Source organism: Halococcus sp. PRR34 (genome assembly GCF_028617175.1).
GTDB classification, from domain to species: domain Archaea; phylum Halobacteriota; class Halobacteria; order Halobacteriales; family Halococcaceae; genus Halococcus; species Halococcus salifodinae.
Genome location: NZ_JAQJDA010000018.1, coordinates 1 through 56,267, shown reverse-complemented (window position 1 = coordinate 56,267; position 56,267 = coordinate 1). Strand labels below are relative to the sequence as shown.

The 56,267-nt window shown below is 63.9% G+C and carries 56 protein-coding genes, 1 tRNA gene and 2 pseudogenes (1 of these 59 running past the window's edge); 42 read left to right on the top strand and 17 right to left on the bottom strand.

Translation table 11 applies throughout. The features are described from left to right. The 10 genes and pseudogenes from PHA81_RS16845 to hjc all read left to right on the top strand — a co-directional run. Positions 1-1,043, top strand: the 3' portion of a protein-coding gene (locus tag PHA81_RS16845) for a diaminobutyrate--2-oxoglutarate transaminase (protein ID WP_005042783.1). 331 nt of this gene lie to the left of the window's left edge; the window shows 1,043 of its 1,374 coding nt (coding positions 332-1,374); the start codon falls outside the window, past its left edge; its stop codon occupies positions 1,041-1,043. Next, the gene (locus tag PHA81_RS16840; RefSeq protein WP_005042786.1) at positions 1,040-2,524 is read left to right on the top strand and encodes an aspartate aminotransferase family protein; all 1,485 of its coding nucleotides are present in this window, start codon (positions 1,040-1,042) and stop codon (positions 2,522-2,524) included. Before PHA81_RS16845 ends, PHA81_RS16840 begins: the two co-directional genes overlap by 4 nt. Beyond that, the gene (locus PHA81_RS16835; protein WP_005042789.1) at positions 2,521-4,335 is read left to right on the top strand and encodes an IucA/IucC family protein; all 1,815 of its coding nucleotides are present in this window, start codon (positions 2,521-2,523) and stop codon (positions 4,333-4,335) included. The genes PHA81_RS16840 and PHA81_RS16835 overlap by 4 nt, the downstream gene beginning before the upstream one ends. Next, the gene (locus PHA81_RS16830) at positions 4,332-4,988 is read left to right on the top strand and encodes a GNAT family N-acetyltransferase (protein ID WP_005042791.1); all 657 of its coding nucleotides are present in this window, start codon (positions 4,332-4,334) and stop codon (positions 4,986-4,988) included. Before PHA81_RS16835 ends, PHA81_RS16830 begins: the two co-directional genes overlap by 4 nt. Then, on the top strand, positions 4,981-6,351 hold the full coding sequence (locus PHA81_RS16825) for a lysine N(6)-hydroxylase/L-ornithine N(5)-oxygenase family protein (protein WP_005042798.1): 1,371 nt from the start codon (positions 4,981-4,983) through the stop codon (positions 6,349-6,351). The genes PHA81_RS16830 and PHA81_RS16825 overlap by 8 nt, the downstream gene beginning before the upstream one ends. 2 nt (positions 6,352-6,353) lie before the next feature. Next, complete coding sequence (locus tag PHA81_RS16820) at positions 6,354-8,195, top strand: IucA/IucC family siderophore biosynthesis protein (protein ID WP_005042799.1); 1,842 nt, start codon at positions 6,354-6,356, stop codon at positions 8,193-8,195. 3 nt (positions 8,196-8,198) lie between these two features. Beyond that, complete coding sequence (locus PHA81_RS16815) at positions 8,199-8,441, top strand: hypothetical protein (RefSeq protein WP_005042800.1); 243 nt, start codon at positions 8,199-8,201, stop codon at positions 8,439-8,441. Positions 8,442-8,970: 529 nt separating this feature from the next. Next, positions 8,971-9,195: pseudogene (locus tag PHA81_RS16810) on the top strand (IS6 family transposase); the annotation flags it as partial. A gap of 56 nt (positions 9,196-9,251) precedes the next feature. Then, the gene (locus tag PHA81_RS16805; protein ID WP_005042802.1) at positions 9,252-10,529 is read left to right on the top strand and encodes an adenosylhomocysteinase; all 1,278 of its coding nucleotides are present in this window, start codon (positions 9,252-9,254) and stop codon (positions 10,527-10,529) included. Then, complete coding sequence (gene hjc / locus PHA81_RS16800) at positions 10,526-10,951, top strand: Holliday junction resolvase Hjc (protein WP_005042803.1); 426 nt, start codon at positions 10,526-10,528, stop codon at positions 10,949-10,951. Before PHA81_RS16805 ends, hjc begins: the two co-directional genes overlap by 4 nt. A 233-nt stretch (positions 10,952-11,184) precedes the next feature. On the opposite strand, the gene PHA81_RS16795 is transcribed toward hjc, so the two are convergent. Beyond that, on the bottom strand, positions 11,185-11,853 hold the full coding sequence (locus PHA81_RS16795; protein WP_049909989.1) for a TrkA family potassium uptake protein: 669 nt from the start codon (positions 11,851-11,853) through the stop codon (positions 11,185-11,187). A gap of 126 nt (positions 11,854-11,979) precedes the next feature. Between PHA81_RS16795 and PHA81_RS16790 the strand changes: the two genes are divergently transcribed. The 5 genes from PHA81_RS16790 (at position 11,980) to PHA81_RS16770 (ending at position 15,725) form a co-directional block, all read left to right on the top strand. Next, a complete protein-coding gene (locus PHA81_RS16790; protein WP_005042807.1) occupies positions 11,980-13,056 on the top strand; it encodes an aminotransferase class I/II-fold pyridoxal phosphate-dependent enzyme in 1,077 nt (358 codons plus the stop codon). A gap of 65 nt (positions 13,057-13,121) precedes the next feature. Beyond that, entirely contained in the window at positions 13,122-13,496 is a 375-nt protein-coding gene (locus PHA81_RS16785; RefSeq protein ID WP_005042809.1) for a translation initiation factor IF-5A, read from the top strand. 8 nt (positions 13,497-13,504) lie between these two features. Then, entirely contained in the window at positions 13,505-14,320 is an 816-nt protein-coding gene (gene speB, locus PHA81_RS16780; protein ID WP_005042811.1) for an agmatinase, read from the top strand. Positions 14,321-14,520: 200 nt separating this feature from the next. Next, a complete protein-coding gene (locus PHA81_RS16775; RefSeq protein ID WP_005042813.1) occupies positions 14,521-15,306 on the top strand; it encodes a YihY/virulence factor BrkB family protein in 786 nt (261 codons plus the stop codon). Positions 15,307-15,404: 98 nt separating this feature from the next. Next, a complete protein-coding gene (locus tag PHA81_RS16770; protein ID WP_005042814.1) occupies positions 15,405-15,725 on the top strand; it encodes a transcription factor S in 321 nt (106 codons plus the stop codon). A 24-nt stretch (positions 15,726-15,749) separates the two neighbouring features. Here the strand turns inward: PHA81_RS16770 and PHA81_RS16765 are convergent, their stop codons facing one another. Next, positions 15,750-16,565: an aldo/keto reductase gene (locus tag PHA81_RS16765; protein WP_005042815.1), complete on the bottom strand. Its 816-nt coding sequence runs from the start codon at positions 16,563-16,565 to the stop codon at positions 15,750-15,752. Positions 16,566-16,731: 166 nt separating this feature from the next. Here PHA81_RS16765 and PHA81_RS16760 point away from each other — a divergent pair, with 166 nt between their 5' ends. Continuing rightward, entirely contained in the window at positions 16,732-17,238 is a 507-nt protein-coding gene (locus PHA81_RS16760) for a YkgJ family cysteine cluster protein (protein ID WP_152424459.1), read from the top strand. Positions 17,239-17,292: 54 nt separating this feature from the next. On the opposite strand, the gene PHA81_RS16755 is transcribed toward PHA81_RS16760, so the two are convergent. The 4 genes from PHA81_RS16755 to PHA81_RS16740 form a co-directional block, all read right to left on the bottom strand. After that, on the bottom strand, positions 17,293-17,769 hold the full coding sequence (locus PHA81_RS16755; protein WP_005042822.1) for a redoxin domain-containing protein: 477 nt from the start codon (positions 17,767-17,769) through the stop codon (positions 17,293-17,295). A gap of 211 nt (positions 17,770-17,980) precedes the next feature. Next, entirely contained in the window at positions 17,981-18,625 is a 645-nt protein-coding gene (locus PHA81_RS16750) for a helix-turn-helix domain-containing protein (protein WP_005042824.1), read from the bottom strand. A 103-nt stretch (positions 18,626-18,728) separates the two neighbouring features. Beyond that, the gene (locus tag PHA81_RS16745) at positions 18,729-19,592 is read right to left on the bottom strand and encodes a hypothetical protein (RefSeq protein ID WP_005042826.1); all 864 of its coding nucleotides are present in this window, start codon (positions 19,590-19,592) and stop codon (positions 18,729-18,731) included. Between the two features lie 76 nt (positions 19,593-19,668). Further along, positions 19,669-20,388: an SDR family oxidoreductase gene (locus PHA81_RS16740; protein WP_049910019.1), complete on the bottom strand. Its 720-nt coding sequence runs from the start codon at positions 20,386-20,388 to the stop codon at positions 19,669-19,671. Between the two features lie 136 nt (positions 20,389-20,524). Here PHA81_RS16740 and PHA81_RS16735 point away from each other — a divergent pair, with 136 nt between their 5' ends. From PHA81_RS16735 to cruF, 4 genes are all read left to right on the top strand, one after another. Next, positions 20,525-21,103 (top strand): NUDIX domain-containing protein, encoded by a 579-nt coding sequence (locus PHA81_RS16735; RefSeq protein ID WP_005042831.1) that lies wholly within the window; start codon positions 20,525-20,527, stop codon positions 21,101-21,103. A gap of 91 nt (positions 21,104-21,194) precedes the next feature. Beyond that, on the top strand, positions 21,195-22,724 hold the full coding sequence (gene crtI / locus PHA81_RS16730; protein ID WP_005042832.1) for a phytoene desaturase family protein: 1,530 nt from the start codon (positions 21,195-21,197) through the stop codon (positions 22,722-22,724). Beyond that, positions 22,721-23,620: a prenyltransferase gene (locus PHA81_RS16725; protein WP_005042835.1), complete on the top strand. Its 900-nt coding sequence runs from the start codon at positions 22,721-22,723 to the stop codon at positions 23,618-23,620. Before crtI ends, PHA81_RS16725 begins: the two co-directional genes overlap by 4 nt. Then, positions 23,610-24,449, top strand: coding sequence for a bisanhydrobacterioruberin hydratase (cruF, locus tag PHA81_RS16720; RefSeq protein WP_005042837.1), 840 nt, complete (start codon positions 23,610-23,612; stop codon positions 24,447-24,449). Before PHA81_RS16725 ends, cruF begins: the two co-directional genes overlap by 11 nt. A gap of 64 nt (positions 24,450-24,513) precedes the next feature. On the opposite strand, the gene PHA81_RS16715 is transcribed toward cruF, so the two are convergent. Further along, complete coding sequence (locus tag PHA81_RS16715; protein WP_005042840.1) at positions 24,514-25,467, bottom strand: phytoene/squalene synthase family protein; 954 nt, start codon at positions 25,465-25,467, stop codon at positions 24,514-24,516. A 129-nt stretch (positions 25,468-25,596) separates the two neighbouring features. On the opposite strand from PHA81_RS16715, the gene PHA81_RS16710 reads away from it, so the two are divergent. Beyond that, positions 25,597-25,866, top strand: coding sequence for a hypothetical protein (locus PHA81_RS16710; protein WP_005042842.1), 270 nt, complete (start codon positions 25,597-25,599; stop codon positions 25,864-25,866). A 297-nt stretch (positions 25,867-26,163) separates the two neighbouring features. On the opposite strand, the gene ilvD is transcribed toward PHA81_RS16710, so the two are convergent. Then, the gene (gene ilvD, locus PHA81_RS16705; RefSeq protein ID WP_005042844.1) at positions 26,164-27,930 is read right to left on the bottom strand and encodes a dihydroxy-acid dehydratase; all 1,767 of its coding nucleotides are present in this window, start codon (positions 27,928-27,930) and stop codon (positions 26,164-26,166) included. Positions 27,931-28,048: 118 nt separating this feature from the next. On the opposite strand from ilvD, the gene PHA81_RS16700 reads away from it, so the two are divergent. The 3 genes from PHA81_RS16700 (at position 28,049) to PHA81_RS16690 (ending at position 31,106) form a co-directional block, all read left to right on the top strand. Then, the gene (locus PHA81_RS16700; RefSeq protein ID WP_005042845.1) at positions 28,049-29,014 is read left to right on the top strand and encodes a hypothetical protein; all 966 of its coding nucleotides are present in this window, start codon (positions 28,049-28,051) and stop codon (positions 29,012-29,014) included. Positions 29,015-29,046: 32 nt separating this feature from the next. Next, positions 29,047-30,021: a beta-ribofuranosylaminobenzene 5'-phosphate synthase family protein gene (locus PHA81_RS16695; RefSeq protein WP_005042847.1), complete on the top strand. Its 975-nt coding sequence runs from the start codon at positions 29,047-29,049 to the stop codon at positions 30,019-30,021. 305 nt (positions 30,022-30,326) lie between these two features. Further along, positions 30,327-31,106, top strand: a complete 780-nt coding sequence (locus tag PHA81_RS16690) for a Nif3-like dinuclear metal center hexameric protein (RefSeq protein WP_049910021.1) — start codon at positions 30,327-30,329, stop codon at positions 31,104-31,106. A gap of 129 nt (positions 31,107-31,235) precedes the next feature. Here the strand turns inward: PHA81_RS16690 and PHA81_RS16685 are convergent, their stop codons facing one another. Next, positions 31,236-31,649 (bottom strand): rhodanese-like domain-containing protein, encoded by a 414-nt coding sequence (locus tag PHA81_RS16685; RefSeq protein WP_005042850.1) that lies wholly within the window; start codon positions 31,647-31,649, stop codon positions 31,236-31,238. 105 nt (positions 31,650-31,754) lie between these two features. Between PHA81_RS16685 and PHA81_RS16680 the strand changes: the two genes are divergently transcribed. From PHA81_RS16680 to PHA81_RS16660, 5 genes are all read left to right on the top strand, one after another. Next, the gene (locus tag PHA81_RS16680) at positions 31,755-32,240 is read left to right on the top strand and encodes a cupin domain-containing protein (RefSeq protein WP_049909991.1); all 486 of its coding nucleotides are present in this window, start codon (positions 31,755-31,757) and stop codon (positions 32,238-32,240) included. A gap of 135 nt (positions 32,241-32,375) precedes the next feature. Continuing rightward, positions 32,376-32,606, top strand: coding sequence for a hypothetical protein (locus PHA81_RS16675; protein ID WP_005042853.1), 231 nt, complete (start codon positions 32,376-32,378; stop codon positions 32,604-32,606). Then, positions 32,603-32,995, top strand: coding sequence for a PIN domain-containing protein (locus PHA81_RS16670; protein ID WP_005042854.1), 393 nt, complete (start codon positions 32,603-32,605; stop codon positions 32,993-32,995). Before PHA81_RS16675 ends, PHA81_RS16670 begins: the two co-directional genes overlap by 4 nt. 329 nt (positions 32,996-33,324) lie before the next feature. Further along, the gene (locus PHA81_RS16665) at positions 33,325-33,687 is read left to right on the top strand and encodes a cupin domain-containing protein (RefSeq protein ID WP_005042857.1); all 363 of its coding nucleotides are present in this window, start codon (positions 33,325-33,327) and stop codon (positions 33,685-33,687) included. A gap of 69 nt (positions 33,688-33,756) precedes the next feature. Continuing rightward, positions 33,757-34,269 carry a gamma carbonic anhydrase family protein gene (locus tag PHA81_RS16660; protein WP_005042859.1) on the top strand — a complete coding sequence of 171 codons (513 nt, stop codon included), beginning with the start codon at positions 33,757-33,759 and terminating at the stop codon, positions 34,267-34,269. Between the two features lie 12 nt (positions 34,270-34,281). Here PHA81_RS16660 and PHA81_RS16655 read toward each other — a convergent pair whose 3' ends face one another. Beyond that, complete coding sequence (locus PHA81_RS16655; protein ID WP_005042860.1) at positions 34,282-34,989, bottom strand: SOS response-associated peptidase; 708 nt, start codon at positions 34,987-34,989, stop codon at positions 34,282-34,284. A 153-nt stretch (positions 34,990-35,142) separates the two neighbouring features. Here PHA81_RS16655 and PHA81_RS16650 point away from each other — a divergent pair, with 153 nt between their 5' ends. The 6 genes from PHA81_RS16650 to PHA81_RS16625 all read left to right on the top strand — a co-directional run bounded on the left by PHA81_RS16650 (position 35,143) and on the right by PHA81_RS16625 (position 39,558). Next, complete coding sequence (locus PHA81_RS16650; protein ID WP_005042862.1) at positions 35,143-36,048, top strand: thioredoxin domain-containing protein; 906 nt, start codon at positions 35,143-35,145, stop codon at positions 36,046-36,048. Position 36,049: 1 nt separating this feature from the next. Beyond that, the gene (locus PHA81_RS16645; protein WP_005042864.1) at positions 36,050-36,649 is read left to right on the top strand and encodes a hypothetical protein; all 600 of its coding nucleotides are present in this window, start codon (positions 36,050-36,052) and stop codon (positions 36,647-36,649) included. A gap of 142 nt (positions 36,650-36,791) precedes the next feature. Beyond that, positions 36,792-37,016 (top strand): hypothetical protein, encoded by a 225-nt coding sequence (locus tag PHA81_RS16640; RefSeq protein ID WP_005042866.1) that lies wholly within the window; start codon positions 36,792-36,794, stop codon positions 37,014-37,016. A gap of 175 nt (positions 37,017-37,191) precedes the next feature. Beyond that, entirely contained in the window at positions 37,192-37,584 is a 393-nt protein-coding gene (locus PHA81_RS16635) for a hypothetical protein (RefSeq protein WP_005042868.1), read from the top strand. Between the two features lie 79 nt (positions 37,585-37,663). Further along, positions 37,664-38,947 (top strand): hypothetical protein, encoded by a 1,284-nt coding sequence (locus tag PHA81_RS16630; RefSeq protein ID WP_005042870.1) that lies wholly within the window; start codon positions 37,664-37,666, stop codon positions 38,945-38,947. Positions 38,948-39,093: 146 nt separating this feature from the next. Further along, positions 39,094-39,558, top strand: a complete 465-nt coding sequence (locus tag PHA81_RS16625) for a TRAM domain-containing protein (RefSeq protein WP_005042872.1) — start codon at positions 39,094-39,096, stop codon at positions 39,556-39,558. Positions 39,559-39,600: 42 nt separating this feature from the next. Here the strand turns inward: PHA81_RS16625 and PHA81_RS16620 are convergent, their stop codons facing one another. Then, positions 39,601-39,873 (bottom strand): hypothetical protein, encoded by a 273-nt coding sequence (locus tag PHA81_RS16620; protein WP_005042874.1) that lies wholly within the window; start codon positions 39,871-39,873, stop codon positions 39,601-39,603. 475 nt (positions 39,874-40,348) lie between these two features. On the opposite strand from PHA81_RS16620, the gene PHA81_RS16615 reads away from it, so the two are divergent. The 3 genes from PHA81_RS16615 (at position 40,349) to PHA81_RS16605 (ending at position 42,362) form a co-directional block, all read left to right on the top strand. Then, complete coding sequence (locus PHA81_RS16615) at positions 40,349-41,254, top strand: replication protein A (protein ID WP_241430301.1); 906 nt, start codon at positions 40,349-40,351, stop codon at positions 41,252-41,254. After that, positions 41,254-41,847 (top strand): hypothetical protein, encoded by a 594-nt coding sequence (locus PHA81_RS16610; protein ID WP_005042879.1) that lies wholly within the window; start codon positions 41,254-41,256, stop codon positions 41,845-41,847. The genes PHA81_RS16615 and PHA81_RS16610 overlap by 1 nt, the downstream gene beginning before the upstream one ends. Before the next feature lie 98 nt (positions 41,848-41,945). After that, complete coding sequence (locus PHA81_RS16605) at positions 41,946-42,362, top strand: hypothetical protein (protein WP_005042880.1); 417 nt, start codon at positions 41,946-41,948, stop codon at positions 42,360-42,362. Here the strand turns inward: PHA81_RS16605 and PHA81_RS16600 are convergent. Beyond that, positions 42,359-42,811, bottom strand: coding sequence for a DUF5814 domain-containing protein (locus PHA81_RS16600; RefSeq protein ID WP_005042883.1), 453 nt, complete (start codon positions 42,809-42,811; stop codon positions 42,359-42,361). The two genes, PHA81_RS16605 and PHA81_RS16600, sit on opposite strands and share 4 nt — an antisense overlap. Positions 42,812-42,925: 114 nt before the next feature. On the opposite strand from PHA81_RS16600, the gene PHA81_RS16595 reads away from it, so the two are divergent. The 3 genes and pseudogenes from PHA81_RS16595 to PHA81_RS16585 all read left to right on the top strand — a co-directional run bounded on the left by PHA81_RS16595 (position 42,926) and on the right by PHA81_RS16585 (position 46,679). Then, positions 42,926-42,997, top strand: a tRNA-His gene (locus PHA81_RS16595). A 1,566-nt stretch (positions 42,998-44,563) separates the two neighbouring features. Then, positions 44,564-45,146, top strand: a pseudogene (locus PHA81_RS16590) (IS6 family transposase). Between the two features lie 693 nt (positions 45,147-45,839). Continuing rightward, a complete protein-coding gene (locus tag PHA81_RS16585; RefSeq protein ID WP_005042887.1) occupies positions 45,840-46,679 on the top strand; it encodes an ABC transporter permease subunit in 840 nt (279 codons plus the stop codon). Positions 46,680-47,103: 424 nt separating this feature from the next. Here the strand turns inward: PHA81_RS16585 and PHA81_RS16580 are convergent, their stop codons facing one another. The 4 genes from PHA81_RS16580 to PHA81_RS16565 form a co-directional block, all read right to left on the bottom strand. Then, positions 47,104-47,556 carry a VOC family protein gene (locus PHA81_RS16580; RefSeq protein ID WP_005042890.1) on the bottom strand — a complete coding sequence of 151 codons (453 nt, stop codon included), beginning with the start codon at positions 47,554-47,556 and terminating at the stop codon, positions 47,104-47,106. A 500-nt stretch (positions 47,557-48,056) separates the two neighbouring features. After that, positions 48,057-49,178, bottom strand: a complete 1,122-nt coding sequence (locus tag PHA81_RS16575; protein ID WP_005042893.1) for a glycosyl hydrolase — start codon at positions 49,176-49,178, stop codon at positions 48,057-48,059. 716 nt (positions 49,179-49,894) lie between these two features. Further along, on the bottom strand, positions 49,895-51,106 hold the full coding sequence (locus PHA81_RS16570) for a glycosyltransferase (protein WP_005042897.1): 1,212 nt from the start codon (positions 51,104-51,106) through the stop codon (positions 49,895-49,897). After that, positions 51,103-53,172 carry a hypothetical protein gene (locus PHA81_RS16565; protein ID WP_005042900.1) on the bottom strand — a complete coding sequence of 690 codons (2,070 nt, stop codon included), beginning with the start codon at positions 53,170-53,172 and terminating at the stop codon, positions 51,103-51,105. The genes PHA81_RS16570 and PHA81_RS16565 overlap by 4 nt, the downstream gene beginning before the upstream one ends. 464 nt (positions 53,173-53,636) lie before the next feature. On the opposite strand from PHA81_RS16565, the gene PHA81_RS16560 reads away from it, so the two are divergent. Next, positions 53,637-55,106: an oligosaccharide flippase family protein gene (locus PHA81_RS16560; protein WP_005042902.1), complete on the top strand. Its 1,470-nt coding sequence runs from the start codon at positions 53,637-53,639 to the stop codon at positions 55,104-55,106. 1 nt (position 55,107) lies between these two features. Here the strand turns inward: PHA81_RS16560 and PHA81_RS16555 are convergent, their stop codons facing one another. Beyond that, positions 55,108-56,028 (bottom strand): glycosyltransferase family 2 protein, encoded by a 921-nt coding sequence (locus PHA81_RS16555; RefSeq protein ID WP_005042904.1) that lies wholly within the window; start codon positions 56,026-56,028, stop codon positions 55,108-55,110. Between the last annotated feature and the right edge of the window lie 239 nt (positions 56,029-56,267).

The following is a 56,267-nucleotide window of genomic DNA, read 5'->3' as shown; positions in this document are numbered from 1 at the left end:
CGAAGGTGCAGTTCTGTAGTCCGGCCGGAACCGACGCCGTCGAAGCGGCTCTCAAACTCGTCAAGACGGCCACCGGGAACCGGAGCATCCTCGGATTCCAGGGCGCCTACCACGGGATGACGAGCGGGGCGCTCTCGCTGATGGGCGACACCGACGCCAAGGAGCCCATTCCGGGACTGATGAACGAGGTCCACCACCTGCCGTTCCCGTACGACTATCGGTGTCCGTTCGGCGTCGGCGGCGAGACCGGTCACCGGATCGGAAGCGACTACGTCGAGAACCTTCTCGACGACGATGAAAGTGGAATCACCGACCCTGCCGGGATGATTCTCGAACCCGTTCAGGGAGAAGGGGGAACGATCCCCTCACCCGATGCGTGGCTCCGAGAGATTCGTCGCATCACGCGCGAGCGCGACATCCCGCTCATCCTAGACGAGATTCAGGCGGGTCTCGGGCGGACCGGCGAGACGTACGCCTTCGAGCACGCCGGCATAATACCCGACGTAGTCACGCTCTCGAAAGCCATCGGCGGCGGGCTCCCGCTCGCCGTCGTCGTCTACGACGAGGAGCTCGACGTCTGGGAGCCGGGCGCGCACGCAGGAACGTTCCGCGGAAACCAGCTCGCGATGGCGGCCGGAGAAGCGACCATCGACTACGTACTCGAGAACGATCTCGACGCCCACGCTGCCAACGCGGGTGCACGTCTCCGAGAGCATCTCGAATCGACGGCCGAGCAGTTCGGTTCGATAGGAGACGTCCGTGGTCGCGGGCTGATGCTGGGCGTCGAGTTCGTCGACACCGACGCCGACTGGCAGGGTCCGGGTCCGCACGCTCCGGACGGCGATTTCGCGGCGGCAGTTCAGGCCGAGTGTTTCGACCGCGGACTTATCGTCGAACTCGGTGGCCGCGAGAGCGCGACCGCCCGGTTCCTCCCGCCACTGATCGTCTCCGTGTCCCAGATCGACGAGATCGCCGCCATCTTCGAGGAGGCCGTCGCCGCCGTCACCAAGACCGACGCGGAACCAGCCGAGGTGGCCGCATGAGCGGGGACGAACTGTTCCTCGGCTCCGAGACAGGTACTACCGCGTACCGGGAGGCCATGGAGCGGGCGACCGACGCCGTCGTGAGTAGCTTCGACAGCACCGATAACCCCTACTCCGGGCGGTCGCCAGAAGCGCTCTCCGGGGCATTCGAAGACCCCGTCATTCCCGAAACCGGGACGGGTCTCGAGGCCGCTATCGACGAGGCCGCCACGAGGATTCTCGCACATTCCGTCGCGACCTCGAACCCGCGGTGTGCGGCTCACCTCCAGTGTCCGCCCATGATTCCGGGGCTCGCTGCGGAGGCGATGCTCACTGCGGCGAATCAGTCGCTCGACTCCTTCGATCAGGCGCCCGCCGCGACCGTCCTCGAAGGAGAGGTCGTAGATGCCCTTTGCGGACTGTTCGATCTTCCAGACGTCTCGGACGGCGTCTTCACAAGCGGCGGGACGCAGTCGAACTTCCAGGCCCTCCTGTTGGCCCGCGACCGTTACTGTCATCGACAGTTCGGCCGCGACGTGCAGTCGGGCGGACTTCCACCAGAAGCCGAATCGCTTCGCGTTCTCTGTTCGGAGGAAGCCCACTTCACGGGTAAGCAGGCGGCCCATCACCTCGGACTCGGCGAAGACGCGGTCGTCACTGTCCCCATCGACGAGGACCGCCGGATGGATACGGACGCGCTCGACGCGATACTCGCCGAACTCGACACCGGTGACGCGAACCCCTTCGCGCTCGTCGGGACTGCCGGGACCACCGACTTCGGCAGCATCGATCCGCTAACCGAACTCGCTGACCGGGCGGCTGAGTACGACCTTTGGTACCACGTCGATGCCGCATACGGCGGTGCCCTCGCTCTGACTGGCCACGCCGACCTGCTCGACGGCATCGAGCGCGCCGATTCTGTTGCCGTGGACTTCCACAAACTGTTCTACCAGCCCATCAGCTGCGGCGCGTTCCTGCTGGGCGACGGGGATGATTTCGGGTGGATGGCGCGCAATGCTGCCTACCTCAATCCGGAGGAGCACGACGAAACCGGCGTTCCGAACCTCGTCGCGAAGTCCGTCCAGACGACGCGTCGGTTCGACGCGCTGAAACCCTACGTCGCGTTCCGTGCAATCGGTCGCGAGGGAATGGCAGCTCTCGTCGAGGAGACCCTGAATTTGGCCCGAGACGCTGCATCGCTCATCGAGGAGGCGACCGATTTCGAACTGTTGCACGAGCCGACGTTGAACGCGGTCGTCTTCCGCTATCGCCCGCGCGAAGCGATGTCCGACGCCGCTGTGAGCCGGTTGAACGCGAACGTTCGAGAACAGTTGCTCCACGACGGTCGGGCCGTCGTCGCCAGGACGGAGGTCACGGGCGTGACCAGTCTGAAGTTCACGCTGCTGAATCCGACCGCGACGCTGGACGACGTCGCCGAGATGTTAGACGTCATCAGGGACTGCGGCGCGGCGGTCGTCCGAGACGAGGAGGTGGTCGCATGACACTGTCGTTCGACGGTCGTGCGGACCGGGACGTCGATCCCGCCGAACGGGCCGACGACGCCGCGATACACGCGTTCCTCAACTGTTACCTCCGCGAGACTGGCGACTATACGGTCTCCGACGAGTCCGTTGCAGACGTCGCGCCCGGTCCCGAGGGCCTGCTTCGGACTCGGCTTCTCGAACAGCGGATCGACGTACTGGCACCCCTCGAGTACCGGTCGCCGACCGAGCGCCATCTGTTCGACATGCCCGTTCGGTATCGTCTCCCCGATGGGACCGTCTGCCGGGCCGACGCCGCGACCCTCGCATCACTCGTAGTGAAAGACCTCTCGCTGGACCGACCAGACGGCTCCGCTCCGGACGAGCTCTTAGAGCGAGTCCTCCGGAGCAAGCGAAACGTCGAGACCTTCGTCCGAGCACGTGAGGGTGACGACGCGCGACTCTACGGCGAGCGGCTGTCGTTCCGCGACACCGAGCAGGCGCTCGTCTTCGGGCATCACCGTCATCCGACGCCCAAGAGTCGTCAGGGCATCGCTACCCGGAACCAAGACACGTTCGCGCCCGAGCTTCGCGGGTCGTTCCCGCTTCACTACTTCCGTGCCGATCCCGACCTCATCACGTCGGACTCGGCGCTCGATCGGTGCGCCACGACCTGGGTGAAAGATGCCCTCCGCGACGACGACAGCGTGCCCACGTCGTTTGTCGAGGAACACGTCGACAGCGGAGACGCCTTGTTGCCGGTCCACCCCTGGCAGGCGGAGTACCTCCTCGACCAGTCACGCGTCCAGCGGCACCTCGGAGACGGAATCGAGCACCTGGGTGCCGTCGGGCAGGAGTTCTATCCGACGACCTCGGTCCGGACTCTCTACGCTCCCGACGCCCCGTTCATGGTGAAATCGTCGTTGCACGTGAAGATCACCAACTCCGTGCGGACGAACAAACGCCCGGAGCTCGACCGAGGCGTGGCCGTCGCGGAACTTCTCGACACCGCGTTCGGCGACGAACTCGCCGATGGGTTCCCGAACTTCGATATCGTTCGCGACCCCGCCTTCCTCGCGCTCGACATCGGCGACGAACGCGAGTCCGGACTGGAGACGGTTCTCCGGGCCAATCCCTTCCACGGCGATCTGGCAGAGCGTTCTACACCCCTGGTATCGCTCTGTCAGGACGCTATTGTGGGTCGATCTCGTCTCGGTCGTCTCGTCACGACCATCGCCGAACGCGATGGACGTGATACCGAAGCGGTCAGCGAAGAGTGGTTCCGCCGGTATTTGGAAATCGCTATTCGCCCGGTGCTGTGGCTCTATCTCGATCAGGGCGTCGGTGTGGAGGCGCACCAACAGAACTCCGTACTCACGCTCGACGAGGCCGGCTACCCGAGCGAGTTCCGCTATCGCGACAACCAGGGGTTCTACTTCCCCGAATCGCAGTATCCCGAGGTCGACGCCTACCTCCCAGGCGTCGGCGAGCGCGCCGATACCGTCTGTGCCGATTCCATCGCCGACGAGCGGCTCCGCTACTACGTTGTCCTGAACAACGCACTCGACGTCGTCAACGCCTTCGGAAGCGCCGGGCTCGTCGACGAGCGGCAGCTGTTGGCGCTCCTCCGCGACGAACTCGAACGGGCTCGCGACCGCTACGACCGTCCCTCGTCGGACTTTCTCGCCCCGCTGCTGGAGTCGCCGACCGTCCCCTGTAAAGCCAACTTACTGACGCGCTTCCGGGGACTGGACGAACTGGAGAACGACCTTGAGAACCAGTCCGTCTACACGGACGTGAAGAACCCCCTCGTCACCGAACTCGATTCATGACCGGACCCGACGCAACCATCGCGACTGATTACGACTACCAGACCTACGACCCGACGATCGAGAAGACCATCTCGCTCCGGCAGGCGACGTTCGACCGCGACCTCGGTCGGCTCCACGCCTGGCTGGCGAGCGACCACGTGAAACCGTACTGGGAGCTCGATCTGCCGTTGCCGGCGTTCTGCGACCGCCTCACCGGGAAACTCGCGGATGGTCATCTGACGCCCTACATCGGGTGTTTGGACCACGTTCCGATGAGCTACTGGGAGTGCTACTGGGCGGCCGAGGACGACGTCGCGAACCACTACGACGCCGAGCCGACCGACCAGGGCGTCCACCTGCTCATTGGCCCCGAGGAGTATCTGGGACAAGGCTACGCGGTACCCCTGATGCGAGCCGTAGTCGGGATACAGTTCCGCCACCCCGAGACCGACTGCGTCGTCGCGGAACCGGACGCTCGCAACGAGCGCGTCATCCACGTCTTCGAGCAGTGCGGGTTCGAACCGCGACGGGAGTTCCGCTTCGACGAGGCCGAGAAAGACGCCGTACTGATGGTCTGCGAGCGAGAGCGGTTCGAGACCGATGTACTCGTTGACGCGACCGCTGCGCCCCGAACGGGGGCGGACGACCGCAGCGAGGTGAGTCCCGATGACTGATTCGGACCTCGTACACGATGTCGTCGGCGTCGGACTGGGACCATTCAATCTCGGTCTCGCAGCCCTGTTGGACGGCGTCGAGGAATCCGTTGATGCCGCGTTACTCGAACGAGAGCCCGAGTTCAACTGGCACGAAGGAATGCTGCTCGAGGGAACGACCCTCGAGGTGCCGTTCCTTGCCGACCTCGTGTCGCTCGCGGACCCGACGAACCCACACAGCTATCTCAACTACCTGCGGGAAACGGGGCGCATCTACGAGTTTTACTTTTACGAGACGTTCCAGACGCTCCGTCGCGAGTACAACGACTACCTGCAGTGGGTCTGCGAGAACGTTGACAGCTGTCGGTTCAGTCGCGAGGTGACCGAACTCCGGTGGGACGAGGAGCGCGATCACTACGTCGTCACGGCCCGCCATCCTGAGACCGGCGACCGGTTCGAGTACCGCGGCGAAAACGTCGCGCTCGGGATCGGATCGCGGCCTCAGATTCCGGAATCGCTCCAGGGCCATCCGGACGAGGACGTCTTCCACACGGCACGCTACCGCGACAACCGCGAGCGTGTACTGAATGCCGAGTCGGTCACCGTCGTAGGATCAGGCCAGAGCGCCGCCGAAGTCTTCCAGGACCTGCTGGAACGACAGCCAGAGGGACGGTATCGACTGGACTGGTTGACGCGCTCGGACGGCTTCTTTCCGATGGAATACTCCAAGCTTGGGCTGCAACACTTCACGCCCGAGTACGAGCAGTACGTCTACGACCTTCCTCAAGGAGTGAAAGACGACCTCATTCCGAACCAGGAGCTGCTCTACAAGGGCGTCGACCCGGAAACGAGCGCGGAAATCTACGACCTCCTCTATCGGCGCTCGATCGGCGACTGTGATCCCGACGTCGGTCTCTTCGCGATGACCGAGGTGCGGGACATCGCCGACACGGGTGAGGCATACGCCCTCGACTGCCACCAGTGGCAGGCTGAGGAGTCGTTCGTCCACGAAAGCGAGGTCGTCGTCCTCGGGACCGGATACGAGCGCCCGATTCCGGGCTTCCTCGAACCGCTCAAGGAAGCGATCAACTGGGACGACAAGGGCCGATTCGAGGTGACGCCGAACCATCACCTCGACATCGACGTGACGGGCGACGTGTTCCTCCAGAACGCCGAACTCCACACCCACGGGGTCGGTGTTCCCGACCTCGGGCTCGGTTGCTATCGGAACACGAAGTTCGTCAATCGCCTCGTCGGCCGGGAAGCCTACCCCGAAGACAACGACACAGTCTATCAGGACTTCGCAGTGGAGCAGTTCGTCGAACGCGCACCGTCCGCCTCCCGGCAGCCCGGGAGCGAAGCAACTCCCACCAACGACAATTAACGATGGATCCGAACGACACGATACGACGGCACGCACTGGACAGCGAAACGTGGGAGACGGTCGAATCCCGGCTCCTCACGAAGATGCTCGAAGAGTTCACGTACGAAGAGATTATCGCACCTCGAAAGGTCAATGTCGACGACGAGCCTGCTACCTACCGCTTCGACCTCGGCGAGGCATCGTACCGATTCGAAGCGACGGAGCGGTTGATGGACGGCCTCCACGTCTACGGCGACACCGTCGAACGTCGCGACGGGAGCGACGACTGGACCGCGTTCACGGATCCGCTCGGACTCGTTCACGATCTCGGCGAAACCACTGATCTCGACGGTCTGACTGAGGGGAACCTCGTTCGCGAGTACAAGCGAACGCTTCTCGCCGACGCCCACATCGAGGCACGCAAGCGAAACCGCGACGACGTCAATCTACTCGACTTTGACTATGCCGAACTCGAGGGCGAGATGGAGGGTCACCCCTGGATCACGTACAACAAAGGTCGTCTCGGCTGGGGGTACGACGACTACCAACAGTTCGCACCCGAGCGGAAAACCCCCGTGACGCTCTCATGGGTCGCCATCTACAAGGAAAAGGCGACCTTCGTCGCTACGGAAAACGTCGATCACGACTCGCTCGTCCGGCGCGAACTCGGTTCCCGTTACGAGGAGTTCCGCGACCGGCTGGCCGCACGGGGCCTCGACCCGGACGCCTACTACTTCCTGCCGGTGCACGACTGGCAGTGGGAGAACAGTATCGTCCCGCTGTTCCCCGATCACATCGCGGCCGAGGACATCGTGCCACTCGGTGAAGGACCGGACGAGTACCTGCCACAGCAGTCGGTACGTACCTTCGTCAACGTCGACAACGAGGAGAAACACCACGTCAAAGTCCCAATGCGGATCCTCAATACCCTGGTCTGGCGCGGTCTCCCCGGGGAGCGGACTGAACTCGCTCCCACCGTCACCGAGTACGTCAAGGGTATTTACGAGGAAGACGAGTTCCTGCAAGAGCAGGGGCTCGTCCTCCCGGGTGAGATCGCGGGCGTCAACTACGACCACTCAGATTTCACCGACATCGAGGGCTCGCCCTACCAGTACCACGAACTGCTCGGCGCTGTCTGGCGAGAGTCGATCTACACGTTCCTGGACGATGACGAAGAAGCCATCACGCTCTCCGCGCTGATGCACGTCGACGGCGAGGGCGAACCCTACGTCTCGCAACTCGTCGCGGAGTCGGGACTCACGCTCGACGAGTGGCTTGCGGAGTTCTTCGAGACTGTGCTTCCGCCGCTCTTGCACTTCCTCTATCGCTACGGTACGGTCTTCTCCCCGCACGGACAGAACACGATCCTGGTCGTTGAAGACGCGGTTCCATCCCGCCTCGCGGTCAAGGACTTCGCCGACGACGTGAACGTGAGCGACCGGCCGCTTCCCGAACTGGACGCGCTCGCAGATGAGATGCACGACGTTCTCCGAAAGGAGCCCCCCGAGGGACTCTGTCAGTTCATCTTCTGTGGACTGTTCGTCTGTGTGCTCCGATACGTCGCGGACCTCCTCGTGGAACACGAGGAGTACTCCGAAGATCAGTTCTGGACCCACGCGCGGGAGACGATACTTGACTACCAGTCGCAGTTCCCCGAACTGGAAGAACGGTTCGAGCTCTTCGACCTGCTTCAGCCCGAGTTCACGAAGCTCAGCCTCAACCGGAACCGAATCTTCGACTACGGCTACGACGACGCGCCCGGTCGTCCCCACGCCACCGAGCACGGCACGGTGACGAACCCCCTCTATGAGGTCGCAGCCGACACGCCGGAGCACGCGAAACGGTCGAGCCGCGCTGACGACTAGGAAATGAGTAGCGCGCTAACACGGCGGCTCAAGACAGCATTCATCGCCGACGAGGAGCCACCGCTGTGGACGCGTGCCTTCCTGCTCGGTTGCGGGACACAGTTTCTCGCCTGCAGCGGCTACGCGGCGATCCATCCGACGTTTGCGGTGTATATGGAAACGGTCACCCAAAGCGAGTCGCTCATCGGCCTCGCGTTCGGCACGTTCACCTTTGCAGCCACGGCCGATAGCCGGGTGGCTGCTTGACCGCTTCGGCCGGCGCGGCGTCCAGGCGATAGCTGCTGTCGCGTTCGTGGCTACGACCCTCTCGTTCACGTGGGTGACCGCTATCTGGGTCGCGATCGGCCTTCGCATACTGCACGGACTGACCTGGGATGCCAGCAACACCGTGATGCCGACGATCGCCGCAGACGTGGTTACCGGACGCCCGTCAATCGGAGGGATTCGCGTACTTCGATGTGGTTCCGAACGTCGCGCTCGTGGTGCTACCACCAGCCGGGCTCTGGGTAGCGCATCGTTACGGGTTCGCCGTGCAGTTTGCCGGCGCAGCCCTGGTCACGTTCGCGGGCATTCCGGTTGGCGCAATCGACGCGTTGGTGCCACTCTACGCACCAACCGTCGGACTCGACAACGCCGGCTTCCTTTTCACGGTCATGGGCGGGGCGATCGCCTTCGCACGCACGGTTCGTGGACGACTCTCAGGATCGATACCGACCTTGCTTTCGGCGTCGTTCGTCTGTCGAGCTGCCGGACTGGCACTATTTGCCCTCGCCAGGCGACGTTTCTCGTCGACGGTGCAACACCGCTACACGAAGCCTGCCGCCGCCACGGCCTCGATTTCCGCGACGAACAGCATGGAAATCGTAGCGGCGTCGAACGTGTCTTCCGCGAGGGAAAACGACGCACCGCCTCGTTCTCGAACTGTTTCAGTCATGCCGATCCAGCAACTGCCGACGAGTGGTTGCGATCGTTCGCCGTCGCATGGAACCAGCTTATCTGAACACTATCGAAGTAGGGTCCGGTAGCGTTTTGAGCGCGCTGGCTCTCGGTTCACCCATGACCGACGCCGCGCCGATCACCGACCGTATCGACGATCCCGAGAGCGCCCGCGAGTCGGGCCGCCAGAAGATCGACTGGGCACGCGAGCACATGCCGATCATGCGCGCGCTTCGTGAGGAATTCGAGGCCGAACAACCTCTCGCGGGCGAGCGGATCGGGATGGCGATGCACGTCGAGGCCACTACTGCTGTGCTCACCGAGACGCTCGCCGCCGCCGGCGCGGAGATCGCGATCACAGGCTGTAACCCGCTTTCGACCCACGACGACGTGAGTCGGGCGCTCGACGCCCACGAATCGATCACTTCCTACGCCGAGCGCGGCGTCGACGACGACGCCTACTACGCCGCGATCGAGGCCGTGATCGGCCACGAGCCCACGATTACTGTGGACGACGGGATGGACATGGTCGCCGCGATCCACGACGACTATCCCGAACTCATCGACTCCATCGTGGGTGGGTGCGAGGAGACGACGACGGGCGTCCACCGCCTCCGCGCGATGGACGACGACGGCGCGCTGGAGTACCCCGTGTTCGCGGTGAACGACACGCCGATGAAACGGCTGTTCGACAACGTTCACGGCACGGGTGAGTCCGCGCTGTCGGCGATCGCGATGACCACCAACCTCTCGTTTGCGGGGAAAACGATCGTCGTCGCAGGGTATGGTTACTGTGGCCAGGGTGTCGCGAAGAAGGCCGCCGGCCAGAACGCCCATGTCGTCGTTTGCGAGGTCGATCCCCGGCGCGCGTTGGAGGCTCACATGGAGGGGTACGAGGTCCTTCCCATGAGCGAAGCCGCGGCGAAAGGCGACGTGTTCGTCACCACGACCGGCAACCGCGACGTCATCACCGCCGAGCACTTCGAGCGGATGGGCGACGGCGCGCTGCTCGCGAACGCGGGCCACTTCGACGTCGAGATCGACCTCGACGGGCTCTCGGATCTCGCGGCGAGCACCCGTGAGGTGCGGCCCGGGGTTCAGGAGTACGAACTCGACGACGGCACGCGGCTGAACGTGCTCGCCGAGGGCCGACTCGTCAACCTCGCCGCGCCGGTCGCGCTCGGCCACCCGGTCGAGGTGATGGACCAGAGCTTCGGCGTCCAGGCAGTCTGTGTGCGCGAACTCAGCGGGGCAGCGTACGAGCCGGGCGTCCACGACGTTCCCGACGATCTCGACCGTGAGGTCGCCGAGATCAAACTCGACGCCGAGGGGCTCGCGATCGACGAACTCTCCGACGAACAGACGGAGTACATGGGAAGCTGGGATCACGGAACGTGAGCAACGCCAAGGGCGATCGTCGGGAGCGCGAACTCGTCAACGAGCTCGACGATGCCGGGTTCGCGGTGATGCGCGCGCCGGCGAGCGGCAGCGCGACCGACCGCGAGCTCCCCGACGTGCTCGCCGGTAACGACGGTGATTTTTTCGCGATCGAGGCGAAATCCTCCGCGGGCGACCCGATCTATCTCACCGGCGAGGAGGTCGAAGCGCTGGTCTACTTCGCCCAAAACTTCGGCGCGAAACCCCGTATCGGAGTACGGTTCGACCGCGAAGCGTGGTACTTCTTCCATCCGGGCGACTGCTACGTCACCGACGGTGGCAACTACCGCGTCAAAAAGGAGACCGCGCTCGAAGAGGGCACCGACTTCGACGAACTCACCGGCCAGTCGACCCGCACGCAGCTGGACCAATACGACGTCTAAGCAGGATGTGCCGGGGGAGCCGGCGGTGGCGCAAGGCTGCCACGACCCCGATCTGGCGTTCGTCACGCGGATGTCTGACGCAGATTTAAGTATCAACCGATCGTCGATCTATCCGGGCGCGCCGACGGCCTCGAATCCCCCCATCCTCCCACTCGCGCGCCCGGCGACGGTTCCCGCTGCGACGCCCTCCCCTCCTCGTGCTCTTTCGACGCTGTCTTCGATCGACTGACTCGCTAGGCCTCGCCTGTGTCCCCGCGGAGCCGGTCGCGGACGACGCTCACGGCGTCCGGTTCGGCGACGACCGCGAGCTGGTCGCCGGCCTCGATCGCGGTTCGCGGCAACGGGATATCCATCGCTTCGCCCGCCCGACCGTGGGCGTAGATCCGCACACCCTCCGGGACGTCGAGACTGACGACGCGTTCGTCGATCGCCGGTGATCCCTCGGGAACGGTGAGCGTGGTCGCCGCGAGCTTCTCGGTGATGTCGGCGAGGACGTTGAAATCGCCCCCGAGGAGTGCGGTCTTTGCCCCTGCGGCTCCCAACTGCTCTGGGTAGACGATCTCGTCGACGCCCTCGCTGTACTGCTGGTAGACCGCCTCGCTGAACTCCTCGCTGATCCGTAACACCGTGCGACAGCCGCGCTCGTTCGCGGCCGTACACACCGTGAAGTTGGTCTCGGGATCGCCCGTGAGTCCGCCGACCGCATCGGCAGTGTCGAGGTCAGCCTCGGCGAGGACATCGTCGGTCGCGCCGTCGCCCTCGATGACCGCAAAGCCCGCCTCGCGGGCGCGTTCGACCTTCGCCGGATCGTTGTCGATCACGAGAACGTCGTGGCCCTCTTCGGCGAGGATCTGTGCGGTCCGAATCCCGACGCGACCGTACCCGACGATCACACATCTCATGCGGCCCGGTACGCCACCCGGGATTAAAAACACTAACCCCCTGCCGAGGATCGCTCGCACCGATCGTCGTCTCATGGGGCGGTCGTCATCCCTCGAATTTTTGCCGCTGCTCGTCGATGTCGTGATATGGAGATCGAACCGTTCACGCTCGAACGCTGGTTCGACGAGCACGAACACGACGCCGACATCATGCTCGCCGAAAGCGGTATCCGGAGCCTCGATTCCTCGCGGTTCGACACCGATCCCGGCGAGCTCGGCTACGTGATCCCGACCGATGGCGACCCCGAGTTCCGGGCACAGGTCGCCGACCGCTACGACCGCTCGGCCGACGACCTCCTCTTTACCTGTGGCACGCAGGAGGCCAATCTGCTCGCTGTCCTCGCGACGCTCGACCCTGACGATCACGCGGTGGTCGTGACCCCGACCTACCAGTCCCTCTACGCGCTTCCCGAGGCGATCGCGGATGTCACTCGCGTCGAACTCACGCCGCCGGACTGGCGCCTTGACGTGGATGCGGTCGCCGACGCGATCGAACCCGACACACGACTCGTGGTCTGCAACAACCCGAACAACCCCACCGGACGATACCACTCGGGCGAGCGGATCGAGGCGCTCTACGATCTCGCGGCCGACAACGACGCCTACCTCCTCTGTGACGAAGTGTACCGGCTGCTCGCCGACGATCCCCTTCCTCCTGTCGCGAGTCTCGGTGAGTGGGGGATCAGTACGACGAGTCTCACCAAGGCCTACGGCCTCGCCGGCCTCCGGTTCGGCTGGCTGTGTGGCCCGCCCGAGATCGCCGATGCGGCGCGACGCTGGAAGGATTACACCACGATCTCGCCTTCGATCTTCGGCCAGCATATCGCGCGCCAGGCCCTCGGCGAGCAGGAGAAGACGATCCTCGACGAGAACCGCAAGCACGCCCGCCGGAACCACGAGGTCGTCCGGGAGTTCGTCGACGAACACGGTCTCGACTGGCACGACCCCGTCGGCGTCAACGGGTTTCCGACGGTTCCATCGGGGTTCACGGACGCCCGCGAGTTCTGCCGGACGGTGGTCGAAGAAGAGAGCGTGGTGCTCGCACCGGGCGACGTCTTCGGGTTCGACGACCGGTTTCGGATCGGGTTCGGGCTCCCGGCCGACGAGCTCGACGAGGGGCTCGAACGGGTCGGTCGGGTGATCGAAGCACACACGACCGAGTAGCGGCCATCGGGGAACGACAGGGCTGCTTCCAAACCGTTTATACTGCCGGGTTAGCAATCACGGCTATGGCCAGAGAGCAGACGCAGGTGCGCGACCTCGGCGAGGGTAGCTACGTGATGATCGACGACGCGCCGTGCAAGATCACGGCGTACAGCACGGCGAAACCGGGCAAGCACGGCAGCGCGAAGGCCCGTGTCGAGGGCACGGGCGTCTTCGACGGGAACAAGCGCAACTTCACCCAACCCGTCGACGCGAAGGTCTGGGTCCCGATCATCCACCGAAAGCAGGGCCAGGTCGTGAGTGTCGAGTCCGACGACGTCTCCCAGGTGATGGCGCTCGACACCTACGAGACGTTCACGATCAAGACCGGCGACGCCGACCTCGCGCCCGACGACGAGATCGAGTATCTCGAGATGGACGAGCAGCGAAAGATCGTCTGAGGACTGCGGTGTTCCCCGACGCGAGCGCCGAACGGGACGACGCCGACTACGTCCTCGTCGGCGCGCCGCTCGACCGCTCGACCACGTTTCAGCCCGGCGCACGCTTCGGTCCCCGCCGGGTGCGCCAGTTCGCGAAAACGTTCGACGACTACGATCGACGAACTGATCGCCGCTTTTCGGCCCTCGGCGTCCACGACGCCGGCGATCTCGACACGTTCACGGACGTCACGGAGTATCTCGACTTCCTCATGGGGTTGCTCGGCGACGCTGCCGACGACGGAGCCATCCCGCTGCTCGTGGGTGGCGAACACACGGTGAGCGTCGCGGGCGTGCGCGCGACCGAGCCCGACGTGTTCGTCTGTCTCGATGCCCACCTCGATCTCCGGGAGTCGTACGCGGGCGACGAGTACAGCCATGCCACCGTCACGCGTCACGTGCTCGATATCGCCGATCGAGCCGTCGTCCTCGGCGCGCGCGCCGGCAGCGAAGCCGAGTGGGAGCGCGCCGACCGCGACGACGTCACGGTGGTCCCGCCCGGCGACGTGGCCGACTGGGAGCCGGATTTCGACGACGGGACTTCGGTCTACTGTAGCGTCGACATCGACGCCGCCGATCCCGGATTCGCACCGGGGACCGGCACGATGGAACCGTTCGGGCTCGAACCGCGCGAGCTCCGATCCGTCGTCCGATCGGTCGCGCCGTCGACCGTGGGGTTCGATCTCGTCGAGGTGAACGACCGCGACGACGGCCAGGCGGCCGCGCTCGGAGCGAAACTCCTCCGGGAGTTCGTCTACACCCACGCTCACGCCCGAACCGACGACTGACGGTCCCGACACGGTCTCGAACGGTCCACGGCAATTTTCACTTTCACTCCCCGAATCGAGCCCGGGAACAGCGGTGCGATCGCCCGTCCCGTGACGTGCCGGCCCACAGTATATCCTCGTGCTCCTCGTAGCGGGTGTACCGTGTCCGGTCAGAGAATCGTCGTCGCTCGGTGTGACGGCTCGCTGTCGGAACGCCGATCATGAACGAGCGACTCGCCGCCGCAGCCGCGACTGTCCGCCGGATCGTTCGTCACGTGACCGGGAACTACGTGCCCTTTCTCGCGGGGAGCCTCGCATACCACGTGTTCGTCGCGCTGGTTCCCGTCTCCTTGCTCTCGCTCGTCGTGGTTTCGGCGGTCGGCGGCGAGGCCGGCGTCGACTATCTCGTCGAACTGACACAGCCGTATCTCACGCCGCGGGCGCGGGCGCTGCTCGCGAACGCCATCACGGGCGCGGCGGATCGAACAGGACTGGTGGTGTTGGGTGCTGGTGCGCTGGTCTGGAGCCTGTTCAGGATCTTCCGCGGGCTCGACATCGCCTTCGCGACGATCTACGACGCTCCGACTCACGACTCGCTCGGGCGACAGTTCGGCGACGGCGTCGTGGCCGTGCTCGCGGTGACTGGTGGCCTCGCAGCGTCGGTGGTCGTCGGGGCGATTGTCGCGGTAGTGCCGCTGGGGCCGCTCGCCCGGCTCGCCAACCCGCTGCTGTTCGTGGTCGTGCTGGCGGTCGTGTTCTTCCCGCTGTACTACGTGTTTCCGAACGTCGAAGTGACGCCCCGCGACGTGCTCCCTGGCACGGTGGTGGCCGCGATCGGCTGGGCACTCTTTCACGTCATCTTTCAGCTCTACGCCACCTACGCGATCACGCAGGAGGCCTACGAGGTGCTCGGTGTGGTGCTCTCGGTGCTGATCTGGGTGTACGCGAGCATGTTCATCCTCCTCACCGGAGCGGCCGTGAACGCCGTTCTCGGGGGCCACGGCTGAGTCGTTCGACGTCATCGACCCGGGGACGCCGACGACGAGAACGATCCCACTGGGCCGCTGTCCGGGTGCTTTTCACGGTCGCTCCCGTGGACCCCCGCATGCAGTTCTGCGACGAGTGCGGATCGATGATGCACGCAGACGGCGACGAGATGGTGTGCGCCGACTGTGGCGAGCGCGTCCCGAAGGACGGCGAGCGCGCAGCGGCGTTCGTGAGCACCGAATCCCAGACCACCGACGACGTGATCGAAACCAGCGAGGACGCCGCCGACGAGGGCAAACCCACCGCCGAGGTCGAGTGCGACGACTGTGGCAACGATCGTGCGTGGTACACCATCAAGCAGACCGGCTCGGCCGACGAGCCGCCGACGCGATTCTTCAAATGTACCGAGTGCGGTCATCGCTGGCGTGGGTACAGCTAAGAACCGTTCGCCGTCACGAACCGACTACAGTCCGAGTTTCCCAGCGAGATCGTCGTCGAGATCGCCGCCGATGGCGAACAGATCGCGCATCTCGTCGTCCGTGAGTTCGAAGTCGAACACGTCGGCGTTCGCCCGGACGTGCTCGGGGTTCGATGACATCGGGATCGGCGACACCAGCGGCTGTTGGAGCAGCCACCGGATCGCGACCTGGGCGGCCGTCTTGTCGTGGTCGTCGGCGATCCCCGTGACCACCTCGTTGTCGAGGCAATCGCCGACCCCGAGCGGGCTGTAGGCGGTGAGCATCACGTCCTCGTCGAGACAGAGCGAGAGCAGGTCGTCCCGGCGCTCGTGGACGTTGTACTCGACCTGGTTCGTGAGGATCGGCGCATCGGAGTGCTCGATCGCCGCGCGCGTCTCTTCGACCGAGAAGTTCGAGACACCGATGTTCTCCACCGTTCCCTCCTCGACGAGTTCGTTCATCGCGTCAAGGGTCTCCTCGTGAGCCACCTCCTGATCGGGCGAGTGGATCAGGAGGAGATCGACGTACTCGGTGTCGAGGCGGTCGAGGCTGTCGCGGGTCGACTCGATCACCGCGTCGTGGGCGCGATTCTCGCCCAACAGCTTCGTGGTGACGAACACCTCCTCGCGGTCGATTCCGGAATCACCCATCGCGTCGCCGACCGCCGATTCGCTCTCGTACATCTGTGCGGTGTCGACGTGGCGATAGCCCGCGTCGAGCGCGGCCGAGACGGCCCGATACCGCTCGTCGTCGGTGTCCATTCCCGACGTGCCGAAGCCGAGTGCGGGGACCGTCGTGCCATCCACGGTGATCTGTTGCATCCCGAGAGACGTGTTTGCGGCCAGGCTTCAAGATTCGGTTGCCGGCGATGGCTGGTGTGCCCGCCTCGCGACTCCCGACAGGGATCCAATTCTCGGTGAAACGGTCGCGAACGACCGGCGTGACGCCGACCGAAAGCCTTTGTCCGCCACAGCACGGATCTCGTTCGTGAACGAGCCACGCCGCGTCGAGGTCCATCCCGGCTGTGAGGCGGTCGTGGCGTTCGATCCCGACCTCACCTTCGAGTGCGTCGACTCGTGTACGTGGTGCTGTGGCCACGGCGTGTTGCTCTACGATCACGATCTCCTCGGCCTCGCCCAACGCGCGAACCTGAACGACGCCACCACGACCGCCCACGGCGAGCAGTTCGTCCGCCGTGAGCAAAAGGACAGAGACGACCACACTGGCGACGACGGCGCGGCGTGTTACTTCCTCGGCGAGGACGGCCTGTGTTCGCTCCACGCCGAACACGACTGGAAGCCCGCGCGGTGTTCGGTGTTCCCGCTCGAAGTCCACTACGAGAACGGTGAGATCCGCGTGACGGTACGCGACGAGGCCGAAGAACACTGCGAGGGTCTCGACGTGAGCGAGCGCCGCGTGATCGACAACCTCGACGCCTTTCTTCCCGAGGTGCTCTGGTCGCTGGAAAACCCCGAAACGAAGATCGAGCTGTAGCTACCCGAGAGTACCGAAGAAAGCGGCCGGCTGTGGGTCGGCGTTCGTACGAGCTTACGCCGCGGCCTCGGCAGCCTCGTGGACCGCGTCGTAGTCGGGCTCGTTGGTCGGATCGTCGGCGACCCACGAGTACGTAATCGTCCCGTCGCCGTCGATGACGAAGATCGCGCGCTCGGCCACGCCCTGGAGCCCGAGATCGTCGATGTCGAGGCTCACGTCGTAGGCCTCGATGGCCGCTCGATCCATGTCGCTCACGAGATCGAACTCCAGACCGTGTTCGTCTTGGAACGCGGCCTGGGAGAACGGCGAGTCGGCGCTGATCCCGTACAGGGTCGCCCCGGTCCCGCGAAGAGCGTCGAGGTCGTCCTGAAACGCCACCATCTCGTTGGTACACGGCGGCGTGAACGCACCCGGGAAGAAGGCGAGCACGAGCGGTGCCTCGCCGAACTGTTCCGAGAGCGTGAATTCCGCCGGCTCGTCGCCGGCGAGCTTTGCGGTGAAGTCAGGGGCGGAATCGCCATCAGAAACCATCACTTCTGGGTACACACGCCGGAAACAAGAGCATATGGTTCGCTGGTTGAGAGACTGCCATTTCGGCCGATTCCGGGCACGATGGGGGACGAAAACGGTGGGGCGGTCGAGTATGCGATGCCACGCAACGGAACCCGCCCCGAAGGACGATCCCCGACCGCCGATAGGCAATCGCTCGACTAAACGATTCGCGATGACATAGCAAGCACCTTTAGCCGAACAGATCGCCGACGAGCCGCGCACAGCCGCGACGGAGCCGTTCGGAAACAGCCTGGTTCGAGACACCGAGATCCTCGGCGAGGTCGCCGAGAGTGGCCTGACGTGGGATGTCGAAGTAGCCGCGTTCGTGGGCCAACTGGAGGGTTTCGCGCTGGCAGGACGTGAGCCGATCCCGCGGTGGTCCGTCGCTGGGATCGGTGTCGTACAGTCGGTCGAGTCGGAACTCGAGTCCGTGCTCGTCACAGAACCCACTGAACGTGGTCAGTGCTTCGCGATCGGGAAACCGCATTCTTGTGTGCCATCGTCCGTCGGTGTAGCACATTTCGAGGCGGGCTGCCCCGAGATCGATCCACGCGTCGTAAGTCATGACGGGAGCTGTGCCAGTCAGTCGCACGCGATAGAGTCGTCGGTCGTCCGATTCGCTCAGCCGTTGGATGTCGGTCACGGTCTCGTCGCGTTCGAGTCCGCGATCGAACGTCGCGAGATCGTCACCGCGCGCCCAACAGAACGCGACCGGCGTTGCCGAGCGCGTCCCGTACTCCCGCTCGATTTCGAACTCGACCGACGGTGCGGCCGAGAGCGCCGTCGCGAACGAGAGTTTCTCCGGCGCGAGACTGAACTCGGCGATGACGCCCATGCGTGACGGTATGGTACTGAATAGCAAAACACTTCCCCTTCCGTCGGTCATTCGACACGAGATCGGAACCAGGCCGGAATCGACTGGAGACCGGCGCGACGCGTCAGGCGGCGAGCGCCAGCCACGCGAGAAACACTGCCCCCGCGCCGACCGCGGTGCTCGCCACCGCGTGAACCCGGAGGCGGTCGAGCAGCGCGTGGTCGTCGCCGGTGAGCGCCGCTACCTCACCGACTTCGCCACCGACCTCACACTCCGGCAGGAAGTCCATCGCGACGTGAAGGAAGAGTCCGGCGGCGAACCCGAAGACCGCGGCCGAGACCGCCATCGACGACGGCGGCTGGAGCAACCCCGCGAGGAGCGCCGCGACCCCAACCCCGGCCGCCGGGAGCACGACCATCCCGACCGGCATGTCGCGCCGCTGGAGCCGCTGTGCGGCGGCGTAGCCCGCAGGTCCCTTATGTGAGACGATTCCGAGTCCCAGCAGGAGGCCGAGATCGGGCAGCAGCGTGTAGACGGTCCCGATGACGATCCCGGCCGTCAGCGAATGCGCGGTGAGCTGGGCGGTCGTGGTTTCTATGGGGAGATCACGGTGGGCGAATCGGTGGCCGACGGTGTGGCCGGTGTAGCCCGCGAGCAGCCCGGCGGCGATCCCGAACCCGCCGATCTTCGGGTCGTACCCGATCGCCTGCGGGACGAGGAAGACGGCGGCACTCGTGACCATCGCGCCGCTCGCGAGACCGTACCCCCAGACCAACCGCTCCGCGTGGGTGTCGGCGGTCGCCGAGCGTGATCCCACGAGTGCCCCGCCGGCCATCGCGGCGAACGCGACCCAGCCGACGACGAGCACTTTCCAGAGGCCCGCCGTCGCCCCGACGACCGAGAGGCACACGAGCGCGCCCGTTCCGGCAATGCCGAGCCACGGGACTGACCCGAATTCAACACCATCGTCTGTCTCGTTGATACCCATTCGATTAGCAACGAGGTGTTGGTCGTTAATATGCCCGTCGGGTGGCGGACGACCACTCACCACTAGGACTACCGTCTCAGCGAGTCGCTTGCCGCCACGCGCGGAGGTCGAGGATCTCGCCGTCGAGATCGTCGGGCTCGATGACAGTCGCCGCCCAGACGAACATCTCGGCGATCTCCTCGGGATCACGTCCCTGATCGCCCGCGAGATCAGTCGCGACCTGACCCGGATCGACGACGCCCACGGACTGGTCGATCTCGACCGCGAACCCGCGCGCGAGCGCCTCCGCCGCGGCCTTCGAGACGGCGTACGAACCCATGCCGGACCGTGCTTCCCGGGCGACTGATCCCGAGGGCACCAGTACGCGGCCGTTGGTTGCGAGGTGGGGAAGCGATTCTCGGACGGTGGAAAAAACGCCACGGGCGTTCGTCCGGAGATGCTCGTCGACAGCGGCGTAGCTCTCCTCGTCGAGCGGCGTTTCGCCCGCCGAACCGTGATAGACGCCCGCGTTCGCCACCACGAGATCGATCCCGTCGCTTTCACCAGCTCTGGCGGCGGTCTCCACGAGACGTTCGACGTCGTACTCGTCACGGACGTCCGCGCGCTGGACGGTGATCCCGCCGTTCGCGTCGTCCGTGTCGTCGCTGCCCGCTCGGATCTCCTCGGCGAGCGTTTCGAGCGCGTCGGCGTCGCGCGCACAGCCGACGACGTGTGCGCCTTCGGCGACGAACCGTCGCGCAAGTGCCGCGCCGATCCCGCGACTGGCGCCGGTAACGAGTGCGGTGGTGTCGTCCATACACTCAGTGAAGCCGGCAACCCGATACCCGTTTCCGTCCCGGCGGCATCGACCGCTGATCGTCGGCCATCGTCCGGCGGGAGAGGCGTCGATCGTCTCGACGGACTCAAGACGTGCTGGCTGCTGGATCGGGTTCATGACCCATCGAGAGATCAATCTCGACGAAATCGAGCGCCGTCGCGATCGGCTGTTCGATCGCTTCGGCGAAGCGCCCGTCCGCGAGCGCCACGATACACCGGACGCCGATGAGTTCGAGGAGTGGAGCGAACTGTCCACTACCGGCTACATCGGAAGTGCGTACGCGCTCGTCCATCGGCCCCCGGAACGACTACCCGAACTCACCGAGTCGATGGCCGTCGACGGCGACGAGCGGGAGCGCGTGCTCCTCATCCTGGGACGGGGCGGATCGAAGTGGGGCGTGCCTGGCGGCGGCCAGGAGGGCGACGAGACGATGGAGGCGACTGTCCGGCGAGAGTTGCTCGAAGAGGTGGGAATCGCGGCTTCGCCGACGGGGCTGAACCACCTGCGCCACGAGGTCGCCACCTGTGAGGGGTACGACGAGCGTCTCCACGTGCTCCGCGCGTTCTTTCACGCCGAGTACGAGGGCGGCTCGATCGCGATCCAGCCAGGCGAACTCAACGGGGCCGCGTGGTTCGCCGAGCCACCGAGCGCCGATCGACTGCTGCCATCCACGAAACGATTGCTCGAAGAGTGACGGACGGAGACGGGACGAACCGAACGCTTCGGCTCCCTCGACGCCGGCGGGTCCGGCGGTTTTTATGCGCCGCGGCCGTGTGAACGAGTACATGGATTCGCTCTCGGGCGGAACGAGTACGACAGGAGTGGGGTCGGACGACCCGCTCGCCGGGCGATCGATCGCCGTGGTCGGCAGTGGCTTCGGCGGGCTGTCGGCGGCGTGCTATCTCGCCGATGCAGGGGCCGACGTCACCGTGCTCGAAAAGAACGATCAACTGGGCGGGCGCGCCTCCCAGTTCGAGACCGAGGGCTTCCGGTTCGACATGGGACCGTCGTGGTATATGATGCCCGACGTCTTCGAGAGATTTTTCGGTCACTTCGGGAGAGAGCCGACCGACTACTACGGTCTCTCCCGTCTCGATCCCCACTACCGCGTGTTCTTCAAGGACGGCGACCGGGTGGATCTCACACCCGATATGGATCAGGTCCGGGCGACGTTCGAATCCTACGAGGACGGCGCGGCCGAAGCCTTCGACGACTACCTGGCCCAGAGCGAGTCGACCTACGAGGCCGCGATGGAGCGGTTCGTCTACACTGATCGCCCCCGCTTGCGGGACTGGGTCGACAGCGAGGTGTTTCGATCCGCGCCGGTCGGGCTGAACCTGCTCCGCTCGATGGAGGGGCACGTCTCGAACTACTTCGAGCACCCGAAGCTCCAGCAGATCATGCAGTACACCCTCGTCTTCCTTGGCGGGTCGCCGAAGAACACGCCCGCGCTCTACACCATGATGAGTCACGTCGATTTCAACCTCGGCGTGTACTACCCGGAGGGTGGGTTCGGCGGCGTCGTCGACGGAATCGCCGATCTCGCCCGGGAGCTCGGTGTCACGTTCGAGACCGGCGCAGAGGTCACCGAGATCACCAGGCGGCGGGGCGAGTTCCTCGTCGACACCGTGGCGGGAACCCACAGCCCAAATGCGGTCGTCAGCGATGCCGATTACGCACACACCGAGCAGGAGCTCCTGCCCGAACACGAGCGCCAGTACTCGGAGAGCTACTGGGACGATCGCACGCTCGCGCCCTCCGCCTTCCTCCTCTATCTCGGCGTCGAGGGTGATGTCGACCCGCTCGCGCATCACACTCTCGTGCTGCCGACTGACTGGGACGGCCACTTCGCTCAGATCTTCGACGAGCCGGCGTGGCCCGACGATCCGGCGTACTACCTCTGTGTCCCCTCGAAGACCGACGATACCGTCGCGCCCGACGGTCACTCGAACCTCTTCGCGCTCGTGCCGATCGCGCCAGGCCTCGACGATTCGCCCGAAACACGGGAGCGCTATCGCGAGACCGTGCTCGACGACATCGCCGCGAACACCGGCGTCGATCTCGAAGACCGGATCGTGGTCGAGGAAACCTTCTCGGTCTCGGACTTCGCCGAGCGCTACAACAGCCGCCAGGGGACCGCGCTCGGTCTCGCCCATACACTCCGCCAGACCGCGCTGTTCCGACCGCCGCATCGCTCCGAAGCCGTCCCGGACCTCTACTTCACCGGCTCGTACACCACACCGGGGATCGGCGTCCCGATGTGTCTGATCAGCGGCGAGCACGCCGCGAACGCCGTGATCGACGACCACCGATGAGCGTCGGCGAGCGCGTCCGCCGGACGGTCGACCGGCTCGGAGCGCTCGCGCCGCCCGAATCCACATGGTTGGGCTACCTCCTCCGGCTCTCACGCCCGCGTTTTTGGCTCTACCTCGCCGGTCCGGTGATCGTCGGCGTGGTCTACGCCGCCGACGCGCCCACCGACGTCCTCTCACCCGTCGCCGTCGCGCTGTTTGCGTACTTCCTCGTCCCCGCCAACGTCTTCCTCTACGGCGTCAACGACGTTTTCGATGCCGACATCGACGCCGAAAACCCGAAGAAGGACGACCGGGAGGTGCGCTACTCGGGCGATCAGGGCGTGCTCTGGGCGGTGCTCGCGAGCGGCCTCCTCGGGCTGGCGTTCGTTCCCGTCCTCCCCCCGAGCGAACTCGCGGCGTTCGCCGTCTTCGGCTTCCTCGCGGTCGCGTACAGCGCGCCACCCTTCCGATTCAAGACGACTCCGCCGCTCGACTCGGTTTCGAACGGGCTGTACGTCCTCCCAGGGGTGGTCGGCTACATCGCCGTCGCTGACGCCGTGCCGCCGCTCGCCGCCGTACTCGGTGGCTGGCTCTGGACGATGGGGATGCACACCTTCTCCGCGATCCCCGACATCGAGCCCGATCGCGAGGCAGGCATCCGGACAACCGCCACAGCATTGGGCGAACGCCGAACCTACGCCTACTGTGGGGCGTGCTGGCTCGCGGCGGCGATCCTGTTTTTCGTCGTCCACCCGTTCTTCACCCTGCTCCTGCTCGCGTACCCCGTTCTGGTGTTCTCGATCGCACGGTCGTCGGTCGCGGTCGAGCGCGCGTACTGGTGGTATCCCGCGGTGAACACGCTCGTCGGAACGATCATGACCCTCGGCGGGATCTGGACCCTGATCTATGGCGGCTGAGACAGCGACCCGCCGACGGATCGAAGCGCGACTCGACGATCTGGTGGCCGACAACCGATTCACCATCGCGGTCGTGTTCCCGATCGTCGGCGCAGTCCTTCTTCTCGCGAGCGCCGAGGCCCTCGTCGGCCCGCCGTTGCGCTACAACCCCGCTCTCATCCTGCTCGGAACGGTCGTGATGCGCCTCCCCCTCGTGGCGGGACTCGTGCCGGTGCTCGATCGCCGGGCGTCGCTCGGTCTCGCTGTGCTCGTCGCCTACGCCTTCGGGATCGAGCTGATCGGGGTGACGACAGGGTGGCCGTACGGCACCTTCGAGTACACCATCGCGCTCGGGCCGATGCTGGCGGGGGTTCCGCTCGGCCTGCCGGTCTTTTTTCTCCCGCTCGTCCTGAACAGCTACCTGCTCTGTCTTCTCGTGCTCGGCGACGCAGCCAGACGGCGTGCCATCCGACTCGTCGTGGTGATCGCGACGGTGCTCCTCGTCGATCTCGTGCTCGATCCAGGCGCGGTCGCGATCGGCTTCTGGAGCTACGGTGAGGGGGTCTACTACGGCGTTCCCGTCTCGAATTACTTGGGATGGGTGCTGTCGGCCACAGTTACAGTATTCGTGCTCGATCTCACCTTCGATCGCACGGCGCTACGCGCTCGGCTCGACGAGTGTGGGTTCATGCTCGACGATCTCGTGAGCTTCGTCGTACTCTGGGGCGGGATCAACGCCTACTTCGGCAACTGGATTCCAGTGGCGCTCGCGCTCGTTCTCGCTGGTGGTCTACTCAAAACCGATCGGTTCGATTTCGCCGTCGGCTCGATTGCCGACTCACGATCCTGACTGTGTTCGGCACAGCAGCCGTTCTGGGTTTCGACTGAGATTCGACGCCAAAAGTGCCGACGGCTCAGCCCATCGGGCGCGGCTCGCCAACCCCCGAATCCGGCCGCGTCGCGCCCGGCATCGGCACGGTACTCACTTTCGCGAACACCGCTTCGGGGTCCTTGTTCCAGAGCCAGTGCCATCGGGTGCGTGCGAGTAGGGAGAGCTTTCGCGTGGTGCTCAGCTCGGGCGTCGTCGAGAGCACGTCGTAGTCGTGCGCGCGGATCAGCCGGTGGTGGTCGGCGTAGAGCACGGCGGCAAGGAGGACGGGGAACTGGCAGTCGTCTGGGAGGTACTTGATCCCGGCGACGCCCTCGCGGTAGCGCTCCTCGGTGCGTTCGAGCTCGCTCGCCACCGCGGCGGCGAAGTTCTCGTCCGTCTCGCGGCGCTCGATCTGCCCTTCCGAGACGCCGTGCTCGTCGAGCGTCGTTTGTGGGAGGTAGATCCGGTCGCGCTCGACGATGTCCTCGCCGACGTCCCGGAGGAAATTGGAGAGCTGGAACGCCTCGCCGAGCGCGCGGGCGTGCGGCCTCGCGGTCTCTGGATCGTCGGGATCCATGACGGCGGTCATCATCTCGCCGACCGCGGCCGCCGACCCGCCCATGTAGGTTTCGAGTTCCTCGTAGGTCTCGTATCGGCGTTTCGTGATGTCGGTCGCCATCGCATCGATGAACTCCGTGACTACCTCGTCGGGAATCGAGTACTGCTCGCGGAGCTCACTGAACGCCGCGAGCACCTGGTCGTCGGTCTCTCGACGACCGAGCGCCGCCTCGCGGATGCGATCGAGCTCCGTGCGCTGGACGTCCGGCGGCGGGCCGTTCGGATCGTCGACGATCTCGTCGGTGACGCGGAAGAAGGCGTACAGAACGTACGTGGCGTGCCGGACGCGTTCGGGGAGTAGCCGTGTCGCGACATAGAACGTGGTCCCCGTCCGACGGTGGATTGCCTTGCTTTCCGCGAGCTGCGTGTCGTCAATCATGAGGACGTCACCCCTTCGTGCGTGCGAAACTTATGTGTTTGTCCGCCGAAACATCTAAGCAAAAATTATAGTTGAAGCATCATTTGCACGCGACACAATCGTTTTATCCGTACGGGGAGGAGAGCGTCTATGACACGCGATCAACTCCGGACCGCCGGGGAGCTGCTGGCCGACGCGAGACGGGACACCGACGGCGATCTGCGCGAGCGCATCGACGGGCTCGCGGAGCAGCTCGACGACCTCGCCGACGCCGACCGCGGCCCCGACCACGGCCGGATCGCCCGGATGGAGAACGCGCTCAACGAGATCGAAGCCCAGATCGACGGCGACGCCCGCGAAAACGTCCAAGAAGCCCACGAACACCTTTCCGAATATCGTTCGACGGTCAGCGGCGTTTAGACACCCACTGTTTACACGGAGTCCTCCTCGCGCCTCCGACGCTCGGTCGAACCCCGTCTAAAACCGGTTCTCCTGAGCGAAGTCGTTCGAAACGGCTTCACCGTTTCGTGGTGACGAAAACCGTCGGCTTTCGGACTACGAACGCAGGACGCCAGGACTGCGCCGCTTTGACGCGAGAAACCCGCTCTCGCACAATCCGGTAGCCAGCACGCTACCCCGAGAGATCGCACCACTCGTCTTGCGCTTGCGGGCTGCAACCTCTTGCCCGGTCGATTAGCAACGAATCGGTGCCTTCGCTCACTCCTGCTTCGCGCCGGGGTTCGTCACCGCGCCATCGGCCGCCGAACCGAACATCACCCCGTACTTCGCGAGCACGCCAGAAGTGTAGTCGGGGTCGGGTCGCTCGCGCTCGGTCAGGCGGGATTCGATCTCCTCGTCGGTGAGGTCGATTTCCAGGACCCGCTCGGCGACGTCGATCGTCACTCGGTCGCCGTCCTCCAGCGCGGCGATCGGCCCATCGTCGAAGGCCTCGGGTGCGACGTGACCGATCGAGAAGCCCCGCGTCGCCCCCGAGAAGCGTCCATCGGTGAAGAGCGCGACGTCCTCGGCGTGGCCCTGGCCCGCAACCGCCGACGTGACCCCCAACATCTCGCGCATCCCCGGCCCGCCCTTCGGCCCCTCGTTGCGGATGCAGAGCACGTCGCCCGAGTCGACGTGGCCCTCCTGGACGTACTCCATCGCACCCTCCTCGCGTTCGAACACTCGCACGGGACCCTCGTGTCGGAGGCCCTCCTCGCCCGTGACCTTGATGACCGCGCCGTCGGGCGCGAGATTTCCCTTCAGGATACGAATCGCTCCCTCCTCGTAGAACGGGTCCGCAACGGGTCGAAGGAAGTCGGCGTCGATCGACTCGTCGGCGGGCAGATCGAGTTCCTCCAACTCCTCGGCGATCGTGCGCCCGGTGACGGTCATCGCATCGCCGTCCATGTACCCGCCCTCGACGAGCCGGCGGACGACGACCGGGACGCCCCCGGCGTCGTGGAGATCCTTCATCACGCGCGTGCCGCCCGGCTGGAGGTTCACGATCTTCGGCGTCCGACGGGAGATCTCGTCGAACGTGTCGATGTCGAGATCGATGTCCGCTTCGGCGGCCATCGCTAGGATGTGGAGCACGGCGTTCGTCGAGCCGCCCATCGCGACCTGGAGCGCGATCGCGTTCTCGAAACTCGCCCGCGTCAGAATGTCCGACGGTGTGCGGTCCTCGGCGACCGCATCGAGCGCGATCTCGCCGGCCTCGCGGGCGACCTCGCCACGTTCGTCGCTCTCGGCTGGTGGGCTCGCACTCCCGAGCGGCGCGAGGCCGATCGCCTCCGCGATCGAGGCCATCGTGTTCGCAGTGAACATTCCACCGCACGACCCCGCGCCGGGGCAGGCGTTGCGTTCGAGGTCGTCCAGCTCCTCGCGGCTCATCTCGCCCTCGGCGTACGTGCCGACGCCCTCGAAGACGTCCTGGACGGTGACTTCTCGGCCTCCGTGTTCGCCGGGCAGGATCGATCCGCCATAGCAGAAGACGCTCGGGAGATCAGTACGAATAGCGGCCATCATCATCCCGGGGAGGTTCTTGTCACAGCCCGCGACCGTGACGAGGGCGTCCATCCGCTCGCCAAAGGCCACCAGCTCCACGGAGTCGGCGATCACCTCCCGGCTCACCAGCGAGGCCTTCATCCCCTCCGTGCCCATCGAGATCGCATCGGAGATCGTGATCGTGCCGAACTCGATGGGCATTCCATCCGCGGCGTCGACGCCCTCGATGGCGCTCTCGGCGACCGAGTCGAGGTGGACGTTACACGGCGTGATGTCGGCGGCGGGGTTCGCTATGCCGACCATCGGCGAGTCGAGATCCGTATCGTCGAACCCCATCGCCCGGAACATCGCCCGGTGGGGTGCGCGCTCGGGGCCGTCCGTGACTTCGCGGCTCCGAAGATCGTCGGGCGTTCGTCGTTCTGGGTCGTCCTGGGGCTCGTCGTCACTGGCGGCCTCGGGCGATTTCGACTGTTGACTCATACACTCGCCTCGGTGGCCAGCGGCTTAACTTCGGGTGGCGGGACGATTGCTTGCCGCTTCACGCGGGAGTGGAACCGAGTCGAACAGGTTTTGTGGCCGCCGGTGGCAGGAACGGGCAATGCAACCCACTGTGGCCGTCGCCCACTACCCCGAGGGAGCGGGTCACGCGACCCGGATGCTGGCGGTCGCACGGGCGCTCGAAGCCCGCGGTGCGACGGTCACGCTCGCCGGCGGCGGTCACGGCGCACGCTTCATCGAGTACAACGGGTACGAACAGTTCGAACCCGCCCCCGTCGACTTCATCGGCGATTATCAGGGTGGCTCGCTCGGCCACGTCCTCACGAACAGCCTGCCGAGCAGCGCGCGGCGGGTGTACGACTACGTGGGCTGGCTCCGGCGCGAGCAGCCCGACGCGCTCGTCACCGACGACATGTTCGCCGCGATGGCGGCCGAGTTCGCCGACACGCGGCTGTTCGTCTGCACCCACAACGCCTCGGCGTACTACGACGCGGTCATCGAGCAGGGGTTCACGTGGCTGCTCAACCGCCACCAGCTGTTCGCCGCCGAGGCGTTTCTCTATCCGTCGATCTGGCCCGCTGATCCCGGCGACCCGCCGGGCGTGACGCGTGTTCCACCGATCGCGCTCGACGCTCCGGCCGACGAGCAGGAACGAAAGCCGGTCGAGACCGACGTCCTCGTGGTGCCGAGCGCGTACTCGACCGGATACGACGATCTCGCGGCTCGGCTCCGAGACGCAGGCCACGAGGTGACGTTCGTCGGCGGACCGGACTGGGAGTGTGTTCCGGCACTCCTCCCCCATATACGGGCGGCCGACAAGGTGGTGTGTTCGGGCTACTCGACCGTGATGGAGGCCGCGGTCGCCGGCACGCCCTGTATCGTCTACCCGTTCACCGACGAACAACACGGCGTCTCGCGAGTCATCGAGCGCACAGGAATCGAAGGATTTCAGGTCGAACACTCACCCGCCCACGTCGTCCGGGCGGTCAGTCAGCCGCTCGAATCGCCGGCCTACGAGAACGGCGCGGACCATGCGGCGGCGCACGTCCTCGGCGACCGATCGTAACCGACTTTCGCAGACGGACCGAGGGGTCGCCAATGGCGAAGGTCACGGCCGGCGCGCGGCTCCACTTCGGGTTCCAGAGCCTCTCGCTCGCCCGCGAGCGCCTCTACGGTGGCGTCGGGGTCGCGCTCGCCGAGCCACGGATCGTCCTCACGGCTCGGCCCGCCCCGACCGTTCGCGCGGACGATCCCCGCACCGCCGAATACGCCGAACGTGCGGTCGAACTCCTCGATGTCCCGGGCGTCGAGATCGAGTGCCGCAAGCGGTTCCCGCGTCACGTGGGTCTCGGCAGCGGCACCCAGCTCGCGCTCGCAGTGCTCGCGGCGGTCGCGCAGGCGCACGACCGCAAACCCCGAGTTCGAGAGCGCGCGCCGGCGCTCGGCCGGGGCGGCCGCAGCGGGGTCGGCTGTGCGGCGTTCGAGCAGGGCGGGTTCGTCGTCGACGCGGGACACCACACCGAGCGGTTCACCGCCGATCCACCGACGGACGGCGAGTGGACGGTCCCGACGCCGGTCGCCCGCCACACGCTCCCGGACTCGTGGCGGTTCGTGGTCGCGATCCCCGATCTCGATCGGGGTCGGAGCGGCGACCGCGAGGAGCGAAGCCTCGAACGCGTCGCGGCCCAGGCCGATCCCACGATCACCGACGAGATCGCGAAGCTGGTCGCGCGGCGGTTGCTGCCGGCGGCCGCCGAGGGGTCGCTCCAGCGGTTCGGCAGCGCGATCGCCGAACTCGGTCGGCTGAACGGCGCGTGGTACGCCGACGAGCAGGGCGGCGTCTACCGCCCGCCGCTCGGCGACCTCATCGACGACCTCGGCGCATCGTCGGCGATCACGGGCGCGGGGCAGTCGTCGTGGGGTCCCGCAGTCTACGGGCTGGTCGACGACGAACGCGCGGACGACGCGCGCGATGCAGCCCACGACGCACTGTCGTCGGTCGGCGTCGATGGCGAGGTCCTCGTGTGCCGCCCACGAAACGAGGGCACACGGATCGAGCCGAGCGACGAGTGAACTCGGACGGTCGCTCCGGAGGCCACCGCCGATGCGGTAGCGATGGTCGCGGGAACGCACGACGGCCCACGTCTCGCTTTCCGGGAAAATCGGCGCTATCGGTTCGACGAGTCGTCGTCGCGGCGAACGACGCCGCGTACTTTCCGTTTGATACGTCGCTGGGTCTTGCGTGGTAGTCGTCGCCACGCTCGTAGTGCTTTCCTGAACTTGCCCATCGTCGATCACCTCGCGTGTCGTTCGCGGATCGCAACAGCGGTCACTGTTCGACGCACACGTTCTTAACGATCGGGCCTGAAGCGGCCGGGGTGAACCTCTCGACGTTCTGCGAACGGCTCGACGAACGGCTCCGCACCGACGCCTACGCCGACCTCGACGCGAGCGCGAACGGACTCCAGGTCGGTCCTGGCGGCCCAGCAGAAGCCGATCCCGACATCGATCACGCCGCGTTCGCGGTGGATGCGGCGGTCGAGACGGCCGAACGGGCTGCCGACGCACAATCTGACGTGCTCTGTGTCCACCACGGGCTGTTCTGGGGCGAGTTCGAGCGCGCCACCGGCCCGACCTACGACCGACTCGCGCCGTTTTTCGAGAACGACCTCGCGCTCTACGTCTCGCACCTCCCGCTCGACGGCCATCCCGAGATCGGCAACGCTGCCGGCCTCGCCGAAACGCTCGGCCTCGAAGATCGAGAGGCGTTCGGCACGCTCGGGGGCGAACACATCGGTCTTCGTGGACGTTCGCCCGACGAGTTCGCGCCCGACGAACTCCGCGACCGACTCGCGACTGAATGCGACCCGGAGCAAGGAGTCAAGCACCTCGACTTCGGCCCCGAACGGATCGAAAACGTCGCGATCGCCACCGGGAGCGCGGCGGACTGGCTCGACGAGGCTGTCGCGGCCGGTGCGGACGCGTTCGTGACCGGCGAGGGCAAACAGGCGGTCTATCACGAGGCGCGAGAGGCCGGCATCCACGTCTATCTCGCGGGCCACTACGCGACCGAGACGTTCGGCGTGCGGTCGTTGCTGTCGCTGGCCGAGGAGTGGGGCGTCGAGACAACGTTCGTCGACTGTCCAACGGGGCTGTAGCCGACCCGAAATCAGCCGATCCGAGAGAGTTCGGGAGGATCTGGGACGACTGTCGACGAGGCCATCGGGGCGTGCGGCGAATCCATCGAAGGTCAGCGAACGGATCGCCGACCGTCGTTCGAGTCGGAATCAGCTCTTGTAGTCCTTCTGTGGGACGTCGACGACGTCACCGCCGGATTCCTGCCACGCGGTGAACCCACCGTCGAGATGGGCGACGTCGGTGTAGCCCATTTCAGCGAGGCGTTTCGCTGCGAGCGCCGACCGGCCGGCCTCGTTGCAGTAGAGGACGTATCGCCGATCGGGATCGAAAAAGTCCTTGTAGTAGTCGGTCTCGGGATCGGCCCAGAACTCGATCATACCTCTCGGAGCGTGCTCGGCGTCGGGGATCGATCTCTCGATCCAGACCTCACGGATATCGCGGATGTCGAGGGCGATCGTTTCGCCTTCGGCGAGTTCGGCTTCGAGTGTCTCGACCGAGATCGATTCGACGTCGCGTTCGGCCTCCTCGACGAGTCCCCACGCGGATCGTTCGAGCGTGCTCATACCGCCACGTTCGTGGTTTCGGTGATAGCTCTTTGGCCGGTGGACGAAACGCGGTCGCCGGACGGTGGAGCGAACGCTTTTGACCGTGACGGCGGTGGTGTGGGCATGGAAAAAGTCGCGATCGACGAGGTCGACGTCGTCAACAATCCACTCGGCGTGCATTCGGTGCGCAAACCGGTCTCGGGGGCGCTCGGGACCGAGGAGTTCGCGATGAACTACTTCGAGCTCGAACCCGGCGAGTCCTTCTCGGGCGGGCTCCACACCCACCACGATCAGGAGGAGGTTTTCTACGTTCAGGAGGGCGAGACGACGTTCGAGGTTGGCCGCGAGCGCGAGGAAGTGTCGGTCGCGGCGGGCGAGTTCATCAGATTTGCCCCCGGTGAGTTCCAGATGGGGACCAACGAGTCCGACGAACAGGTAGTGGGGTTCGCGCTCGGTGCACCGAAGGCCCGCCACGACTTCGAGGAGATGGAGTCGCTCGTCGCGTGTCGCGAGTGCGGCGAGGAGACCGCCCACGAACTCGATCTCATCGAGGAGGGAGCCTTTCATCTGACCTGCACGGAGTGTGGCACCGAGTTCACGATGGGGTAGTCGGATCGTGGCTGAGAACTGGATCGTAGACGCTCTCGACGGCGCTTCGCAGCACGATCGAACGACGACAGTGCTAACGACGTGGCTTGTGATCCGAACATTGATAAACTCGTATAACTGAGTATACGGAAACCCATGAGCAAGTCGGTCCGCGTCTCCGAGGAGTTCCACGAGTTCGTCGCCTCGCACAAGCGCGACAGTGAGACGATGGAGGACGCGCTTCGCCGGCTCATCGGTGGGCCACACCCCGAAGACGTCGCAGGCATCCTTTCCACAGAGACAGCAGCGGCGATGCGCGAGCGAATCGGTGCGAAGCGAGCGACCGAGGCCGACGCGAAGCGTGACCTCAGGGAACGCTTCGAGTGATACTCGACACCTCGTTTCTGATCGATCTCTTCGCCGGCCGCGACGCCGCCTTCGAGATGGGGGTGGCGCTGGTCGAACGACGGGCCGTCCAGCGCGTGCCGACGCCGGTCGTGGCGGAACTGTCCTACGGCGTGGCCTTCGGCGACGAGGACGAGCGTCGGAACCTCCGGAACGCACTCCGGATGTATCCAGTGGTCGAGCAGGACGCGGCACTCGCCCGTCGTGCGGGGCAACTGCTCGCGCAGGCGGACATGGACGCGGGCGGGGAGAGCGGGATCGGCAGAATCGACCCGATGATCGCCGCGGTCGCGGACCGATACGACGAGCCGGTCGTGACCGACAACGCCACTGACTTCGAAGCGCTCGGCATCGAGGTTGTGTCCTACTGAGGTCGTGGATCGCGACGGAGCCACGACTGCGAGGCGACAGCGTATCCTCCTCACGCCCGGCGAAGCAGACGCGGTACAGGTCCCGCCGGGACCAGCGCGAAAGCGTCATTTCTCCGTGGGGCGTAGCGCCGCCGGCCGATGACGAGGCGCGGTTCCGAGCCGGACTCGGCACCTGGTGACGACGAGCCCTATGAGTACCGAGGCCGACACTCGTGCCGCGTCGATTTCGATCCCTGGCGTCGGACACGAGTTTGAGACGGTGGACGAACAGTCAAACGCATGGCTGCCGACATCTTGCTAACCGAACGGTCCTAATCAGGAATCAGAACATGGAACACGAGAAAGTCGATCTCGAAGCGAAACTCGCCCAGTTCGACGAACAGTGGTCGCCGAAGCTCGTCGGTGAGCTCAACGGCCAGGCGGTCAAGCTCGCCAAAATGGAGGGTGAGTTCGTCTGGCACCACCACGACGAGGCCGACGAGCTGTTCCTCGTGCTCGACGGCCATCTCACGATCGAACTTCCAGAAGAGAGCGTCGATCTCGACGAGGGCGAGTTCTATATCGTCCCGCACGGCGTCGAGCACAAGCCCGTCGCGGACGGCGAGGCGCACGTCCTGCTGTTCGAACCCGCCGAAACACGGAACACCGGCAACGTCGAGAACGAGCGCACCGCCGACACCGAATCGATCTGACCGCTGTCCCTTCGCAGGTATGTCAGCCACCCCCATAGAGGTTTATTCGATGGGCTCTTTGTAGCACATATGACGGGTCGCTACGCGTTCGAGGGGACGGAGCCCGACATCGATCCCGCTGCCCACGTCAGTCACGGGGCGACGCTGGTCGGTGACGTCGCGGTGGGCGCGCACGCGAGCGTCTGGCCTGGCGTCGTGCTCCGGGGCGACGTCGCGCCCGTCCGGGTCGGCGAGCACTCTCACATCGGTGATAACGCGGTGCTCCACGCCTCGACCGCGGGCGATCGAGTGATGATCGGCCACGGCGCGGTGCTCAACGACGCCGTCGTGGAGGACGGCGCGCTCGTGGGGTTCAACACCACCGTGAACTCCGACGTCACGGTCGGGGCCGGAAGCATCGTCGCGAGCGGGACCACCGTGCCGGAGGGGTACGACATCCCACCGGAGTCGTTCGTCCGCGGCGTCCCCGCGACCGTGACTCCGCTCGCCGAGACCACGCTCGATCCCGAAGCGATCTTCGAGGCCCACTCCTCGGGAGCGTACACCGATCTCGCCGAACGCCACGACGACCTCTTTTCTTGATTCTAGCTCGTCTCAGGCAGAGGCGTCGACTTCCTCGACGAGTTCCGACGAATCGTTCGCGGGGCTGTTCACGGCGGTCGAGACCGGGTACGCGCGCATCTCCTCGGCCGGGTACGGTTCGAGAAGTTCCTTCCCGTCGGCCTCGCCAGCGAGCCACTGGCGTTCGCTGTCGGGCGAGAGCACCACAGCCATCCGGTCGTGGAGCGGCTCGATCACGGAGTTGGGTTCGGTCGTGACGATCGTGAACGTCTCGATTGGATCAGCCTCGCTGTCGGGTTCGCCGTCGCCGAACTCGTCGAGACCCGTCTGTTTCTGTGGGGGATGCCAGCGTTCCCACAGTCCAGCGAGCGCGAACGGTTCGCCGCCGTCGATCGTGACGCGGTAGGGCTGTTTGCCGGCGTCGGTTTCGGTCCACTCGTAGAACCCGTCGGCGAGCACGAGACACCGCCGGCGCTCGTACGCCTCCTTGAAACTCCGCTTTTCGTCGACGGTCTCCGCGCGGGCGTTGATGAGGCGGTTCCCGATACTCGGGTCGTCGGCCCATCCTGGGATCAGTCCCCACTGGAGGTGGTCGATGGTCTCGGGCGCGTCGTTCGTGATGACCGGTAGCTTTTGGCCGGGTGCGGCGTTGTACCGTGGCTCCAGCGACCGTCTGGTGGTTACACTGAATCGGTCTTCGAGGGTGTCTGGTGGCGTGAAGATGGTGTAGCGTCCGCACATACTCGAACCACGCTACCAGCGTGAATAACGCCATCGGCCCCCAACTCGTTCGCCTCGGTTCGCGACAGAGAGGCCCTTCCCGAAAGCGACGGTCGTGCGCCGTCCGTGCCAGTTCGGGGGAGGGCTATACTCGCGCCGGCCGTGGGTTCTCTCATGCAGATTGATCGGCGGGCGTTCCTCGCGAGCGCCGTGGCGGCCGGCGCGCTGGCCGGCTGTCTCGGTAGTGGTGGGGGGACCGGTGGAAATGGTGATGAGAACGGAAGCGATACCGGGGGCGCTGACGACGGAAACGACAGTGGTACGGCGAGTACGACGGCTGGCAGCCAGGCGAGCGGCACGACCGCATCCGGGTCGACGAACGCTACTGGGTCGACGAACGCTACTGGGTCGGGACGATCCACGTCGTCAGGTGAATCCACGTCGAACGGCAACGGGTCGTCGACCACTGTCGGATCGGCAACGAACGGGACGGCCACCGGAACGCCACCAGCCGCGAGCATCGACCATCCGGCGGTCGCGGCGCTCGCGGGCCAGCCGTACCGCGGTCCGACGCCTGGTGCGGCCCCAGGCCTGATCGTCGCCTTCGAGGACCCCTCGTGTACGAACTGCGAGCGGTTCAACACCGGCACGCTCCCGACGCTCGAAGCGGAACTCGTCGAACCCGGCGAGGCGACCTACGTCTATCGGAACTTCCCGTATGCCTACGAGTGGGGCAAGCCCGCGATGCAGGCGCTCGAAGCCACCGACGCCCGGAGCGAGGCGGCGTTCTGGGAGCTGAAGACCCACTATTTCGAAACGCAGAGTGAGTTCTCGAACTCGAACGTGCTCGACCGGACCCAAGAGTTCCTCGCGAGCGAGACGGATCTCGACGCCGCGGCGGTCGTCGCGGACGCCGAGGCCAAAAAGTTCGACGCGGCGGTCCAGCGCGACATCGACGCCGGCGAGAACGCTGGCGTGGTGAGCACGCCCACCTTCTATCTCTTCCGTGACGGCGAGTTCCTGACCGAGATCCGGGGTGCACAGAGCTACGACGTGTTCGAGCAGGCGCTAGGGGTCTGAGATGGCGGCGACTCGCTCGATCCGACTGCCGACCCGAGCGCGCGACTGGCGACTGATGGCCCGTACTGCGAGGCTGGTCGTCACTATCCCGCTGTACGCCGCGATCGCGCTCGTCGCCGCCGTGTGCGGGCTGACGCTGTTCGTGCTCTCACAGAACCTCCCGCTCGCGGAGTTCATCGTGACGAGTTCGTTGCCGCTCGACAGCCGACTGATCATCCTCGCCGAGCAGTACCCCTTCATCGGGACGAACTACGGCACGCTTCAAGGTGTGCTGCTCGTCGTGACCGCAGTGCTCGTCGGGGTGAACGTCGCGATGGTGATCTACCATCTCCGCGAGCACGCGCTCTCGGCCGCCCAGGGCACCACGAGCGTCGCGGGCGTCGTGCTCGGCACGCTCGGTGCGGGCTGTGCGGCCTGCGGCTCGGCGGTGCTCGCGGGCGTGCTCTCGCTCTTTGGCGTCACGGCGTCGCTCGCCGTGCTGCCGTTCGACGGCCTGGAGTTCGCTGCGCTCGCGCTGGTGGCGCTCGTGTTTTCGGTGTTCTGGCTCGCACGCGGAATGCGCGGCGGTGAGATCAACGGCTGTCCGGTCGAGCTCGACTGAGCTACGGCGGGACAGTGTGCGAGTGGGGTTCGAGGCCGGGCTCGGAACCTGTTTCGAGGACTGACCGATGGCATACGCTCGCGGCATGGTCGTGAAGCGTCCCGATTTGTTCGGCTCACACAGTCACTGACCGTACGTCTGTTTGAGCGACGATACCCATCCATTCAGCGAAGAGGAGGCGCTCTACGCCGCGGTGACGACCACACGGCGCTCGGTGGCGATCCCGTTGGCTGACGATGACTTCACGACCGGCGGTCTCGACCACGAGAGCTACGTCAACCCGTGGACCGTCACCTCGGTTCGACACGCCGACATCCGGACCGAGGCGGTCGCTCGGGAAGCAGCCGGCTACCTCGGCGTGCAGTGAGGTGGCGTTCCGTCGCCGTAGCACACAATACGTCTCTGTCCATCTCGTCAAACGTGACTGACGGGACGGAATACACGTTCCGACGGCTCTGAACCGTTTGGCCGCAAGTATAAATCGGAGAGCGCCGTACCCGAGGCCAGTCGGCCGGACGCCGGACCGTCAGCCCTCCAACATCATGTCGGACGCATCGCCCGATCCGTCGTTCGAGATCCCCCACCCGCCGGAGCGACGCTATTCTCGCCACGACGGCCTCGAATACGGCGGTGGGACCGTCTTCTCGCTGACACCCGGCGACGACATCGGGAACGACGAGTTGAACGCGCTTCTCGTGGGCGTACTCGACGGCGAGGCGTACACCTACGGCGACTGGTTCGACCTGCCGATGGCGCTGTACCTCGTCCACGACACCGAGACCGGCGACGTGTTTCGTGCGGCCGTTCGAGACGGGACCATCGAGTTCCACGTTCTTCCCGAGACCGATCCTGCGGGGCTGCGCGGGCTCTACCGCCGGTTGTGTGCGGTGAGTGACGCGACGTGGCGCGTCGAACGCCGAACCGACGCCGAGTGAGTTCGGCCTCACTCGCACCCACGACGCCAACACTCGCGGCACCCGCAACCGACTTATTCACCCCACGGTATCCCCGACTATGACCGTTTCGCGCGAGGTCGAACTCTCGGGCCACATCATCGACTCGGGGATGATGCAGGCGTGTTTCGGCGCGATCATGGATCTCGGGGGATCGTTCGAGGTCGAGGAGTTCCAGATCGGCCGGAGCGAAGTCGAGGAGTCCTACGCCCGGCTCACCGTGTTCGCCGAGGACGAGGCCGAACTCCGCTCGATCGTCCACGAACTCCATCAGAACGGCGCGAACCCCTCCCATCCGGTGGATGCGAGCCTCGAACCCGCACCCGACGACCAGGTCGTCCCGCCCGACTTCTACTCCACCACCAACCACCCGACCGAGATCCGCTACGATGGCGAGTGGCTCTCCGTCGACCGGATCGAGATGGACTGCGCCGTCGTGGTCGAGGAGGGAGCCGGCGACGGGGACGATGTGGATGGCGACACTGGTGGTGACGACGCGGGCGGCGACGGTGGGCCACGCGCGTACACGAAGGTGTTGAACGGGATCGAGGCGGGCGATCTGGTGGTCACCGGCGAGACCGGGATCCGGGTCCGCCCGCCCGAACGCCCGCGAGACAAGGAAGGTGCGTTCGGGTTCATGCAGGGCGGGGTTTCCTCGGAGCGCCCCTCCGAATCGACCATCACGAAGGTCGCCGAGGCGATCGCCGAGACCAAGCGCGAGGGCGGGTCGGTCCTTGCCGTGTGCGGACCGGCACTGATCCACTCCGGCGCGCGAGAGGACCTCGCTCGCCTCGTCCGCGAGGGGTACGTCGACATGCTCTCGGCGGGCAACGGATTCGCGGTCCACGACCTCGAACGCGATCTGTACGGCACTTCCTTGGGGATGGATACCGAATCACTCGACCACCCGCGAAAGGGCCACAAACACCACATCTACACCATCAGCGAGATCATCCGCGCCGGCGGAATCGAGGAAGCGATCGACGCGGGGCTGGTCGAGTCGGGTGTGATGTACGAGTGTGTCGAAAACGATCGTCCGTACGTGCTCGCGGGCTCGATCCGCGACGACGGCCCGCTGCCCGACACGATCACCGACGCCGTCGAAGCCCAGAACGCGATCCGCGAGCAGGCCCACGAGGCCGACCTCGTGCTCATGCTCTCGACGCTGCTCCATTCGGTCGCGGTCGGGAACTGTTTGTCCTCGACGACGCGGGTGATCTGCGTCGACATCAACCCCGCGACCGTGACTCAGCTCCTCGATCGAGGCAGCGCCCAGGCGGTCGGGATGGTGACCGACATCGGGACGTTCGTGCCGATCCTCGCCGAGCAGTTGCTCGACGAGTGAGCACCGGAGTGGTTGCGGTAGCGGTGCGGCGGCAGAGCGGACCGAGCGCCCTGCGTTCGTGGTCCGAAAACCGAAGATTTTCGAACGACAGCAAACGGTGGGTGAGGAGTCGCAAAGGTTTAGCGGGCGGGTACGCTACCGCGAGCATGGCGGACTGTCCACTCGCCGACGAATGTCCCAGCTTCTCCGAGCGGGTCGCCGGGATGGGGTGTCAACACTACGGTAACCGGGGTGGTGCGGAGTGGTGCAACCACTACAGCCAGCCCATCCGCGAACTCAAATCCCAACCCGTGCAGATCGGCGAGGAGCTCATCGTCGACGTGACGGACATCCACGAGAGCGGAGCCGGCGTTGGTCGGACCGACGACGGGTTCATCGTCTTCGTCGACGGCGTGCTCCCCGACGCACGCGCCCGGGTGAAGGTCACCAAAGTCCGTTCGAACCACGCTCGCGCCGACGAACTCGAACGTCTGCCGATGGACGACGAAGACGAGGAATCGGGCGACGTGACGGACGGCGAAACCGACGACGATGACGACGAAAACGGCGGCGACGACAGGCCGAAGCGCCGCCAGCGGCTGGGGAGTCGGGAGAACTTCTGGGGCGGGTAGGACGGTTCGGCGACCGAGTGGACAGCTTTTCTCGACGCGGTTTCACCACGTCTCGACGGTGCCCTCGCGGACGTCTTCGAGACAGCCTTCGCAGTCGGGATGGCCAGCCTCGAAGCAGTCGGGGACGTAGCCGTCGAGCATGACGGTGCGCTTCTGGGCGTGTCGACGACACACTATTTTGGCGTGTTCGTCGTAGGGTCCCTCGGCGTCGGCGCGTTCCTGACCGCGGCTGTAGGCGCGCTTCGCCGCCGCGAACCGCCGCCCCGCTGCACGCGCGGTCGCCCCGAGGAACCCGCTGCGCCCCTCGTCGCTCATGGGTTCGATTGCGCGGCGCGCTACAAAGGCCCGTCGGCTGCGCCGGGGGTTCACTTTCACCTCGCTCGCGGAACTTTTTATACCATCGGGGGCCAACCCACGTGTGTCTCCCACCGAAAACAAAGCGGAGACAGGAACACCAATGACGGACGTACAACAGCACGCAGAGCAGATACACGACCAGTTTTCGGATACGCTAGACATCACCGTCGCGGACGTCGAGGAGCGCCTCGACACCCTGGTGAACGAGTACAAGGTCCCCGCGGAGGAGGCCCGCCGGAGCGTCACCAGCAGCTACCTCGACGAGGCCGGGATGGACAGAGACGAACTCGGTGGCGAGAGCGAGGAACGCACCCTCGAGACCATCGCCGCGCCCGAGGAGTGGGTCGATATCACGGTGGAGGTGCTCCAGCTCTGGGAGCCCCGCAGCGAGTCGATCGCTCAGGTCGGTCTCCTGGGTGACGAGACGAGTACGATAAAGTTCACCGCGTGGGCGACCTCCGAACTGCCCGAACTCGAAGAGGGATCGGTCTATCGGCTGGAAAACGTGGTGACCGACGAGTACGAGGGCCGCTTTTCAGTAAAGCTCAATCGAACGACGACGATCGAGGAACTCGACGAAGAGCTCGACGTGCCCGAGTCGGGCGGCGACAGCGAGGACCGCGAGATCGGTGCGATCGATGCGCCCGAGGAGTGGGTGAACGTTACGGCGAAGATCACTCAACTCTGGGACCCACGCAGCGAGTCGGTCGGCCAGGTCGGCCTGCTCGGCGATCCCTCCGGCACTCTCAAGTTCACCAAGTGGGCGAAGTCGGATCTCCCCGAACTCGAAGAAGGGTCGGTCTACCGGCTGGAAAACGTGGTGACCGACGAGTACGAGGGGGATTTCTCGATCAAGCTCAACCGGACGACGACGATCGAGGAGCTCGACGAGGAGATGGAGGTCGGCGACGACGCCATCACCGTGGAGGGCGCGCTGGTCGATATCCAGCGCGGCAGCGGTCTCATCAAGCGGTGTCCCGAGGAGGGCTGTACGAGAGTGCTCCAGAACGGCCGGTGTAGCGAGCACGGCGAGGTCGAGGGCGAGTTCGACCTCCGGGTGAAGGCCGTGATCGACGACGGCAACGCGGTCCACGAGACCATCTTCGATCAGGAGGCGACCGAGGAGCTCGCCGGCATCTCGCTGGACGAGGCGAAGGAGATGGCGATGGACGCGCTCGACACCTCCGTGGTCGCCGACGAGATCCGAGAGGAGGTTCTCGGTGGGTACTACCGCGTGGAGGGCCCCACCCTCGGCCGGTACGTGCTCGCGAACGAGTTCGAGCGACTCGGCGGGCCGACGGATGCCGAGGAGACGCTGATCAAAGCGAGGTCGCTCTAATGAGTGGAGCACCCACCCGTGAGGTCGCCCAGCGCGTGTTCGCGAGGGAGTTCAACGACGGCAGCGAGACGTTCAAGGAGAGCGACGAGGAGCGCGCGCCGGTCTACCTCCTCCTCCCGACGGGCGAGCGCGCGAACCGGATCTTCTTCGTGGGCACGCTGACCGAGACCGAAGACGTGGGTTCGGATTCGGAGTACTGGCAGGGCCGCGTGGTCGATCCGACGGGCACGTTCTACGTGTACGCCGGCCAGTACCAGCCCGAGGCCGCGAGCGCGCTTCGGGAAATCAATCCTCCGGAGTACGTCGCAGTGGCGGGCAAACCTCGAACGTTCGAGACCGACGACGGCGAGACCAACGTCGCCGTTCGTCCGGAATCGATCACCGTGGTTGACGATGCCGCCCGCGACCGCTGGGTGGTCGAGGCCGCCGAGCGGACGATCGAACGGATCCAGGCCTTCGACGACGACACCAACGAGTACGCCCGGATGGCGACCGAACGCTACGATCTGCCGGTCGAGAACTACCGACGCGCGGCGGTGTCGGCGCTCGAAAGTCTGGAGGAAGACGACGAGGTCGCGGTCGACGCTGACTGACGCGGCGTCGATCCGCGGCTCGTTTTCGGCCTGCCGGACCGCCAGTGCCAGCGTCTGACAAAGGGTTAAGTCGACGGGGGCGAAAGACGCGTATCCAGATGGGCAACAAGAACAAGACGATCTCGTTTCGGGTGAACGAGGACGCCTTCGAGACACTCCGCGAGATCGCCGAGGAGCGCGATATTTCCCTTTCGGCGGTGTTTCGCAACTACGTCGACATGCTGGTTGCCCACGACGGCCAAGTGCAGGTCGTCCCCGAGCACGAGGTCGACGACGAATCCACAGAGAGCGGGTCGAGCTTTCCGCCGAAGGTCGAGGTGCCCAAAAGCTACGTCCGCGAGCACGAGCGCCTCGAACTCGAAGCCGAACATCTCCGCGATCAGCTCGATGAGCACCGGCGGTACGTCACCCAGTTGAGTCAGCGTCTCGAAGAGGAGGAGGGCGGCGAGGACGTGATCCAGCTCGAAGAGCTCGACGACGAGGTCGACAGCGAAGAGCCGTTCAAGTTGGGTTAGAGCAGGTCGCGTTTCCGTTCGCTCACTCGTTGTTCCATCTCGCGGTCGTGTTCGACGCTCGCGAGGTCCTCCATCGCTTCGAGCGTGCGGACCGAGTTGTCGAGAAAGGAAAGCACGTCGCCCGGATAGGCCGTCACGAGGTACTCGTCGCCCATCACGTCGACGATGGCGTCGGGACCGAGCCCCTGGGCACGGAGATCGAGCAGGTAGCGCATGAACTTGCGTTCGGGGTGGCCACAGTAGGGGTTCGACTCGCAGTCACAGTCGAGAAAGTCCTCGGCGAAGTCGAGCACCCGTTCTTGCGTTGCGTCGTCGAGCTTCGAGAGCCCCTCGCCGGAGTAGAGGATATCGAGGGTCGCGCCGCTGAACGCGCTCCGCGGGATCCGGGTTTCGAGCTGAGACCCGATCCGGCGGTGGTTCTTGACGTAGATCTTGTCGGTGATGGCCACGCGTAAGGGGAGCGTACGGGCGAGGCGGCAAAAAGCATCGCGGAACCGTATCGACGACTCGGCGGCCCGAGTCGTAACGTACTTTATTCGCTGGGGGTAACTCTCGCTTGCGTGTCCGGGTTGGGGTAGTGGTCATCCTTCAGCCTTGTGGAGGCTGAGACGCGGGTTCGATTCTCGCACCCGGACCATGACAATTCTCTTTCGCTAATTCGACCAACGCACTCGTACAGTACACCCGCCAAATCCACCGACTCGACGCCGTAGGTTCATCAACGGTGACACAGCAGCTTCGACCATGTCGTTCGAGTGTCCGACGTGCAGATCTGCGTTCGACACCAGATGAGGGCTTGGAGTCCATCACAGTCTCGTTCACGACGAACGACTACCGAACAGAGAGTGTGCGAACTGTAGCGGCGAGTTTTACTGCTCGTATGCGAAGAAGTACTGTTCCGTGGAGTGTCGTTGTGAGGGGGGTATCGTTCGAGGATGAAGCAAATCCGAACTATCGAGGGGAAAAGAGGATGCAGAATGTCGGATCTGTGGAACCGAGTTCGAATATTATTTTTCAACGAAGAAAGGTCTGTACTGTCCGGATTGCGTCGCAGACGAATCGTGGCGGATAACGCCCGATATCAAAGGACTCAGCCATCCATTGTGGGGCGGTGGAAAGATGGAACGAGAGTGTGCGATCTGCGACACGGCTATCGAACGGTATCCGAGCAACTTCACTGGCGACGTGGCTGTATGTAGCGAGGACTGCCGTCGGACGTGGTTATCGGCGGCTTTCACCGGCTCTGATCATCCGAACTGGAAAGGAGGCGGTAACGAATCGTACGGGACTGGCTGGCGAAACGTTCGAAAGCGAGCGCTGAAACGCGATGGACACGCGTGCGTTCGGTGTTCGAAAACGAAACACGAACTCGGTCACAATCCGGACGTCCATCACATCGTGCCCGTTCGATCGTTCGATGAATCGGAAGATCACAAAAAAAGGACACGCACTGTCTCGAAAACGTGGCTTCACTCTGTATCGCGTGTCATCGGACGGCCGATTTCGGGAAGATCTCGAAGGGATCGCTTTGGACATTGATTGCTGAGTGATGTTACGATGTCAAAACATAGGCTCGATTCTCGCATCCGGACTCCATCCCCTTTGCGGCCACTTCCTGACTCGATAGCGGAGAGGAAAACCATCCTGCGAGACGACGGGAGGTGATCTTTCAGAGTTCTGAAAACCACCCGAACGGTGAAACCCAGTTACCCCGCACTACTGTGGCTCTGATGCCTTCAACGGACGCTATATTGATGTCCTTAGAGCGCCTATATGTGTCAGAGGTGCGGCCTTCAGTTCCGCGTGGCATCACCCAAGAGGCCGTACCTCGTCCATTTCGACCTTGAATTCGACAGTTCTCCTTGGGTGGCGGTGACAAACTTGGATACAGGACTGTGTGTCGCAGATCGGTCGATTGAGTCCCTGTTCTGCAACGACCCACGTTCATCTGGCCAGTGGGTGTGATACCAGCGGAGGGGGAGGGTGGACCAACGGGGCGGCGGTTACAAGGTGATGCCACGCAACGGACCGCCCATCGTTGGTCCTATGAGACAATCCATGGTACGTTGTAATAAGTTTTGTGCGTGCTTTATAGGTAGTGTTCAGATACGGCTGAAAAGTGAGGCGCGGTGTGATTTCAGTGCTCTATGCGGAAATCCACCCGCCTCAACGGTTGTTTGGACGAGATCGAGTGAGGTTTTGTGGAGCGAGAAGCAACGCCGCGACTGTTGATGAAGCTCGGAATCCAGTTGCATCTCGCCGGTCTTTCGCTTTCGAACACTGTCTCGATTCTCGACGTATTCGGCGTTAGTCGCGCTCGATCCACGATCAATAACTGGGTTCACGAGGCGGAGTTACAGCCAGAGTCCGGCAAGACGCCGGAGCACGTCGCGGTCGACGAGACCGTGATCCGACTCGACGACGAGCGCTACTGGCTGTACGCCGTGGTTGATCCCGAGTCGAACGAACTGCTGCACACGAAGCTTGAGTCGACCAGAAACACCGCTCTCGCTCATGGCTTCTTCGCCGAACTTCGTGAGAAACACCACGTCGATGACGCCACGTTCCTCGTCGACGGCGCGACACCGCTACACGAAGCCTGCCGCCGCCGACGGCCTCGATTTCCGCTCCGAACGACACGGAAATCGTAACGCCGTCGAACGTGTCTTTCGCGAGGTGAAACGACGTACCGCCTCGTTCTCGAACTGTTTCGGTCACGCCGATCCAGCAACTGCCGACGAGTGGTTGCGATCGTTCGCCGTCGCATGGAACCAGCGTATCTGAACACTACCTTCAGAGCCGGGGCCACATCTACTACGTCGACGAGCGGGTCTACATCACGCCGACTGATGAATGATCGGTAGAATCGAGAGGTAGAACGTGTACTCCGGACGATCTCACTTCTACTCCGGTTGGAAAGGCTCTATAATGGCGTGGTGTCTCCCTGAGATAGAGGGCGATGCTCTCGCCAGCCCTCGGATCAGAGCGCGTCACACGCTCTCCCCTCCTTTCCACGATCATGCTTGAGACAGTGAAAGCGTGCTGGGCCACTCGGATCGCGAACTCGTCGTGGAGTGCCGTCAGTGTGGCTTGAACGTGGATCCTGGTGTAGAGTCGTGTCCAGTGTGTAACTCCACCGAAATCGCCCAGTACGACATCAGTCGGTAAGGGGACAGTCTAAAACAGTGATAGGTTTCAGCGGTCGTGCGAGATACAGGGCGCGTATCTTGCATATAGCCTGCACTCAAAGGCGAAATATGATGTGCAAAATTAGGATGGTGCTCTGATTGACGTACAACCGGTGGTTGCGTCAGAGAGACCTCCAACGGGATTCACGGTCTTGTTTATCCTGCCTGGCCTCTGATCCAGAAGAAACCGTGGGTGTGGGTCGGAGTGTGGTTTTGTATACCAGGGCCAATTGCGTAGACGGATCACAAACCAGTAGCCCTAAAAGGCAATTAAATCTACATTAGCAGAATGGGCTTGGCTGCAGTCACGAAAAAGGAGTTTCAGGACGCTATCCGGTCGTACACGCTCCACGGGCTCATCGTGCTCTTTGTGGCCATGACGGGGTTTTGGGCCACGATTCATTGGATACCAGAAATGGGCGATCCGGTGACTGGCAATCTCGATACAATCGCACTGCTGAATAGTATGCGACAACCAGCGTTATATCTCATTCCGCTGGTGGCACTCGTAGTCGGATATAAAGCAGTTGCCGGCGAGCGCGAACATGGGAGCATTCGGTTGACTCTCGGGCTCCCAAATACGCGGAGGGACGTTTTCCTCGGGAAGGTCATCGGCCAAACTGCTGTGGTTTCAGTTGCGATACTGTTTGGATACAGTACCGCTGCCCTCATCGCGTTACTCACATACGACTCGTTTGCGCTTGATGTCTTTGTGGTATATACACTGCTTTCGATGCTCTATGCGCTGGTCTGTATCTCTATTGCCGTTTCATTTTCAGCAAGTACACGATCGCTACAGCAGGCAATTATCGGTGCAGGCGCGATTTATTTGGTGACTTTGATATTATGGGATTCGGTTTTGACACTACTCATAACAGTATTCGTTAACAATCCATCCCAGCCAGAATCATTCCCTGATTGGTTGATACTGTTTAGCTACATGAACCCATCAACGGCATTTGCTCAGGCGACGAGAGCGGTCATCCCAGCGGCTCGTGAAATTACGGTGTTCCCCTTGTTAGGTGCAACTCTCTGGAATGACTGGTACGGTTTCATTGTTATGGGGTTATGGATACTTGTGCCACTAACCATCGGCCATCTGTTATTCAGTAGAGCAGACATACAATAATCACATTTGATTGGAGTCTATGGGTTTTGCCAGAGAACATTTTCCAATCTAACCCTGGCTGACGTGCTAATAGAGATCTGTTGACAGGTGAATCCGGGTTTTCGGCTACCCTGCCGGCAGCCACTTAGTCGTTGACAGGGGACAGTTCGGTAGGTTTGTGGCAGGAGATAGCGACAGAGGCTAGGTGCGAGAGATACCCTCTATCTCACACGTCGCTCTTGGCAAAAATTCGCCAGCTTGGACAAACGCTGCTGAATAGGCAGCGTGTATCTTGCATCCTAAATTGGCAAATCACACAGTCCAGCTGAAGATCAGCGTTGGTAGCGTCTGGTCGCAGTTGCCGATGGCGTTGAGCGAATATCCTCGTCCACAGTATCACTGCTCATTGCGATCAGATATGGAAGTCGGAGAGTCGGACGGCCGCCTAGCTCGCTTCCCTGGGGGCGATCTGCTCGGTGAGCTCAATGATCAATCCTTCAGGACCGCGGACATAGCAGAGTCGATAAGCGTCCTCGAAATCACGGACCTCACCGACCGTGTCAAAACCGTTGTCTCGCAGTTCATCGACGATCGTGTTGAGGTCATTAATTTCGATAGCGATGTGTCGGAACCCCAGCCGGTTCGCCGGCAAGGGGTGCGCGCCCTCACTGTCGGCCGGCGCATGGTACTTGACGAGTTCGAGTTTGCCGTTGCTGTCCGGCGCTCGCACCATCACCACCTCCGCTCGGACGCCATCAAGTCCGTTGATCTTGTCCACCCACTCGCCCTCGACCAGCGTCCCGCCCTCGCGCTCGAATCCCAGATTGAGGAAGAACGCGGCCACGGCGTCAAGATCATCGACGACAACACCCACGTGATCGAGACGTAGCGTCCCCATATCAGTCGCCCCTTAGAGAGTCCGACTCCAGTGGGGTAACGTAGATCTGCAGCTCCCGGTCATCGACTGAGATGGGTTTCATCGAGTTCATCGACTTCTACATGATCGGGAATAGAGATAGCTGTTGCCCGTGCTGAATACAGCCTCTGTATCTTGCACGGTATTTCTGGCAGCCGTCGGGGAGTATGCACACCCAGGCATGATTTTGATTGCCAACCCCCACAGCAGAAATGCGTGTTACTCGGGATTAGAGAGCTAAGGATGAGTAAACTCTCATGGCGTGAAGCGTCTTGGACTGATATCAGAGATGAGACGCTGTTGAATCACCGACCTTCTCCACCCCGTTCTTACTCCATGCTCCGGGGATTTAACAGGCATTCATACCATCAAAGCCGATAAATCCCGTCCTCGATGTCGGCGATAACTCAACCAGCGGAACGCCTTGCACCGACGAATGTTACATCACTCTTTCTAATTGATTTTTCTGACAACGTAAGAAATCAGAACCGTCCCGCGAACTCGTCGTTGGTCAGGGACCGAGGGTGGTCCGGACGCGCGTCACGCCCGGTCGGAGGTTTGGTTTCGCGCCGGTAGGCATTGTAGACTGGGTACCGTTTGTTGTCGATTGTAACGGCCGAGGTGCCGTGCTCTCCCCCGAACACCGCCCAGTCGGACTCCCAGGTGCCCGTGTCGTCGAAGTTGTACCAACAAACCAGTTCGATGTTCTCGTCCGTCGCGAACGAAACCAGCTGTTCGATCCACTCGGCTTTCCGCGACGGGCGGAAGGCCCCATCGACGAACGACGTGCTGCTCACCTCGGGGAACGCGAGCGGTTTGTCGGCAAGAGCCTTCATCCGGTCGATCATCGACCCGAACCGCTCTTCCGGCGTCTGCCAACGCGAGTACTGGTTGATATCACCGTAATTGAAACCGTTGAGGCCGATCCAGTCGACGTACTCGTCGCCCGGGTAGTATCGCTCGGTCGGGATGTCCCCGGCCTGATCAGCGTTCGGGGTCCAGACCCACTGTATCACGCGTTCGTCCATCCCTTCCTCCTCGAACCGATTGTGGAGGTGACGCCACATCCCGACGTAGTCCCGTGGGGAACCGGTTCGTGTCGTCGGCCCAGCCCCGCCGTCGGACCAGAGCACACCCCACGGATACCAGTCGCCGTTCATCTCCTCGGCGGGGACAAAGTAGAACCGACGGTCGCGGGACCCCGTTGGCTTCGCCCACGATGCCAACTCCCTTGCCCACGCTCTGATGATGTCGTCGTACGTCCCGTCGGTGATCTTGCGCTCAACGTCCGCCGGGGTTCGCTCACGCGGTGAACGATAGGGCTGCCAGACGACCAACGGCACCTGCCCGCGGTTCCAGATTGGCGTCATTCGCGTCCGGACGAACGTTTCGACCCACGCCTCGCCGGCGAGGGCGTCCACAAAGAGCTCCGTGACAGCCGGTTTCCGACCGAGCCACGTGCCGAACGCCTCCGAGTCGAACCCCCGTTCGCCGTTGTAGGTGCCAGTTAGGAACGTTCCGGACCGCCCCGAGGAGTCTGAGGATCCGCCACTGTCGTCCACGTCCCCTGGCGTCCCCTTGTCGGTCCCATCGGTAGGGAGCATCCCCAAGCAACCGGCTACAGCCCCGACTCCCACACCCCCCATCGCGCACAGGAACCGGCGACGCCTGGCTCGGCGAACGCCGCGTCGAGTACTGGTCGACTCGTTGTGGATTCCCATCGTTTCTGCGCTCTTAACCTTGATCAGCATGTGGTAAATGGATACCGGTTCATATCGGGTCACGTTGGACGGTTCCCTCGGTTGGCCGTCCGTCCCAGCCGGAGGAATTTGATCCCCTTCGCAAGGAAATCGTTATGACGAGGCGTGTTGTGTTTGTACTCATGAGACGGGAGACAACGGCGCGCCTGGTCCGACTTCTCGTCCGGTGGGGGGTGATCCCGCACCCGTACGGAAGGAACTACGCAAAGTGTACGATCGGTCCGCTCGGAAGGTGCCGAGAGATCGATGGGTCGGTGAGCGATTGGGAATCATTCCGAGACGGCATCCCGGAGGAGGATTCGCGGACGGACGACTCGTCGGATCCCTGAACAGATTTCTGTCCTAGCACTGTCTAGTTGAACGATTTCGAACGCATTAGTGTAGCTCTCTGAGGAATCACCCCGAACACAGACGGGGATTCTCAATCAAGTAGCTGATCGTCTCTCTGGCTCACTATCCATCGAAGCAGTTCTTAGCTATCTTCTGACACCAGTTCAACTATCAAATATCCGAAATCGGCTGATACGCCTCAACTAGACCGTGCCTCTGTCCTACACACCTCACCTGTTTCGGCGGCTCTCAGCGTATATTTCCACCAGCGAATCGACGTGGGTTTCGAGGGTGTGTTCGCGCGCCCACGCGAGCGCGGCCTCGCGCATGGCAGCGGGGTCGTTGTCGAGGACTCGTTCGATGGCATTGACGAGTGCGTCGGCCCGACCCGGGTCGCACAACGCACCCGTCTCGCCGGAAACGACCAGCTCCGGGATCCCCCCGACGTCGGTGCCGACGACCGGAAGCCCCGTGGCGTAGGATTCGTAGATGGCGAGCGGCGAGTTCTCCGCCCAGACAGAGGGCACTACGCCGACGGTCGCGTTCCGCCGGAGTGATCGGAGTTCGGCCTCGGTGACGAATCCGTGGTAGGTGAGGTTCGCGCTCGATTCGGCGCGGCATTCGACTGCGGACTGGAGTGGCCCCGTGCCACAGAGATCAAACTGAACGTCGGAGAGGTCAGCCGCCGCCGCGAAAAGTGTATTGAGCCCTTTTTCGGGAGTAAGGCGGCCGACGTAGAGCACGCTCGGGTCGTCGGGTGGCGGTGAGGTGGATTCGGCTATCCGTTCGACGCCGTGCTGGAGGCACCGACAGCGAACGCCTTCGAAGAAGCCGTGTTCGCGGTGGGCGTCGATAACGAACTGGCTCGGGCCCACGACGGTATCCGGCGTCCCCAAAAGCGCTCGCTGGATGCGTGAATAGCCCTTGGTCACGAGCGGGTGGTTTCCACCCGTTCGGTCGAGGCCGCCAGGAACGCTCCCGATCCGAACGGTGCTTCCTGGACTGATGAGGTTGTAGTTGTGCAGAGTGTGGACGTATGCCGCGTCGTTCCGGGCGGCCGCGCGGGACGACAGCGTCGAGATACCTTCGAGTTCGTTGACGTGGACGACGTCGGGGTTCGTCCGGTCGAGGAGCCGCTCGACCATCGCCACTGAGTGGGGATTGACCGCGTCGAGCGCCCGCCAGACCGCTTGGCGCGGCAACGAGTAGCCCTCGTAGGAGGTCTTGTACGCGACGTTTATCGGGCTGAACCGCCAGACATCGATCCCCTCGTAGCTCGTCCGATGGGGAGTGAGGCTCGCCGGCCCGTCGTAGGGTTCCGTCGCAATGACGAACAGCTCGTGCCCCTTACGCTTGAGGCGCTTTGCGACCTCCAAAACGTAGTTCTCGGCTCCGCCGGCCGCTTGCGGGAGGAACACGCCCGATATGAAACAGATCTTCATCGTCGTCCCTCGCCGTTCATCGATCCGGTTGCAGGTGGCCCCAGCCTATCAGTGTTCGTGCTCCCGGCTCCGGCCGATTCCCTGGTCCTCGGTGCGATCACCGACCCGTTCGGATTCCAGAGCAGCCCGCCCTGGCCGTTCGCGTAGATTTTGTCGGTCGTGCCGACGGTCCGGTTGAGCCATCCCGCGGCGATGTTGAGCTCGCCGACGGAGACATCGTTGCTGGCCAGATACGAGAGCCGGTGGCCGACGAAACGGTCCCGATAGAGAAAGAGCCCTTCGCCGGTCTCGATACCTGATGTCGTCACGCTCGCTGACTCGCGGGCGTCGACGCCGAAGCCCTGCATCGCCATGCTGCCGACGGCGAACGTGTATACAGTGGTGTTGTGTCGTTTCAGGAACGCTGCCGTGGCTTCGAGGTCACGATACTCGTCCGTCGAGAACTCCTTCTGTGGGGACGGCGTCGGGTAGAGTTCGTAGAGGTTCGGCCCGTCATTGAGCGCGTAGAGGTCGTCTCCAGCGTTGTAGTTCAGCGGGGCCGTCGTACCGAGCACGGCCACGATGACGACCGCGACGGCAAGGGTCGTTCGTCCGGTTCCGGTCGCGCGCGCCAACCGGACGAGACCGATCCCGATAGCGACGGCGAAGAACACGGCAATCGGGAGCTGAGCCCGGTCTATCCCCGGCAGGGCGAGCGGCGTCCGGAACATCACGACCGACCCGACGACCCCGACGGCGAACAGCGGGAGGGCCGGCCAGTACCCTCTCCGGTGGTCGACGACGGCCGCGAGGCCGAGCGCGAACACCGCCACAAGAGCGATCTGATAGATCCCGTCAGTGCTGAGGAGCCCCCAGAGAGCGGTCTCGGGGGTCAGCGCGGGAAGCTCCATCCCGAGGGCGTAGGTTGGCGTCGGGGCCCCGCTGTCGGAGGCGAACAAGCTCAGACGGAGGATGCTCCGGACCGAATAAGCGAGTTCGGCGAGGAACGTCGAGCGGTACGACCAGTAGGCGAATGCCCCGAACGCCGTGACGGTGACCAGGTAGGTTCGGGGGCGTGAGAGGGTCTGCCGGTCGTTGGGATGGCGGTCGTCGATCCGCCGGAGTGCGCCCGTCACCAAGAACAGGATGCCGACGATCGGGACGAAGAACACGATCGTGAGGTGGTGGGTGAACACGAGCGCCGCCATTACTGCGACCCCAACGATGCTGTAGCGGAACTGGGCCGATTGCACCTGATTCGCCCGATAGGCGATATAGAGCGCGAACGTCGCTATTGCGACGGCGAACGTCTCCGGGAAGAAGTACGTCGCGTAGTAGAGGAAGGGCTCGACCATGACGAGGCCGACCGCGGTGAACGCAGCGAGTCGGTCGTCCCGCGTCGTCACCCGAATGGTCTCGAATACACAGACGATGACCAGCCCGTAGACCACGATCCCGGCCAACATGATCGCGTCGTAGGCCGAGATCCCCCCAAGGACGTCGAGCGAGCCAACGACAAGATGGAAGCCGGGGAAGAATCGATAGCGGGGGATGCCGGCGACCGACCCGGTTCGAATCAACGTCTCGACGTAGGTCGTATGGAACAGCGTGTCGCCGCCCGCGTAGTAGAACCCGTTCGTGAGGTACTTGCTGATGGTCGCGCTCCCGTAGAGCGCGAGCGCCTGCGCGAGAATGGCTCGCGAGTCGACCTCGGCGGCCAGCTGCAGTCCAAGGAAGCCGAAACCGATTGGAAAGGCGATCAGCAGCCCGATCGACCGGTCGCCGGTCACGACCGAGATTCCGACCGCACAAACCGCGGCGAGCCAGACTGTTCGGGGGCCGTATCGGCGGGCGTAGCCCTCCCACACCGCCGAAGCTGTCTCGGCCGACGACTGCGAGTAAAGCCAGGCCGCGAGCGCCAGTCCGACGACGGTGTACGCACCCTTGATCGCCGTAACGACGCCGACGACGGCCGTCGCCACCACTACCGCGAGCGCCGCACCGACGAGCAACGCCACGAGCATCGGCGCGCCGGACCGTCCGTCGGCGAAGTGATCGCTCATTTCGACCACCCCAGTGTCCGCCATCGCCACACGTATCGGGGCCCGGTGGTGGGAAACAGCCGCATCATCACCGTAAAATGTGCTCCAGCCGACTTCTTTCTATTGGTTAGTCTCGTGGTGTGTTCGAGCCGGGTCGACGCGGCCATCGACGAATGTCCGAGTCAAGCGGTCTTCGGAACGACCGGTGTCCGGTGATGTTTAATCCTACTTCCGCGGTTTGATCTGAACATGTAGCACGATTTCTCTAGGGATGATACAGTCTGACGATTTGAGAACAAGATGGGACGACGTTATCGAATGGACATAGTTCACGATGAAGGCAACGTAGGAACCCACCTACTGCTGAAACATCACAGACGTTGTGGAAGAACCCCCTCTGTACCACACGAAAACGCTCTCAAATCATCGATTTGCTAAACCGCGGAAGTAGGATTAAGTCAGCGGGGTTCGTTCCGAAGCAGTGTGTCTCGAATCGAGGATCCGGACCGATGAGTGAGAGCGACCTCGGTCGCGTCACGGACGTCTTTGAGCAGTTCGTCCGTGACCTTGGCCTGTACGCGGTCGCGCGGGTCGTTCCGGCGATCCTCAGCGTGGTCACGCTGGTGGTCTTCACTCGTGCGTTCCCCCCGAGCGCGTACGGCCGATATGCACTTACCCTCTCGATCGCCACCATCCTCGGGACGGTCTGTTATGGCTGGATCGATCAGGCGATCGTCCGATTCGAGCCCCACATCGAACCCTCGTTGCTGATCGGTAACGTCTCGTGGCTCATCGTTTCGATTGGGGTCGGACTCGGCATCCTATCGGTGCTCGTTCGTGTGATCGTAGCGCCCGTTCTCGGTCCGTTCGAACCGTTCGTGTTCGCCGGCGCTGCGGTCGCCATCACACAGGGGACCTATTACGTCCTTAGAGCGCTCCTTCGAGTCCGCCTCCAGTCGCGGTCGGTCCTGAGATACGAGCTCATCCAGTCGGTCGGTGGTGTGGCGTTTGCGCTCGTACTCGTGTTCGTGGTCCTGAACGATATCGTGGGATGGCTCTGGGGCACTGCGATCGCTTCCGGGGCTACAGCGTTGGTACTGGCGGTCCAGCTCGGATTTCGCACCGACTCGATCAATATCGATGCCGCGTTCGCAAACCGAATGGCGCGCTACGGTTTTCCGCTCATCGGCTGGCTCGTCGGGTTGACGGCGCTCAATTTCGCAGACCAGATCCTCATCCAACTCCTCCGCGGGAGCGAGGCGACCGGGATCTACGCCTCGAACTACTCCGTGGTGCTCTACGGATTAGGACTGGTTTTCACCCCGTTTGTTACGGCCGCCGAACCGATCTTGATGAACCTCTGGAACGACGACAACGACGCCGAGCTAGCGGCAGTTATCACGGATATCACCCGCTATCTCCTCCTCGTGGGCGTACCCGGTGTGATCGGTCTCTCGGCACTCAACCGGGTCGTGAGCGGGCTCTTGCTCGATACCTCGTATCTCGCAGGGTCGATCATCATCCCGTTCGTCGCCGCGGGGCTCCTCTGCTGGAACGCCGCCGTTATCGGGCAGAAAGCCATCGAGATCGAGGAACGAACCATCGTCCTGTTCGTCGGCGTTGCGATGACGGTTGTGGTCAACGTCATCACTAACGTCCCGCTAATCATGCGATTTGGCTACGTCGGCGCGGCCATCGCGACGTTCGTGAGCTTCCTGCTGTATGCCGTGTTCATCTACGTGGTCTCCCGGCGATTCATCCCGTGGCGGCTTCCGTGGCACAGCCTCCGCAACACCGCCGTCGCCTCGCTTGCACTCCTGGTTCCCTACGCAGCAGTGTTCGGTCTCGGATGGGGATCAACTCTTCCGCTGGTCGTCGCCAGCGTGGTCGGGAGCGCTGGCTATCTCGGAGCCATCTATCTCCTCGGCGAACTCCAAGAGACCGAGCTCCGGAAACTCAAGGGAATGCTCGGGTCCTGACTCATCGAAGCTGGTCGAGGACGGCGTGCTGGAACCGACGGCCGAGTTCGTGGCCGGACCGGCCGAACAGCGAAGCGGCGAGTTCCGCGATGTGCTGGGCCCGGTCCGTCGGCGCGTAGTACGCGACACGGGCGAACGCCAGGATCGCTCGGGGCGACCAGCGACGCTCGCGGAGGTAGAGGAGTGCCTTCAGCCGGTTCGCTTCGGCCAACGCGTGGCGACGCACGTCCCGGTCGGCCTCGTCGTAGAGCGGTTCGTATCGGTCGAGGAGCTTCCACCGCGATTCGAGTGCCGTCCACGACAGGCCGAGGTGTTCACCGCCCTCACCGACGAACACCAGTGGCTCCCTGATGGCGACGAACTCCGTGATGCGTGCCAGCTCGACACGCAACCAGATATCACCCGACCCTTCAAACGTGTCCTGTAGAGGTCCGACAACGTCGAGCGCCGACCGCTCGACCAACAGCGTCGAATATCGCCAGATATCGTTCCAGAACCCCAGAGCCTGCTCCAGCACGGTCCCCGAAACCTCCGGCGGCGGAAGATGGACCTCGCCCGAGTCGTACTGTATCCCACAGAACGCCACCGACGCGTTCGGCCGTTCACGCAATGCAGCCACCTGTTTCGGGAGCTTTTCCGGGTCGATCCGGTCGTCGTCGTCCAGAAACTGGACATACTCCCCGGTTGCGACGTCGAGCCCGACGTTTCTGGCCGCTTGTGCCCCTCGATTCTCCGCCAGCTGGATGTACACCACGTCCTCGAATTCGTCGACGTCATCGGCGGCGTGACCCTCCCCGGAGTCGTCGACAACGATAATCTCGACCGGATCGTATCGTTGTTCGTGGACGCTGCGGATGGTTTCGGCGAGCTGCTCGTTTCGGAAGTACGTGGGAATTATTATGCTTATGATCTCGTCGTTCATGTGTTGCAGTCCCGAGATATGTCGTGTGTTGGTCGCAAACGCACTGCATTGGTTATATATCTTCCCTAATAAAAAGTGGTGCTTAGTGGTTCGTTCGGGAGGATCGCTGTGCAATCACCATCGACTGTTCGTTGGTATCAAAGTCGTCTTGCCGGGGAAAGCTCAGTACCTCACAATGCTCTCAAACTAACTCCTTCTGAGACGTGAACTCGGAGGAGATGGTGATGTCGAGCAGTTGC

Bases quoted from the DNA above. Each gene is read 5' to 3' on its own strand.
- PHA81_RS16840 (WP_005042786.1), top strand. From the start codon at position 1,040: ATGAGCGGGGACGAACTGTTCCTCGGCTCCGAGACAGGTACTACCGCG.
- PHA81_RS16710 (WP_005042842.1), top strand. From the start codon at position 25,597: ATGACACGCGATCAACTCCGGACCGCCGGGGAGCTGCTGGCCGACGCG.
- PHA81_RS16630 (WP_005042870.1), top strand. From the start codon at position 37,664: ATGACCGTTTCGCGCGAGGTCGAACTCTCGGGCCACATCATCGACTCG.
- PHA81_RS16725 (WP_005042835.1), top strand. From the start codon at position 22,721: ATGAGCGTCGGCGAGCGCGTCCGCCGGACGGTCGACCGGCTCGGAGCG.
- PHA81_RS16575 (WP_005042893.1), bottom strand. From the start codon at position 49,178: ATGCTCCCTACCGATGGGACCGACAAGGGGACGCCAGGGGACGTGGAC.
- PHA81_RS16790 (WP_005042807.1), top strand. From the start codon at position 11,980: ATGGAGATCGAACCGTTCACGCTCGAACGCTGGTTCGACGAGCACGAA.
- PHA81_RS16555 (WP_005042904.1), bottom strand. From the start codon at position 56,028: ATGAACGACGAGATCATAAGCATAATAATTCCCACGTACTTCCGAAAC.
- PHA81_RS16795 (WP_049909989.1), bottom strand. From the start codon at position 11,853: ATGAGATGTGTGATCGTCGGGTACGGTCGCGTCGGGATTCGGACCGCA.
- PHA81_RS16660 (WP_005042859.1), top strand. From the start codon at position 33,757: ATGACGGGTCGCTACGCGTTCGAGGGGACGGAGCCCGACATCGATCCC.
- PHA81_RS16605 (WP_005042880.1), top strand. From the start codon at position 41,946: ATGGGCAACAAGAACAAGACGATCTCGTTTCGGGTGAACGAGGACGCC.
- PHA81_RS16580 (WP_005042890.1), bottom strand. From the start codon at position 47,556: ATGGGGACGCTACGTCTCGATCACGTGGGTGTTGTCGTCGATGATCTT.
- crtI (WP_005042832.1), top strand. From the start codon at position 21,195: ATGGATTCGCTCTCGGGCGGAACGAGTACGACAGGAGTGGGGTCGGAC.
- PHA81_RS16715 (WP_005042840.1), bottom strand. From the start codon at position 25,467: ATGATTGACGACACGCAGCTCGCGGAAAGCAAGGCAATCCACCGTCGG.
- PHA81_RS16745 (WP_005042826.1), bottom strand. From the start codon at position 19,592: ATGGGTATCAACGAGACAGACGATGGTGTTGAATTCGGGTCAGTCCCG.
- PHA81_RS16695 (WP_005042847.1), top strand. From the start codon at position 29,047: ATGGCGAAGGTCACGGCCGGCGCGCGGCTCCACTTCGGGTTCCAGAGC.
- PHA81_RS16565 (WP_005042900.1), bottom strand. From the start codon at position 53,172: ATGGCGGACACTGGGGTGGTCGAAATGAGCGATCACTTCGCCGACGGA.
- PHA81_RS16750 (WP_005042824.1), bottom strand. From the start codon at position 18,625: ATGGGCGTCATCGCCGAGTTCAGTCTCGCGCCGGAGAAACTCTCGTTC.
- PHA81_RS16610 (WP_005042879.1), top strand. From the start codon at position 41,254: ATGAGTGGAGCACCCACCCGTGAGGTCGCCCAGCGCGTGTTCGCGAGG.
- PHA81_RS16785 (WP_005042809.1), top strand. From the start codon at position 13,122: ATGGCCAGAGAGCAGACGCAGGTGCGCGACCTCGGCGAGGGTAGCTAC.
- PHA81_RS16775 (WP_005042813.1), top strand. From the start codon at position 14,521: ATGAACGAGCGACTCGCCGCCGCAGCCGCGACTGTCCGCCGGATCGTT.
- PHA81_RS16765 (WP_005042815.1), bottom strand. From the start codon at position 16,565: ATGCAACAGATCACCGTGGATGGCACGACGGTCCCCGCACTCGGCTTC.
- PHA81_RS16770 (WP_005042814.1), top strand. From the start codon at position 15,405: ATGCAGTTCTGCGACGAGTGCGGATCGATGATGCACGCAGACGGCGAC.
- PHA81_RS16755 (WP_005042822.1), bottom strand. From the start codon at position 17,769: ATGGTTTCTGATGGCGATTCCGCCCCTGACTTCACCGCAAAGCTCGCC.
- PHA81_RS16665 (WP_005042857.1), top strand. From the start codon at position 33,325: ATGGAACACGAGAAAGTCGATCTCGAAGCGAAACTCGCCCAGTTCGAC.
- PHA81_RS16805 (WP_005042802.1), top strand. From the start codon at position 9,252: ATGACCGACGCCGCGCCGATCACCGACCGTATCGACGATCCCGAGAGC.
- PHA81_RS16680 (WP_049909991.1), top strand. From the start codon at position 31,755: ATGGAAAAAGTCGCGATCGACGAGGTCGACGTCGTCAACAATCCACTC.
- PHA81_RS16820 (WP_005042799.1), top strand. From the start codon at position 6,354: ATGGATCCGAACGACACGATACGACGGCACGCACTGGACAGCGAAACG.
- PHA81_RS16560 (WP_005042902.1), top strand. From the start codon at position 53,637: ATGAGTGAGAGCGACCTCGGTCGCGTCACGGACGTCTTTGAGCAGTTC.
- PHA81_RS16655 (WP_005042860.1), bottom strand. From the start codon at position 34,989: ATGTGCGGACGCTACACCATCTTCACGCCACCAGACACCCTCGAAGAC.
- PHA81_RS16825 (WP_005042798.1), top strand. From the start codon at position 4,981: ATGACTGATTCGGACCTCGTACACGATGTCGTCGGCGTCGGACTGGGA.
- PHA81_RS16625 (WP_005042872.1), top strand. From the start codon at position 39,094: ATGGCGGACTGTCCACTCGCCGACGAATGTCCCAGCTTCTCCGAGCGG.
- PHA81_RS16570 (WP_005042897.1), bottom strand. From the start codon at position 51,106: ATGAAGATCTGTTTCATATCGGGCGTGTTCCTCCCGCAAGCGGCCGGC.
- PHA81_RS16700 (WP_005042845.1), top strand. From the start codon at position 28,049: ATGCAACCCACTGTGGCCGTCGCCCACTACCCCGAGGGAGCGGGTCAC.
- PHA81_RS16645 (WP_005042864.1), top strand. From the start codon at position 36,050: ATGGCGGCGACTCGCTCGATCCGACTGCCGACCCGAGCGCGCGACTGG.
- PHA81_RS16650 (WP_005042862.1), top strand. From the start codon at position 35,143: ATGCAGATTGATCGGCGGGCGTTCCTCGCGAGCGCCGTGGCGGCCGGC.
- PHA81_RS16830 (WP_005042791.1), top strand. From the start codon at position 4,332: ATGACCGGACCCGACGCAACCATCGCGACTGATTACGACTACCAGACC.
- PHA81_RS16675 (WP_005042853.1), top strand. From the start codon at position 32,376: ATGAGCAAGTCGGTCCGCGTCTCCGAGGAGTTCCACGAGTTCGTCGCC.
- PHA81_RS16740 (WP_049910019.1), bottom strand. From the start codon at position 20,388: ATGGACGACACCACCGCACTCGTTACCGGCGCCAGTCGCGGGATCGGC.
- PHA81_RS16735 (WP_005042831.1), top strand. From the start codon at position 20,525: ATGACCCATCGAGAGATCAATCTCGACGAAATCGAGCGCCGTCGCGAT.
- PHA81_RS16685 (WP_005042850.1), bottom strand. From the start codon at position 31,649: ATGAGCACGCTCGAACGATCCGCGTGGGGACTCGTCGAGGAGGCCGAA.
- PHA81_RS16635 (WP_005042868.1), top strand. From the start codon at position 37,192: ATGTCGGACGCATCGCCCGATCCGTCGTTCGAGATCCCCCACCCGCCG.
- cruF (WP_005042837.1), top strand. From the start codon at position 23,610: ATGGCGGCTGAGACAGCGACCCGCCGACGGATCGAAGCGCGACTCGAC.
- PHA81_RS16620 (WP_005042874.1), bottom strand. From the start codon at position 39,873: ATGAGCGACGAGGGGCGCAGCGGGTTCCTCGGGGCGACCGCGCGTGCA.
- PHA81_RS16585 (WP_005042887.1), top strand. From the start codon at position 45,840: ATGGGCTTGGCTGCAGTCACGAAAAAGGAGTTTCAGGACGCTATCCGG.
- PHA81_RS16835 (WP_005042789.1), top strand. From the start codon at position 2,521: ATGACACTGTCGTTCGACGGTCGTGCGGACCGGGACGTCGATCCCGCC.
- PHA81_RS16815 (WP_005042800.1), top strand. From the start codon at position 8,199: ATGAGTAGCGCGCTAACACGGCGGCTCAAGACAGCATTCATCGCCGAC.
- ilvD (WP_005042844.1), bottom strand. From the start codon at position 27,930: ATGAGTCAACAGTCGAAATCGCCCGAGGCCGCCAGTGACGACGAGCCC.